The sequence below is a fragment of the Mesorhizobium sp. M0491 genome, assembly GCF_040321265.1.
GTDB lineage: Bacteria > Pseudomonadota > Alphaproteobacteria > Rhizobiales > Rhizobiaceae > Mesorhizobium.
In genome coordinates, this window is the sequence record NZ_JAMYRE010000027.1 from 1 (window position 1) to 57,671 (window position 57,671).

The window sequence follows — 57,671 nt, forward strand, 5'->3', positions numbered from 1 at the left end:
AACTCCCATGCCGCCGCCCCCACCCCCGCTTTTCGTTTAACCCTTTGTTTTTGGTTCCCACCCCCCCCCCCCCCCACCAAACACTCTTTTTCCCCGGCGGGGCCCCCCGGGCCCCCTCGCCGACAGATGTTCCGGATGTGTGGACCAACAGCTGACGTGCGGGTTCCGTCCTGAAGACCGGGCGACGCAGGCCGAGGGCCGGCTTGACGGCCCAGCGCAACCACAAAGATTTTTTGCCATCAGCGAACCGCGGAGCTCAGGCACCGCGCCGCCGCAATTGGACACTCGAAAACCTTGGACAACCAAGGTGATGCAGACCGGCCACCCGTACCGGCTCAGGCAAGCACCGCGCTCATCCCGCAAGACACGAGTCACATGAACGCTCCGGCAATCGCGAGGGAATCTCGCCTCGCTGGTCGCCACCCTTCCAAACATCACTGGTGTCATTCAAACGGACGAGGACAGGCACCTGGTGTCCCCCTAGCGTGCACTCGGGCGGCATGCGCTCAGAGGTGATTAAACCGGGCCATGGCAGCATCGAGAGCCAATCGGCCATGTGCGCTTGGGAGAGGCAGATGAACCCGCACCTGGTCTGCGTGGGAGGCGAGGATCACGCCTTGAGAGTTCCCTTCCTCATCGCGCTGCGAGAGAAAGGCTTTCGCGTTACGGCGGTCTCGAGCGGTTCTCCCGTACCGTTTTTACGGCATGACATTTCGCATCACAGGTTCTCCTTCGACCGCTTTGCAAGCGGAGGCGGGGAATGGCGCACTTTCGGAACGATGCGCCGCTTGATGCAGGAGCTTCAGCCTGACATCATCCAGAGCTTCGACACCAAGCCAAATCTGTTAACGCCCCTTTCGGTACGGGGAACTGTTCCGGTCATTCGCACCATCAACGGACTGGGATGGACGTTCTCATCGCTGGAGCCTCGAGCCCTGGCCTTGCGTCCGGTCTATTGCGCACTGCAATGGCTTGCGTCTTCCTGGACGGCAGCGACCGTATTCCAAAATAGCGACGACCAACTGTTCTTCGAGCGCTTTCGGCTGATCGGTCGCGGAAGTTCGCGACTGATACGCAGTTCCGGAATCGATGTCGGCGCGTTCGCAACGGTGCGCCATCTCGGGTCCTCAGCAACGAAGATGCGAAAGGACCTCGGCCTTCAGTCCGCCGAAGTGGTGATCTTCGTCGGCCGTTTGACGCGCCAGAAAGGCGTGGCGACCCTTCTCAAGGCGGTCCCTCGCATTCTGTCCGCAAGGCCCTCGGCACGGTTTGTGCTCGTCGGCCCACGAGAATCCGAAGGCTCATTCGCAATCGACAAGTCGGAACTCGATCGGCATGCACCTCATGTGCTGGCCTTGGGTCCACGACGCGATGTCGCCGACCTCCTTGGCATGGCCGATGTATTCGCCTTTCCCACTCAGTATCGCGAAGGGGTTCCGCGTGTATTGCTGGAGGCGGGGCTGGCGGGACTGCCCATCGTGGCCTCAAGGATGCCAGGCTGCAGCGACGTCGTCGAAGACGGATGGAACGGCTACCTGGTTGCGCCGCATGATGCCGATGCCCTCGCCTCGCGAACAATAGACTTGCTGTCCGACCGCGCGGCGGCCAAGGCGATGGGCGCCCGTTCTGTTGAACTTGTCCGGAAGCGATTTGCCCTGCCGCTGGTGGTCGACCAGTACTGCGACCTTTACGACAACACACTCCGCGCGGGGCACATGCGACCACTCCCTGCCGTTGGGCTTGGAGGCGGCCTCGCAAATCACCGAGGCGGGGCACATCAATGATCCGGGACGCCTTGCTCGCCCTGGGGGTTGCTATGTCCTATGCGACGCAACTAGGCGTTCCGGGATTGCCGCTCGGCTATGGCGAATTGTTCATCGCGATCTGGATCGTGCTGGCGATTGGACGAATACTCGCTGGCGGTCGTCTCCAGCTCACACCCGCTTTTGTCCAACTGGCGAGCTTCTGGCTGCTCCTGTCGCTCGCTTTGGGGATCGGCACGATCGTCGGTTACCTGACCACCGTTCTTTATCTGACCGGGTTTGTACATGACGTTATGGCCTATGTGTTGCTGGCAAGCTTTACGTGCCTGGCCGCGGCGGAACCGGACGCCGATCGGCATCTGCGCCGCAGCGCATGGTACGTGGTCGCGTTTGCCAATGGGGCCTTTGTGATACAGCTTGGTTTGGCTTATGGTGCGATCCACCAATCCGGCGTCGATCCCTGGTATTGGGACCGGTTCCGTGGCTGGTCAGAGAACCCGAACCAACTCGCGCTCTATTGCGCGCTCTTTGGCCCGCTGGCTTTGCATCTTGCCACGACCACGCGCAACCCATGGGCTCGTTTGCTAGCATTCTCATGCCTGCTCCTGACGTTCTATGTCGGCCGACTGACGAAGAGCGACACCTATCTCTATACCAGCATCCTGAGCTGCCTCATCTTCATCGGATTGCGGCTTCGTGCATGGATAGCAACGAGCGGCCGCGCCAGCATGCCCCGCCTGGCGGCAATTATGCTGTTGGCAGGCTCCTTCCCTCTAGCGCTTGCAATGACGCCGTACGCGCTCACCGAAGAGACCAGCGTCGCCAATTTTGCGAAGAGCCTTACCAAAGACGAAGGCGGGGAAGCGACCGTCGAAACGTTCGAACTCCGGCTTTATCTGTGGCAGGAGGCTGTGGAAAAAGGATTGAAATCCGGGTCCCTGGGACTGGGCCCTGGCCCCCACCTCGAGCGGCCTCCCGTGGCCGACCGTCAATTTCTACAGCGACCTTTCGAGGCGCATAACACCGTTCTCGACCTTTACCTGCAGGGCGGATTGCTTGCCGTGATGGCGTTGGTCTGGATCGTGGGCGCCGCCATGTCCTCCGCCTGGCGAGCGGGATTCGACGCCCTGCTGGTGCTCGGGGGATCGACGATAATCTTCAGCATGCCTCACCTGATCATCCGCCACCCGATCGTGTGGTTTTCGCTGGCTTTCTGCCTCGTTGCCGGAAATCCGACCGCACTTCGGCGGCAGCTTGCTGAACCGAGGGTGGCCTAATGTGTGGGATCGCGGGAATTCTATTGGCTTCGGACGCTCTGGACATAAAGCCGCTTGGAGCGATCGGGCGCATGACTGCATCGCTGCGTCACCGGGGGCCGGATGGCGAGGGGCTCTGGATCGACCGCGAAGCTGGAATCGCACTGGGCCACAGGCGGTTGGCAATTGTCGACCTGTCAGCCGCCGGGCACCAGCCGATGCATTCCGCCAGCGGTCGGTACGTGATCACCTTCAACGGTGAGATATACAATTTTCGCGATTTGCGTAGCGAACTCGAGTGTGCGGGCCAAACCTTTCAAGGTGCTAGCGACACCGAAGTGATGCTCTGCGCAATCGAGCATTGGGGGCTTGAGGCCGCCCTCAATCGCTTTGCCGGTATGTTCGTCTTCGCATTGTGGGATCTCAAGACAAGAACCCTGCATCTGGCCCGCGACAGAATGGGCAAAAAGCCCCTCTATGTCGCATCGACCCGAGATGCGCTGGTTTTCGCGTCTGAGCTGAAGGCGATCAATTGCTTTCCGGGCTTTTCTCCCGACCTTGATCTTGATGCCGCCGCGGCAATGCTTTCGACGGGATGGGTGCCGGACCATCGCTGTATCTGGCGAAGCGTGTTCAAACTGCCGCCTGGTTCTGTCCTTTCCGTCACGGCGGCGAATTTTGCCGAAGACCGCAGCGCGGACCGTCTTTCCCGATGCGTTCACCGCTGGTGGTCGCTGGCTGCCGTCGCTGCCGATGGGCGACGGAATCCCGCCATCGGCACCGACGAAGATCTGGTTGACGAACTGGACAACCGGCTTCGGCTGGCTGTGCGGGAACGTATGATCGCCGACGTGCCTCTGGGCGGCTTCCTGTCGGGCGGGATCGACAGCTCAGCCGTGATCGCCTTGATGCAGGCCCAATCCTGCAAGCCGGTTCGCAGCTTCACGATCTCGTTCGGAGAGGGCGGCTTTGATGAAGCTCCATACGCAGCGGCCGTTGCCCGTCATCTGGGTACCGACCACTCCGAACTTCACCTCTCGCCAAGCGCCGCACGTGACGTCATTCCCGAGTTGCCCCAGGTCTGGGATGAACCCTTCGCCGATGAATCACAAATACCGACCTTGCTCGTTGCCAGGCTCGCTCGTCAGCACGTCACCGTAGCGCTGTCGGGCGACGGTGGTGACGAATGCTTCGCAGGATACGGCCGCCACTTTATGGCGGAGCGGCTGAAACGGCACCTGCGCCTGCCCCGACAACTGCGCCGAACCTTGGCGGCAGGGGCAGGGTTTTTCGCACGCGCCGGACGTGACGATGCCGTTGGCAAACTGCCGCTCTCTGCGAGCGCGAGGCATTTTATCCGGAGCGACCGAATGGAACGCCTCGCCCGGCTGCTCACGGCATCGAACGAAGACGAATTGTTTCAGCGGCTGGCGCGGCCACAAGCTGAAAACCTTGGATATCAGCGGCCGACCGAACCAACCCACGGCTACGGCGGTCCGCCGCTTGACGACCTGCTCTCCCGTCTTCTGTACGATGACATGGCGGGCTACTTGCCTGGCGATATCTTGGTGAAGCTGGACCGTGCCACCATGGCCAACAGCCTTGAGGGTCGGTGTCCTCTGCTTGACCACCGCGTTGTCGAATTCTCCTGGCGGCTGCCATCCAACATGAAAGTTCGTGATGGCGCCGGCAAATGGATCCTTCGCCAATTGCTACGCCGCTATCTCCCGCAGTTCCTGATCGAGCGTCCGAAACAAGGCTTCGATGTCCCTATCGCTGCATGGCTGCGGGGTCCGCTGCGCAACTGGGCCACCGATCTTCTCGCCGACATGCGAACCGAAAGCAGTGACGTATTGGACACCGCGAAGATCGACGCCTGCTGGCGCGATCACATTGATGGCCATAACCGCTCGCGCGAATTGTGGTCCGCGTTGATGTTCCAGGCCTGGCGGAGCAAGGCCAATCGGCAAGCACAGCAAACCGGCCCAACTCATGAACGCGACCTGGCAGGAGTGTAAGATGGTAGGTTCCGCAATCAGCCCGATCCAGCTGCCACGGGTCAATCAACTACCAGCACCGGTTCTCGAAGGCAGAGTGCCCGTGCGGTCATTGCGTGAGTATGTCGAGCCGCCCACCGCGTCGCGCCAACTCTTCGTGATTCTGGCAAGGAGAAAATGGTCTATTGTTGCCTTCGCTGTGTTGGGCGGCTTGTTGGCGGGGTTGCTGGGAAGCCTTCGACCAGTTCTCTACGAGTCAACAACCCAGCTTATCGTCGACGCCCCCTCGCGCGGTTCACTGCCCGTCGGCGCCCCGTCTTCGCAGGACCTCGTTGATTCAAGCATAGATGACCACATCACGATGTTATCGTCGCAAGATCACCTGCGCCGCGTCATGGCGGCACTGCGCAAGACAGGTGCGGCGGAAACCGGACAGGACAATTCCGCGAGCAGGAATTCCCGGCTTGAACCGTCTGCCACCCCTCCCCCAAGGACACGCTCACTTGCCGGCGGTCTACTGGACTGGCTGTGGCCAGGGGCGGACCAGGTAGCCAACGGTCCACAAGCCGAGGATGCCTCCGAGTTGAGAGCTTTGCGGCGAGGCATGCGGGTCGGGCAGGAGCTGCGATCGAGAGTAATCTCCGTCGCTTTTGCCGATGACAGCCCCGCGCGGGCGGCGCTCGTGGCCAACACATTCGCTCAGGTTTATGTCGACTCCCTGGCGAAGAAAAGGCAGGCATCCGACCAGCAAGAGCTCGATGCGATCACCGCCAGTTTGCCCGGGCTGCAAAATGATCTGCAGGCAGCGGCAGACCGCCTTGAGAAATATCGGCTGAGCCACGGAGCCATCGACCAAGGCTCGGCGGACAATGCAGCCAGGGAACGGGCCGACCTCAGCCAGCAATTGTCGATGTCAAAGGCGGACCTCGCCGCTGTGGAATCTCGGCTTCGATACGTCCAGGGGCTTCGAGAGCATGGGGCCTCTCTCACCGCCTTGGCCGAAGCTATTGGCGCGCCTGAACTTGCCGACCTTGCGGCTCGACAGGCTCTCGCGCCGGCAGACCAGGAACTCAGAGCCACGACGCAAAGCAAGATCGAACAAGGCGTCGACAAGATTGCTGCCGATGCAAACATTTTCCGTGCACAGATCGCCGCTCTTGAAAGCCGAAAGAACATCCTGGATGCGGTCATGGCCGACACCGCCAGCCGGCTTTCCGGTTTGCGGGCTCTCGAGCCGCAGGTCAGCCTGCTGACCCAGCGATATAACGAACTCCTTGGTCGACAACAGGATTTGACGCGGCGTATCGGAGTTCCCTCAGCTGGAATTTCCATCCTGTCCGCTGCTTGGCCGCCGACTATCCCGCAGACCTTGCCAGCCATCTTCCTTGTTCCCCCTGGGATGATCCTATTCGCCATTCTGGGGGCGATGTACGTCACGATGCGCAATCATTTCGACCGGACTTTCCGTGGCGAGGCCGAGGCAGAAGCGGTGCTCAAGGTTCCCTGTGTGGGGCAGATTCCCGAAGCAGGCGGAATGCATGCCAAACAACTGCGAAACCTCGTGCTGGGGGAGCGCAGGTCCGCATATAGCCGCGCCGTGACGTCGTTGCTGATTGCGGCGGCACCAAATGCGCTAAGGGCTCGTTCGTCGTACACGGCGCTTGTCACCTCCAGCGTGCCGCAGGATGGCGGGACCGAGCTCGCGTGGAGCCTGGCGCTCGCCGGCACGCGACTGGGCGGTCGAGTTCTGTTGGTCGATCTTGAACGCAAGGGCGTTCAGCTCACGCTCGAGTTCCTGCACCAGTTCAGCGAACGCAAGAACCGCCATTCCTTCGCTGACTATGTTTGCAATCGCTGCGACCTGGAAGGTGCCGTTGCCAGGCTGCATGAAATCGGGATCGACGTAATGACCGCCGCTCCGTCGGACGACCTGCTGGCGCTGCTATCATGCGAGGACGGAGGCAAAGTGATGGCGGATCTGCACGCGACCTATCGCATCGTGATCATAAACCTGCCGTCGGCGCTGGGGCAGCCGGAAGCCAAATTTCTGCCAGGATGGGCGGACGTGGTTCTTTTCGCCATCCGGTGGAGGAAAACGCCACGCACCCTCGCTCGCGGGGTGCTGGAACTCCTTCAGGGCAACGGTTCTCTTGCGATACCTGTTGGCAGTGTCCTCACGCGAGTGAATCTGAAAAAACATGCCGGATATCGGCTCGAGGACAGCGCTGACCTCTTGCGCGAGCAAATAGCATGACGGCCACAGGCTCGTCCTTGGGCTACGGACGATCCTGGGGCGGTTCATCCAGCGAGCGGCCAGGACGATTCACGGTGCAGCCTGTCAGCAGAGCGCGTCATTCAGGTGAATGATGGCAAGGTCCGGTGTGCATCGTAGGCTGCGGCAATCCCCGATATTTGCCTCCCTCGGAAGCGCGAACCGATGGCACCAAGCGACCTTCTGAGACCCAAGACGGTTCCTGCGGCAGGCACAGCCATCATCGTTGTTCGGCCGAGCCCGATCGGCTCGATCATTCGTGCAGCAAGCGGAGTGTCGGCAATGGCGATTGTCGGCCAGCTCACCCTTCTTGCCGCAATCCCGGTTTTGGCGCGGCTCTATTCGCCGGCCGATTTCGGCATCTTTACGATTTATCTGTCGATCGTGAACATACTCGCCGGGGTCGCGGCATTGCGCTTCGAGGCTTCGCTCTATGGGGTCAAGGGGAACGCGCAGGCCTATGTGACGGTCAAGCTTATTCTCTTGGCTGTGTTCGTGACGACCGTCCTGGCCTTTTCGGCCGGACAGATGCTGTCGAACCTTGCTCCCAATCGCCTCGGCTCGCTCGCCTGGCTCATTCCGATTGGAATGGGAGGCGCAGGTCTGGTCGAAGCCATGAACTGCTGGAGTCTGCGTGCCGGGCTTTTGCGCGATTTTGCTCTCGGGCGCCTGATCCTGCCGGCGAGCATGGCTGCACTGCAATTGGCTTTCGGCATCGCCGAACTCGGCGGTGAAGCGATGATCCATGCCCATATTTTAAGCCAGTTCGTCTTCATTGGGGTGATCGGCTATCGGGTGATGAGTTGGGAGGATTTGCGTGGCATCGCCTGGGCACCTTGGCGTGCGGTATTGGAAAAGGCTCGGCGGGAATACAAATTTCCTCTGTTCGATATTCCCGCAACGCTCGCGAGCATAGCAATCAACAATCTTCCAGCAGTCCTTGTCGGCGGGCTGTTCGGCACCGCATTTGCCGGATATTTGGGCGTGGCCGCGCGGCTGGTCACCGGTCCGGTGACGCTGATCGCCACACCGCTCAGCAATGTTTTTGTCGCCGAAGCAAACCGGAACAGCAATCGTGGACACCTGCTTGGTGTGGCGCGCGGGCTTCTCCTGCTGGCCGCCGCCTTTACCGCGGTGCCGATCTTGCTGCTCGGCCTCGCCGCGCCCTATGTGGTCGTTCCGCTTCTGGGCGAGCCTTGGATGCCCACTGCGGAAATCATGACCGCACTGGCGCTGATGGGCGCGGCACAGGCGTTGTCGACTCCGCTCAGCGACGTTCCCGCTCTGTTACGGCGGCAAGGAACAAGACTGGTCATCGACCTCGCACGGGCGGTTCTCGTGTTTGGCCCGCTGCTCGCCGGCGCCCAGGCGGGCTGGCAGCCAGTCACCGTCATCTATTTCATGGCCGCCGGCGGCGCGTCGGGTTTCGCTCTGAAAATGGCAGCATCACTGTATCTGTTGACCCACGACCCTCAACCAGCAGGCGCTGCAACGTGCATCCAACATGAATGTCTCGAGGAAAAAACACCATGAATTCGTCGTCGGTTGACAACCTTCAAGCGGCAGTTGCGGTCACCCAGCATGACCGGGCCGATCTCTCGTGGTCACGCCCTTTTATCTCGGTCGGGATACCAACCTTTCGTCGACCGGATACGATCCGCAGGGCGATCGACAGCGTCTTGGGCCAGGATTACTCCGATTGGGAGTTGGTCGTGAGCGACGACGAGGGGCCGGAGGGCGAGACCTGGGCTATCGTGACCGACTACGCACGGAGCGAACCTCGCATCCGCATCATCGAAAACAGTCGAGGTCGCGGTCAGGTGGAGAACACCAACAACGCTATGCTGGCTTGCTCCGGACGATGGATCAAGTTGCTACATGACGATGACTGGCTTGCGCCAGGTGCACTCAGGACATTCGCCGAAATTGCCAAACAGTACCCCTCAGTCGCCTTCATGACGTCAGCCGCAAACATAATCGAGGACAAGCGAGTGCGATTTCGCCAAGTCCCCAAGCAGCAGGAACCGATCTCGCTTTATTCCAGCCAGCAGTGCCTGATGGACCTCTATCTGGTGCGCGCGACACGCTGCCTGGGGATTATTCCATCCACATTGTTGATCAACAGCGACGTCATTCGTGCCGGCTGCTTGATGCGCACGCACAAAGAGATTCCGGCCGGAGTGGATCAACTGTTCTTCGTGGATCTAGCCAGCCATGGGGACATGGTGGCGATAAGCGATCCGCTTACCTTTTACGATGCAACGAACCATCCAAGCATTACAACGTCAAAGAGTTTCCGCGAGGTCGACGAAGTGACCCTCGCCGTCAAACAGCTTAACTGGAATCTCATCAAGGACCGCAACCATCTCCCGCCTCCCGAGACATTGCTGCGGGCATTGCGGGTTGCTCGTATTCCCATGAGGTTCCACCAGCAGTCCTGGTTGACCACGTTCCTGGACGGGATTCAGATCTTCCGGCCTTCCGTCATGAAGGTGGCGGGCTGGCACGTGCTTAACCACGTGTTTGCAATCCGCCCAAGATTGGGCCGGGTGCGCACACGACGGCGGTAGGGTGAGGCTGGCGGACAAGCACGCCGGCAACAGATTGCGCGCGCACAAGCCTGTTGCGCGCGCGCATGGTACGGCCGTTACCTCACGGCAAGACGCATATGCGCCCAAGAAGAGCTACCAGTTCCGCCTGGCGCCGTGTTTCGGTCTTGGCGAAGAGCGACGCCAGCTGTGACCTTATCGTGGTCCGGCTCAAGCGCCGCTTGCGGGCTATCTCCAAAGGGGCATCGCCCTGCGCCAAGCGCAGCGCGAGTTGCGTTTCGGCACTCGTCAGACCAAACATTCTTTGCAGCGTCTGGGGATTTGGCCCGGACCTGTTTTCACGATCCAGCAGCGCCACGATACTCGTCGCGTCAGGCGTTGCTATGCCCTTCTCGTTCAAAATCAAGGGCCTGTCGCCCATACCGCGGATCACCACCCATGAAAGCGTGCCAGGAAGAAAATTCCCCGGCACGTTTGCGATCAGCCGCCTCAGAGCAACCGACACCTTGCCGGCCGTATCAGCTGCCTCGCCCTCGCGCTCCAAGGTGTTTTGAGCGGCTGAATTCCACTCCATGACCTTCCTGTCGCTGTTCAGGATCAGATAGCCACACCCGATGCGATCAAGCATTCTCACAACAGATGCAAGGCTGCTCTGCTTTGGCTCGACAGCCACGCCGTCGAACCTTTGTGGTGCTTGGTGCCAGGCGGAACTATGGCCACCCTGCGTTCTCAAGGCCGAGACGGGCTTTCCCCCGAAACTTCCATATTGGCGACCAAGAATTCCATCATGCTGCCTACCAACCAGTGCCATTTTCTTACCTCCCGCAAAACGGCAACGCCTCCCTGTCAGGAGGTGCCTTAAACATGTCAGTCAGGTCGCTTGGAGAGTTGCGGTCCGATCCGCCCCCGACAACGGACAAAATGCGCGCTACAATCCCGGGGAACAATCCTGCGGTCGGACTAGTCTGTACGCTTTTCGGTCTAATCTCGACGGACTAGTCAGAAGGTTATAGTCTGGCACATGCGTTTGCATTCGCTCAGTTTGCATCCGAACAGCTCAGGCAAGTTGCTAACCCACCTTGCCTCGATGTCGCTCCTGGTCGCGACACTTGCGGTCGAGACAGCGCTGCCCGCCTCCATGGCATACGACATCGGCTTTTTTGAGTTTGTTCCCACCATTATTGCCATCTCATATCTCGAAGATCGCCTGATTGCCCTTGCGGCAACGTTTGTGATGGTGACTGTCGGCTTGTTGGCGCGGGATGTCCTTCACAATCCAACCGACGTCGACGTTTGGATTAGGGCCATCCTGCTGCTGGTTGCAGGGGGGATGATCGCCCTGACTTTCCACCGGCAGAGGCAGGACTACCGCACCCTTTTGCGGGTTGCAGAGGCTAGACTCGTGGCCTTGGAGGCGACCGAAAACAGTTATCGCTGGGCATTTGAACGTGCCGCTATCGGCTTTGCCAATATGAGCGAGAACGGAGAGTTGCAACGATCCAACAAACGTCTTTGTGAGATGACAGGGTATGCCGAGGAGGAGCTTTCTAGTTTGCCAGTCAGGGCACTCGTCCATCCTGACGACAACCACACTTTGGCGGAAGCATTGACTCGCCTCAAAGACACGACTTCGTTCGGCTCGGAGATCCGTCTCCTGAGAAAGGACGGCACGGTTTTGTGGACAAGATTGGCGCTGTCTTTGGCCGTGCCAGCTGATGCTCTCCCTCAAAGCATCTTTGTAATGGTGGACGACATATCGGGAGAGCGAACCGCCCGCGAGGCACTCCGGGCTCAGAAGGAATGGTTGGACCTGGCGCTGTCGTCCAGCCGGTTGGGAACATGGCGCATAGACTTCGAGAGCGGATCCGTGAACGGCTCGGCCGCGTTCTGGGAAATGATGGGACTGGCACCCGCGCCGAGCCGTCCGCTGCAGGAACTGGCTGCGGTCGTTCATCCAGCCGACTTGCCTAATTTGACGGCCCCGGGAGAGCTTGCATCCGGCGCCAACTATGACGCGGAGATCCGCATCAGGCGAGCTGGCGGACATATCCGCTGGATTGCTCTTCGCGGACGGGACGAATTGCGCGATGGTCGTGCACAGCGAATAGGAGTCGCCGCGGATGTCACCGATCGGCGCATAACCATTCTGCTGCGGGCTGCGGCGAAGAAGCGAGAGCGGGCCATGCTTGAACAGCGCCACAGGCTCAACAATCTGTTTCCGGTGATCACGGCGCTTGTGAATATGGTTAGTGCCCCCGACAACGATATCGCCCGCTATAAGCAGACACTGATCCAAAAAATCGGCGCACTCCAGGCGACGCATCTGCTTCTTTCACGCGATGGCAACCTGTCGGCGTCCTTGCGCGACCTCATCGTTCAGGAATTGCAGCCCTACATGGGGACGCACAACATCTCGATCAGTGGGCCCGAAGTAAAAATCGCAGAGGGTTCGGCTGAGAGCTTCGCAATGATCGTTCACGAGCTTACGACCAATTCCGTGAAGCATGGGGCTCTCGGCACTCCGGCAGGCCGGATCGAGGTCATGTGGCAATTCACAGCCCAGGAGCCCGGCGCCGACATCGTGTTTGAATGGTCGGAATCGGGAGAGCGCCGGGTCTCCACCTCGGCTCGGCGCGGTTTTGGGTCGTTGATCATTGGAGCCGACGGTGAGCCTATCGTGGGTCACTCTTCCAAGCTTGAGATGCTGGCTCACGGACTGAAATATTCGGTCCGGCTGCCGCCAAAAGCAATCGGCGCTAGTTGACGTCTCTGGCGGCCCATGTCTTCAGCAGAACCGCGGCCTCTGTCCGATTTCGTGCCCCAAGTTCGCGCAGGACGGCGGCGGCATGAATCTTCGTCGTCGCTTCTGCAATTTCAAGAGAGCGGGCAATCTCTTTGTTCGAGTAACCTTCGGCCATCAACCTGAGGACTTCCTTCTGTCTGGACGTAAGCCTGCCCAGATTGTTGACGCTGGTGGTCCTGTGGGGCATTCGCGTGGGAGCCTCGGATGGAAGGCGTACCGGCTCCTTGGACCTTTGTGAAAGAAGTGCCGGAACGTAAATACGGCCGGCCAGGATTTCCTTCACCGCCAGGACCACCTCCTCGTCCGTTTGGGACTTTACGATATAGCCATGAAGTCCAATCGAGAGGGCAGTTAGAATCTCGGCGCGTGAATCGGTCCCTGAAACAATTGCAAACCGTGTGTCGGGATGAGCCGGTAAGACGTCGCGAAGATCGTCCTGGCCGGACAGTCCTGGCATGTTCAGGTCGATGACGGCGAGATCAACGGGCGCCTGATCTTCAAGCAGGCTTATGACGGTATCAAAACACGCCGCTTCGAATATTTCCAAGTCTGGAATGCCGGCCATCAATGCCAGTCGCAGCCCACGACGATACAAGCCGTGATCATCGGCGATGATAATACGATACATGAACCACCCACCTTTTGGCAGCCCGCATGTGTCCCTAGCTGCCGAACCCTCCCTTTGGATGGACTGTACGGTGACCCAACACAGATCAGCCGCCCGCTGATCCCCCGTATGTCGACGCTCGTCGCCGCCCATCCGCACATTTCAACCTGCTAATATAGCTTACAATCGCACACATTTCAGGGCCAGATAGCAAAGTGTTTTTTTCGTACGAACGGTAGCGATGCCCTTCCGAGAAGGTCGTTACCGGCGCCGGACATGCGCACAGCAGTTGCCAATCGAGCGGCTACAGCTCCCAGCTCTGATTGACCGCCCTGCCGCGCCCATGCCCTGCCGGCTGGAATATTGAAATCAAAACGCCGGGAAAGTGCCATTCAAATGCACGACGACGCCTTCTCGGGCGCCACTTACCATCGCTGCACCCGGAGAGGCGAAACCAACACTGGCGTACCTTCCGGCCGGTGGGCTGGACCCATCACACCGCGACAGTCGTATCAATAGGAGGACGAGATGAAAGCGGTCATTCAGTGCGGTGGAATGGGAACACGCCTTCGGCCTTTCACATCCATCTTGCCCAAGCCTCTCATGCCGATCGGTGCTCGACCGGTTCTTGAATTGCTTTTGAAGTGGCTGCGACGGAACGGCATTCAGGAAGTCTACGTCACGACCGGCTATCTGGGGCACTTGATCCGCACCGTATGCGGAGACGGATCACAGTGGAATCTAAGGATACGCTATACCCAGGAGCTGGAACCTCTCGGCACTATCGGCCCGCTCTCCCTGATCAGGGAGGAACTGGACGAGCCGTTCATTGTTCTCAATGGGGACGTACTTACCGATCTCAGTCTCAGCCGGTTTGTGGCATCACACCGGACTCACACGGATCCAGTCACCATAGCCACCGCTTCCCGCGTCATCAAGATGGACTTCGGCGTCATCGACGAGATCGACAATACTGTTAAAGTATTTCGTGAAAAACCGACTCTATCTCATCTGGTAAGCATGGGTATATATTGCATGAACCCAGATGTTTTCCGTTTTATACCTGACGGTATCGCCTTCGGATTCGACGACCTCATGCTGCAGATGATGCAAAACGGCACGAATGTGCACGTCTACAAACATGATGGGCTTTGGCTGGATATCGGACGCGTTGAAGATTTTCAAAACGCACAAACCATTGCCTGGGAAGAGCAGTCCGCATCGATCGAGGTCTCGGCAGCGGCCGCTTGAGGGCCGAACGCTCGGCCGCGCCAACATGAGGAGGTCGTAATGCTCTTGGTCAGCGCTCCTATTCTTGGCTTTCCGGAAAAGGCGGCCCTGGCCAAAGTTGTCGACAGTGGGTGGCTGACGATGGGGGACCAGGTACGAGCCTTTGAAGAGGCCTTCGCGGCCGTGCATGATGCGGTCGATTGCGTCGCCGTCAGCTCTTGCACCGCCGCCCTGCATCTCATTCTCCATGCACTTGGGATCGGCCCTGGAGACGAAGTGCTGGTTCCCTCGCTGACCTTCGTGGCGACCGCGAATGCAGTGCTCTACGTAGGAGCAACACCGGTATTCGTCGACATAGAGTCGGCCGAAGTGCCACTGATGTCTCTAAGCGACGCGGAAGCCAAGTGCACCGGACGCACCAAGGCAGTCATTCTCGTCCATTTTGCCGGCTACCTCGCCGACCGGGAAGAATGGCAGAGATTTGCCCGTGTGCGAGGACTGCATATCGTCGAGGATGCCGCGCATGCTCCCGGCCTTAAGGAGGTGGGGACTTACGGTGCGGCCGCGGCCTTTAGCTTCTACGGCAACAAGAACATGACCACCGCGGAAGGCGGGGCCGTTATCGCCCGGGATGCACAGCTCCGTGAAGCGATCCGCCAGGCTCGCGGACATGGGATGACCAGTGGCACACATCAGCGGCTGAACAGCCGCACGCCGCAATACGACGTGACGATGCTCGGTTTCAATTATCGCATGGACGAATTGCGCGCCGCTATCGGCTTGGTCCAACTTCAGAACCTGCAGGAATGGAATGAAATCCGGCGCATATTGGTCGTCCTCTATCGGCGTCTGATCGCAGATTATTGCTCGGCTGTGACAGTCCCGTTCGGCAAACCGCGGACCTCGGCCTACCACATCATGCCTGTCCTCCTGCCGCATGACGTCGACCGGCAAACGGTAATCGACCATCTGCGAACGAAGGGTATACAGACCACAATCCACTATACGCCCGTGCACCAGATGACGCTTTATCGCCAGATGTTCACTGAAATCCATCTGCCGAAGACCGAGGACTTCGCGCAGCGGGAATTGACGATTCCACTACACCCGCAAATTACGGCAAGTGCGATCGAGTCGGTGGTTGTTGCGTTGGCCACGGCGATTGAAGGCAGCGGGCGGGCGGGAGCCGCGGCATGAACGCACTCGACGTGACGATGCATCGGCCCGCCGTAGCTGGCACCAGCCACGGAATTGCCAGACGCGCTATGGACATCATCCTCGCCGCAGTAGCGGGAATGGTACTCGCTCCACTGATGCTCCTGATTGCCGTTGCACTCTTTGTCGAGGGCGGTTGGCCCGTGCTTTTCGCACAGACGCGCCTGGGTGCCGGCGCAAAACCGTTTCGCATGTACAAGTTCCGCAAATTCAAGACGACAGCCGATCCTTTCGGCCTTGCGCTGACCATGAACGATGACAGCCGCATGACGCGGGTAGGCCGTTTTCTCGCGGCAACGAAACTTGATGAGCTGCCCCAACTGTGGAACGTTTTCACGGGGGACATGGCAATTGTCGGGCCGCGGCCGGAAAGCCTTGCCTTCGCCGATTGTTTCCGCGGCGGCAATGAAGCTGTCCTACAGTGGAAGCCTGGCCTGCTCGGCCCAACCCAGGTTCTCTTCCGTCACGAAGCCTGTTTTTACCCGCCCTCCCTTGATCCGCTCCTGTTTTATCGAGAGGTCCTGTTCCCGGCCAAGGCAACGATCGACCTCGCCTACTATCCGCGGCGCACCATTGCATCGGACCTCGTCTGGATAATGCGGGGCTTCAGGGCGGTTTTCGGCGTGTCCCTGCCTCCCGCGGCAAGTGGGTAGAGTTGGCAAGTGAGGAGAGTTTGGCATGAATGGATTGTTGTTCGTTCGCCAGTTTGACGGCTCACATGATCGAAGGAGTGCACGGTCGTGAACTATCACGGCAGGAAGGTCCTGGTCACGGGTGCGGATGGATTTATCGGATCCCACCTCACGGAAGCGCTGGTGCGCGAAGGTGCCGATGTCACGGCACTGGCCCTCTACAACTCGTTCGACAGCCATGGCTGGCTGGATGATTTGCCCGACCACGTTCGAAGCCAGTTGCAGTGCATTCGGGGGGACGTTCGTGACAGCGCCTTCATCAACCGGATCGTGCGCGGCCAGGCGGTGGTGTTTCATCTGGCTGCGCTGATTGCGATTCCCTATTCCTATGCGGCTGCCCAATCCTATGTGGAAACCAATGTGCTGGGTACCGTGAATGTCCTCGAAGCGGCACGCCACTGGGAAACCGAGCGCATTGTGCATACGTCCACAAGCGAGGTTTATGGCACCGCTCTGACCATGCCGATCCACGAATCCCACCCGTTGCAGGGACAATCCCCCTACTCCGCATCCAAGATCGGCGCGGACATGATGGCGGCGTCCTATGCCAGGTCCTTCGATGTGCCGGTGGTGATCCTGCGACCGTTCAATACATACGGGCCGCGCCAGAGCGAGCGGGCCATCGTGCCGACCATCATAAGGCAGGCTCTGGACGAGAACTGTTCGGCGATCATGGTCGGCGACACCAGCCCTATCCGCGACCTTACCTTTGTGGAAGACACTGCGGCGGCATTTGTGGCGGCAGGGGCGGCCAAGCTTGAATTTGGCCATGCCTACAATGCCGGCAGCCAGCGCGCCGCCAGTGTCTCGGACGTTTTGGAGTTGGTGCTCGAGTTGAGTGGCACCAGGAAACCGGTCCGCCGCGATGAAAGCCGGGTGCGGCCGCAGAACTCCGAGGTTCGTGCGTTGCTCGCCGATTCCTCAAACCTTGAAAGTAAAGTCGGATGGCGGGCACATACGAGCCTGCGTGATGGTCTGGAAAGGACCATCGAGTGGTGGCGCTCGCGCCTCAGCGAAGGCCGCGTCCGTCGTGAAATGAGCTATATGACATGACCTTTCCGCGGCTCATACCGGCTGTGCTGCTGATGGCCGCTCTGCTGGCGCTGCACACAGCCGGAAACCGGCCGAGCGGTGCGGCAGGCACGGAGCCGTCAATGGATCTGCCCGCTTACCTGAAACCTGTCACTGATCCGGCGACAGGGATCAGCTTTACTCGGATTACCCAGCCCGGAGCTCTTGGCAGCGGAATTGTCTGCGGCAAGATATATTGCAGTCACCGATACTCGAGCGCGCAAGCGTGGAATGCGGATCAGAGCCTCCTCGTCCTCATGAACGGCTGCAACGGCATGTGTTTCCTCGACGGGAAAACCTACCTCCCTTTGTTTCACCGCAACAAGTCGGGTGAGTGCGAATGGCGCCCTCGAAAGGCGGAGATGATGATCTGTGTCGACGGTCAAAAGATCTCGACTTGGGCTCCCCGCACCAATCGTGAGGACATAGTGTATGCCGCAACGAAATATCGGGATCTCGAATTCGGCCCGTCCAAGGGAAATCCTAGTCGTGACGGCAACCGCATTGCCGTACGCGCGACCCGCGATGATGGAGCTGCCGTCGTCTTCGCATACGACATCGACCGGCGTCTGAAATACCCGGACATCGATCTCGCCCAGGTTGCCGGAACGACCAGTTCCTGCACCATTTCTCCGCTTGGAGAAAACATCCTGTGTTTCCAAAACCTGGTCGACGGCACCGAGCAGCGAGCCATTTTCGCAGTCGACGGCACCCTGCGCCAGAGGTGGAAGGACCATCATCGGCCCGGCCATGGCGATTTGACTCTCGATGCGGATGGTAGCGAGATTTACGTCGGAACCAGCAAATCCGCTCCGGACGAATATCAGGTGATCAAGCGTCGGCTGTCCGATGGAAAGGTCACGTCGCTCACGAAGTACGGTGAGGCCGAGCATACGTCGCTGCGTGCTTTGGACAGGCCCGAATGGGCATTTATAAGTTACGGGGGCAATCCCGATGAGGTTCGGAGCCATCCAAACTGGGCGCCATACACGCGCGAAGTGATCGCGCTGCGTGTTGACGGTCGTCAGGAGGTCCGACGCATCGTGCAGACGCGAAACGCTCCATTTGACTATTGGAGCGAGACACATGCCTCACCGTCCCCTGATGGGTCGCAAGTGATCTGGTCGAGCAATTGGGGGGTGCCTGGTGGGCCGGTCTACGAATTCGTCGCCCGTCTCGATTGGCCGCAGCAGCCGAGCTTGAATTAAAGGGAGATTGCCATCAATGGCCTTCGTTAGCCGAATTTTCTTTGCAGCGCTTGCCGGCTGCCTGGCCCTGGATATCGCAGCCGCGGCTGAAGCGCCGGTGGCCTACAAGCTTTCCCCCGGCGACACGGTAGAGATAGGAATTGCCTCCATAGCGGAACGAACGCAACGCGCGATTGTCCAGATGGATGGCTCGATCGCGCTGCCCGAGTTCGGGATGATCCCAGTTGGCGGGTTGACGCCGGCTGAATTGCAGACGCGCATGGAAGCGGTGCTGCCAACCAAGATCGTCCACCAGCGTCTGCCTGATGGACGGGAGCAAATGATCGTCATCAAGCCGAGCGACGTCACGGCCGTGATCGCGGAGTACCGGCCGATCTACGTGACTGGCGATGTGCTGACGCCAGGGCAGCAGGCTTACCGGCCACTCATGACAGTCCGGCAGGCGATTGCGGTCGCCGGCGGTTTCAGCCTTCTGCGGTCGCGGGCAAGCCAAAGCGGACCTGATCCCGTTGATCTGCGACGCGACTACGAGTCGATCTGGGGGGATTATATCAGGGACTACTTTCATGGCGCCCGTATCCGCGCCGAACTTCAGAACCAGGCAGAATTTGACATGCAGCCGCCGCAAGGTTCGCCCCTGTCGAATGCATTGATATCGGCGGTCGCGCAGGCGGAAGCGGAGGGTCTCAGAATTTCGCTGAACAATTTTCAACAGGAGCAAAGCTATCTCGACAAGACCGCCAAGGATGCCGAGGCTGAGGTCGAGGTTCTGCTCAAGCGCGAGCAGACGGAAGCGGCCGCGGTGAAACAGGATGAGGACGATCTGGCGCGGGTCACCAAATCGTTCGAATCGGGCAACCTGACCAACAGCAGGCTCGCCGACGTCAGACGTGCCGTGCTGATGTCGTCGAGCCGGGCGCTCGAGACGTCGGTCGAACTCATGAGAACGCGACGCCAGCAGGAAGACTTCGTCAGGCAGCAGGAACGCAATGAAAATCAACGAAGGATCGGCCTTCTGAACGAGTTGAGGGACACCGACCTTCGCCTCGCCGAGACCACTGCAAGGCTCCACGCAGCCAGCCAGAAGCTTCAGCCATCAGGGGCGTCCGCTCTTCCACTGCCGGTCGCCGGCGAAACCTTCCAGGCCCGGATCACAATAACCGGCGGGGCCGGCGACGCGTCGAGAAGTCGACCGGTCGACCAGGACACTGAGGTCGCGCCTGGAGACACGATCGAGGTGAGGTTCAGCAGCGACCTGCAGAGTGCGGCGATCCAGTAGCTACGCGGACGTGAACCTAGCCGGGAACGATGAGGCTGATGCCTCGCCTCACAGCATGAAGACATGGGCGACCTGAGAAATCGAGCATGGGAAAATCAAGAAAGCGGGTTTGTCGTGATTGGTGAAATAGATGTCGCCAGCGCCTACAGCACCGGCCGCACCGACTTCATGGGACTGAAGTTGGTTGTCGCGCCCGGCGTGCTCGTCCCTCGCCCGGAGACGGAATTGCTCGGCTGCACCGCCCTCAATGTGCTGCGTGAACTTAATCGGCCGGTCCCGCGTGTCGTCGACATGTGCTGCGGGGCAGGCAATCTCGCCTGCGCCATTGGATACAAGGTCCCCACCGCGCGCGTCTGGGCGAGCGATCTCACTGACAGCTGTGTAGAAACCACGTGCCGGAACGTCGCCCATCTTGGCCTGGCCGGACGCATTTCGGTGCTGCAGGGCGACCTGTTCAATTCCTTCTCGGGTCTGGAGCTCGAAGGCACGATCGATCTGGTCGTTTGCAACCCGCCTTACATCTCCGAGAAGCGGCTCGAAAACGACCGCGCGCATTTGATGGAACTTGAACCACGTGAGGCGTTCGCTGCCGGGCCCTACGGCCTGAGCATTCACATGCGGGTGATCAAGGAGGCGCGGCGCTATCTGCGGCAAGGTGGTATGCTGCTTTTCGAGGTCGGGCTTGGCCAGGACCGGCAGGTCATGAGTTTGGTTGAACGTTCCAAAGGCTACGAGAGCATTCGCACGGTTGCGAACAATGCTGGTGAAGCCAGGGTGGTTTGTGCACGAGCCAGAACGCCAGCGTGAGCCGCGCCATGGGTTTGCGCGCTCGGTTGGGAAGACGCCCTTATTACCATCGCCCGGCGATCAGTTTTCCTTGCTCACCACGTAACGTGCAATTCCCTGGATGGAATCGAAATTCTCAGGCAGAAGTTCACTGTCCTCGACAGTGATGCCGAATGTCTCCTCGACGAAGCCGATAACTTCAAGCACTCCAGTCGAGTCTATGATGCCCTGGTCGAGCAACGACGTTTCAACCTCCAGGGCACGCGGGTCGGCCACGTAGAAATTTGACGCCAGAAAGGCGCGTATCTGATCACTGTAGGTGTCAATTCTGTTGTTCGTGCTCAGCATTGAATTGGCCTCCGATCCAAATGATTTCCAGGTATCGCTTTATGACAGCGCTATTTTCTTGAGCTTGCCCGTGTCCGTCATCGGTAGACTGGACACAATTTGGATGGACTTCGGAATCATGAAGTTTTCCAACCGCTTCTGACATTCCATCCGCAGCTGCTTTTCGCCTATGATCGTTCCTTGCTCCATGACGACAAACGCTTTCACTGCTTGCCCCAGCAGGTCGTCGGGAACTCCGACAACCGCGGCTTCCCGTACTCCCGGGATTTCCATCAGCACGTTTTCGACTTCCCTAGGCGCCACCTTTTCTCCCCGCGATTTTATGATCTCATCGCTGCGGCCGACAAAATAGAGGTACCCTTCCTCGTCCATTCGGCAGTAGTCGCCGGTGTACAGAACCTGCTCGCCGGGCAAAGGGCCAGGCTTGAGCTTCCTCGCGGTAGCCTCCGGCTTACCCCAGTAGCCCTTCATGACCGTTGCTCCGCGGATGACCAACTGGCCGACGACATTGGGACCGACCTTTCGGTCATCCTCATCGACAATCCACATTTCGGTGTTCGGGATGGCGATCCCCACGCTCAACGGTTTTCGCGCAAGATCTTCCGGCGGAAGATAGGTGCAGCGTTTGCATTCGGTCAGGCCGTACATCGAATAGATCCGGGCATCGGCAAACAGTTCCTGGAGCAGGCGAATGTGCTTGAGCGGCAGTGCCGCAGCAGTGTTCGTGACATACCTTATGCTTGCAAAATCATTTGCCTTCAGCGTCTTGAGATCCGACAGCGCGGCAAAGATGGTCGGCACGCCGGGAAAGCCTGTAACTCTCTCCCTTTCGATGATCGCAAGTATCTGTGCGGGGAAGGCAAACGAGCGCTCGAGGACCAACCGCGCCCCGGTACGGAATGCCATTATCATCTGATAGAGGCCGTAATCGAAGGCCAGGGGCAAGACATTGAGGATCACGTCGTCTTCGCCAAGCTCGAGGTACGAGGCGATAGACGCGCAGGCTGCCATCATGTTCCTGTGTGTCAGCATCACGCCTTTGGGTTCGCCGGTCGAGCCCGACGTGTAGATGATGGCTGCGAGATCGATATCGATGCGGCGGCGGGCCGGCGCTTTGCCGTGGCCGGCAGCCGCCTCATCCCAGCGCACGGCATGCGGCAATCCCCGGAGCTCGGCGTCGTCCACCTGACCGGAGACGATGAGCCGCCGCAGCGACGGACAGTTACGCGCCGGCTCAGTAAAGATCGGCTGCAAATGTTTGTCGGTGATCAATGCCGCCGGCAGGCAATCGTTGAGCAAATACCCCAGCTTGTCGCTCTTGGTGAGCGGATTGACGACGCACACAACGGCGCTCGCCTTGAGAACCGCCCAGAAGCTGACCACGGTCTCGACGGTGTTGTCGGCGAAGATCATGACGCGGTCACCGGGGGCGACCCCGGACGTGACGAGATGATGGGCGACCGCGTTGGAACGTGTCTCAAGCTCATCATAGGCGAGCCGGTGCCCGCCGCACACCAGCGCCACCTTGTCGCCGAGCCGGCCGGCCGAATGGCTGAGGTAGTCGTGCAGCAGAGGGACGGCGCCATGCATCATACCAGCACCTCTTGCCTGTGCAGGTGATCGACATCTATCCTGAGGTCGACCGCACACCCGCTCGAAGGGCGGCTTGCGACAAACTGCTGATGGAGGAGCTGCGTCGACAGCACGCCGACCAACGCCATGTTGTCCGAGTTGGACAGATCCCCATCGCCGGTCTTGGCAGCGCATTTGTCCAGCAGGCGCGCGACCGAGTTCGGATCAAAGACATTCGCCGCGCGCAGGGCAGTCTCCGAGAGTGCTTCGCGGACATAGGCGGGTGCGCTATCGCCGATGAAGCAAAGTGCGTTGGGCGCCCGGTAGGGTTGCTTCTTGCGGGCCACGACTTCCGCGGGCACGATCGATTTCGCCACACGCTTCAGCACGTGTTTCTCATCCAGAATGCGCAGCTTGTAGTCGGCCGGTAGCGAATTCGCCAAGGCCACCAGCCTGTCGTCCAGGAACGGGAACCGCCCTTCGACGGAATGGGCCATCAGCATCCTGTCTCCCTGCGAGGAGAGCAGGTAGCCCGACATCAGCGTCCTGATCTCAAGATACTGGTCCTGCGCGAGAGGACCCCATCGTTGAAACTCTTCGGGCAGGCGGCAGAGCAGGTCCGCCACCACGTCGTGACGCGCCGTTTCGGCGTGCATGTCGGCCGAGAACAGCCGTTTGATGGCGCTGGTGGTGCGCCAGCGGGTATCATGCGCGAAGCCGGGCGCGCCAAATGCATGGATACCATGTCCAAAGAACTGGCGCGCCATCGCCTGCTGCTTGACCGGCGAGCGGCTCAGATAAGGGTAGAGGCGTTCCAGCAGTCGCGCGCGTCGGGCAGAGGCGGGCTGCCGCCCCCAGAAGCGGCGGACCTTGCCTTCCCGGAACAGGTCGTAGCCGGCGAACATCTCGTCGGCCCCTTCGCCGGTCAGCACGACCTTGATGCCATGTTCGCGCACCAGCCTCGAGAGAAGGAACAACGGCGCCGGCGCCGTCCTGAGAATCGGACGCTCGGCGTGACGGATCACATCTGGGAAGATGTCGGCGATGTCACTGCGCGAAACCATCACCTCGTGGTGCTCGCCGCCGCTCGCACTTGCAACCAGCCGCTGGTAACGGGTTTCATCATATTCGGCGTCAGCAAAACGCAACGAGAAAGTCTGGAACGGCGCGCCGGCGAAGCGCCTCCCGAGCATGGCGACAAGTGAGCTGTCGAGCCCGCCGGAAAGGTAGCAGCCGACCGGCACATCCGCCTTCACCATCCTAAGCGCCGTCGCGGCCTGCAAGGCGCCGCGCACTTCGTCCACCGCATCCTCCAGCGAGCCCCTGAAGGTGCCATGGGACAGGTCCTCGCTCTCGGGATAGCAAGGTTTCCAGAAAGCCTGCTCACGAACGCTGCCATTGTCGTAGATGCGGACATGGCCGGGGGTAAGTTCCTGTACTCCCTGAAATACGCCTTGCGGCGGTACGACGGTCCACAGCGTGAAAGTCTGGTCGACCCCCGCCGGATCGAAGGCCCGCGGTATCGCCGGGTCGGCTGCGAAGATGGCCTTAACTTCGCTGGCGAAATGCAGGCGGCCAGCGTGTTCGCACAAATGCAGCGGGCAGATGCCGAACCGGTCGCGCGACAGGACGAGGCGGCCTGTCAGCGAGTCCCAGATGGCGAGTGCCCACTGCCCGTTCAGCCGCTCGAACGCGCCCACGCCCCACGCGCGGTAGGCATGCACGACGACCTCCGTATCGCTGCGGGTGCGGAAACGATGTCCCAGGGCTATGAGTTGGTCACGCAACTCGACGTAGTTGAAGATCTCGCCGTTGAACACGATCCAGGTGGTATTGCCTGTGTCGGCGAGAGGCTGCTGTCCGGTCGAGAGATCGATGACCGACAGGCGGGTATGCGCCAGCCCCGCTCGCTTGTCGCGGTAAAGGCCGCTTTCGTCCGGACCTCGATGGGAGAGCGCGGCTGCCATTCTCAGAAGCGCGGCTCGTGACGGAGGCTCCGCAGCCGCTTTCAGCGCCACAATTCCGGCGATGCCGCACATGGGTCAATCCCTGTCCATCGCAGCGGACAGCTGCGGCCGTGCGTGAAGGTAGCGTGCGGCGCGGCGTTTGCTGACGATATCCTTATAGACCTTCTCGACCTGCTCGGCCGTGAGGCCGGCGGCGGCGGCGACCGCGCCGGCCGAAATTCCGTGATTCATGCCGTAGAGGCACAAATCCATTAACTGATAGGGCAAGGCGAAGTAGAACTCCTCCTGGGTTTGCGCCATGGAAAACGTGTCCGTGGTCGGCGGCCTTGTTCGGACCTCCGTGTCAATCCCGAGATATTCCGCCAGCTGGTAAACCTGGGTCTTGTAGAGATGGACGATAGGCATCACATCGGCGACGCCGTCGCCCTGCTTGACGAAGAAGCCCTGGTCGTATTCGAGCCGGTTTGGCGTGCCTGCCACTGCATAGTTGAGGCGGTCCGCATGATAATATTCGGTCATCTTGCGAACCCGCTGCTTGTAGTTGGTAGCAGCGACGATCTGCAGGTAAGCCGCCGGCGACAGACGCACGGTGTCGATCTTTCCGTCCGGATCCTCGACCGTAAGGCGCGTGATATTGAGGCCGCTGCTCTCCAGCACCGATGCCATGACCAGCTTGCATTTCCAGCCTTCGCCATATCCAGGGACGGCAGTTCGGATGGCCTCGATCTGTCGGGCGTAGGCGCCAATGCCTTCGAGCGCCGGCTCGATATCTTCAAGGATGGTGTCGATGCCAAGCTGCCCAGCGACGCTGCGGCCAAGCCTCAACGAGTCGCCTGACGAATCGCGCTCCGGCATGAACAGGCCCAGTACCTTGTACTTTCCGAACGCCCGTGCGCACACCGTTGCGACGACCGAACTGTCGATGCCTCCGGAGAGCCCGACGACCACTCCGCGACGCCGTTGTGTGCCGAGAACCTGTTCGCGCAAAGTCTCGACGATGCGATCGATCTCCAGCCGGGCATCGAGCGCCAGCACATCGCTGCTGAATTCGCCGATCAGGTCGATGACACTGCCTCCTGTTTGCGTGACTCGATTGAAGAGTAGGTCTCGGTCACAGCGTTTTCGATGAGTGGGCGATTGACGGTCAGATGAGGCTCCACGACCATGTCGATGTGGGTGCCGGCGATCGGAATGACGTCCAGATGGACGAATGCCCGATCCCACCCGAGTGCAAGGGGCATTCCGGGCCGCGCGCAACGGAACAAGGTGCCGGTGATCGGCAGTATCGGCCTAGGTTCTGTCAGCCATTGGAAGAAGGCCCGCGCCCGCAGAACCTCCTGCAGTTCCAGTTTGGTTCTGAAGCTCGTCGGATTGAACTGACCCTCGGCATAGCGGTCGAGGAAGCCGGCAAGCCGGGATTCGCAGTGCATTTTGACCGCGACCTTGGCAAGCGCGCGACACGCCACCCGACTAGCCGATATACGATTGGTTCGGATCCGGTGAAATGTCCGGGTAATGGTCTCCCAACGCTTGCTGCGCTCGCCAACCAGGCTGGTATCCAGAATGCCCGTGAACGCTACCGCTCGCCCTTGATCAAGCAGACGCGCGGCAACCTCAAAAGCGACCGCTCCTCCGAGCGAGTGGCCAAGCAGGCGAACACAGCCGGTCGGCTGCACGCGGTTGATATGATCAATTGCAGCTTCGACCATTGCGGCGACAGTGTTCTGACCTTGCAGGATCATGCCCAGGGCCGGATATCTGATGGGAGACACCCTGGCGACCTTGCTTATTGCTGATGCGAACGAAGCAAGGCTCGGACCATAGCCGACCGACCCGGGGAAAAGGAAAAGCAGCGGAGGCTCGTGTTTCCAGGCGGGCGCGTGCTCTCCGCCTCCTTGAGCGGAAATGACCGCTGCAACCATCTCATCGAAGCTCATTCCAACCGTGAAGGCTTCCAATCCGAGCTCTTGCCCGATCGCGCTTTCGATTTCCATCACGCAATGCAGCAGCTTCAGCGAATCTCCCCCCGCTTCATCCCAGCACCCCAGTGCGACCCGCGTTTTAAGGACCTTGGTCCAGGCACGCCGTACGATCTGATGAGCAGGAACTTCATTTCCCGCATGGGCGATTTGCGGTGGGGGCGTTGTTTCCCGCACCGAAAGGTCGATTGCAGCCAGCATTGCCATATCGATCTTTCCGCTGGCCAGCCGCGGTATCTCGGCGCTTGCATGGAGCCGCAGCGGGCAAAGCGCCGGCGGCAATTTTGTCCTGGCAAATTGGCGCAGCTCGTCGCAAAAACTGACTCCCGCCCTGCCGTGCGGTACGGCGAACGCAACCAGTTCATTCGCCGGGGTGACGATAACCACGGCATCCTTCACCGACGGCGCGCCACGCAGAACCCGTTCGAGTTCGGCCGGCTCAACGCGCCGCCCATTGACCTTTATCTGGCGCCCTTTGCGACCGATGATCCGCAACAGGCCATCACTCCCAATTTGCACAAGATCGCCCGTTGCAAAGATACGAAGCGTCTGGTCGGCGGGATCTATTTCAAACGGAACAACTGCCCCGTTTTCCCAATATCCGAGTGCGACATACGGGCTTCTGATCAACAGTTCTCCGATCTTGCCGGGCTGAACCGGGTAACCCTCTTCATCGACAATTGCGAAGCTGATTCCCGGAAGCAGCCAACCGACGGGAGCTGAGGAATCGAATTCCGGCCAATCGTGCGGCAAGAACCACTGCGATCCAGTCGTTTCCGTCGATGAATAGCCGATCTGCACCAGGCAAGTTGGCGGGACAGCCTTGCGCACCAGGCGGATGTCGGCCGAGGACACCTTCTCGCCTCCAATTCGGGCAACCCTGAGTGAACCAAAGGCGTCCGCGGGCTCATCCGCCAGGAGAGCGCGAAGCAATGCCGGCACCAGATACGTGATCGTCACGCCTTCCGATTGCATGCGGCCGCGAACCGAGCGCAGGCCGACGGCTTCGACCTCCACAAGCTGCAACGTAGCACCCGTAAGAAGAGCAGCAAGGATTTCCCGGCAACCGGCGATGGTTGCCGGGCCGGTCAGGGGCAGGAAAACATCCTGCGCATTGATGTGGCAGGCGTCGACATATTGCTGCACTCGGCACAGCAAGCTCCGCTGGCTGTTGACAATCCCCTTGGGGCGGCCCGTGCTGCCGGAGGTATAAAGCACCATTGCCGGTGCATCGACAGAAACGGTACGGTGTTCAGCTGGACGAAGCGTTGCCTGCAACGATTGCGCTATCTCGATCCGGGCAACGTGCTGGGGCAGATCAAGGCCATGGATGCCTTTGTCGCCAATTATGGCGGAGAGCCTCGCGTCGGCGACGATTTCGTTGATGCGCGAGTCCGGATCTCGCACGTTAAGCGGTACTGACGGTCGACCGGATGCCATGCTGGCCAGCATCGCAACTGTGTACCAGACCGAGTTGGCCTGAAGTATTCCAACCGCATTTCCGTCGGGAACGACGGCTTCAATCCGGCTGGCCAAGGCCTCGACCGCCCGAAAAAGCTCGGAATAGGTCAGTCGGTTGGTGCCGTCGCTGGCGGCTAATTTTTCGGAATAATGCCCGGCGATTTCCCTCAGGTGATCAAAGACCGGAATGTCGACGAAGCCAGTTCCCATCCGTTGATGCAGACGTAGAACGGGCCCGCCCTCGTCAAGAGCATGATCGGGAACTTTTGACCATCGACAAGAGACCACCGGTTGGTAGTCAGTCTGCACCGTTCGAATCGCCCTCGAAGATTCTAAATGCGCCAGAGACATAAGGGCCCCACGCTAGGATTGTTGCCGCTTATCGCCCCGCGGCATGATCTTTTCATCAATCATTCGGATGATGCGCCAGGCGGTCTTGATCGCTTGAATCGTTCGAAGTTGAGCATGCAAGCCTGCGCCCGCCCGGGCTGTGGGACTACCTTACCGAGGTGTCGGGCTGTGCGCTGCTGTCCGCTTCGCCGGCGCCTGAAACGAAGCAATATGCGAATACTTCTCCTCCAAGCTCATCCGTGACACGAACCCAGTTGTTTTCCCATGTCCGCAGGGTAACCTGGCGTCCTGTTGATATAGTCGCCGCCGTGAACGGGCTGGACGCATTGACATTACTCGCCGCAACTACGTCGTCCCCTTCCATTTGCTCTACCAGGTATGTTTGCATCACTGCTCCTGACTGCAGGGCATGGCCGGCTCAATTGCGTGTAGCTGGAGGCATGAACTCCCAACCGCAAGGAACGGATTTCGTTCCATGCAACAGGCAGCACTACCGCCGGCAGTCAGCGTTCAGACTGCCCTGGCAGGACCATGGCCTAGCCGCTGAATGACTTGGCCAGGACTGAGCTATGCTTTGGCGGAGATGGACCCTCGCGTTGCGAAGCCGCATACTTCTGGAATAGTGCAATCTTGTCGGGATAAGTGATCCGGATTTCGCTGTGACACCCCTCGCAGCGATATTTGGATGCAACCTGAAACCAGCGCCCGGGTTTCAGCAAAGCCAATCCGCAACGCGGGCATTTGAATGTCATTTCAAGAGGGCATAGATTCTGACACAGCGGCATTTCGCAGATTCCATAAGAGATAGCTAATGTTAGGCAACGGCAGCCGGCCGGAATCGTTCCTAGACGCCGTTCTTTTCGTTAGGCCGATGACCAACCCGGACGCCAGAGACTATTGGTTATCCGCGATGCCATATTCACTGACGCAGGCCTGAACTCAGGCGCATCCCGCTTTCATAGTGACGTCGAGCCTGAGCGCCGATCGAACGGTTGTCAGAAGGTTTTATGAGAACTTGTTCACCGGGCCTCGGCACCGAGCGTGATGGCCTCGGGGCGACGACGGGCCGCACGGTCGACGACACGACCTCTAATCCGGACGCTGAAACAACGCCGCGCGCCAGCATGTCGAACAGCACTACCGCGATCAGTGAAACAAGAAGGACGAAAGCAGCGCAACCAGGCGGCGACCCTTGAGCATCTCGCCTATATTGTTGTGCTCGGGAGCCGCGATCCCGATCGAACTTATGGATATGGATGCGCTGTTGAAAGCAACCGACGCATCCCTTGGCGAAATGCGTCGGTTCCAGAAGCTTATGCGTGGCGGATTTCCGTTCCCAGCACCTTCAGACATTCGCGGATGAACGCAGCAAGCGCCGTCCAGCCTTTGGCAGAAACCATTGTCCCGTCCACATAGGCCTCGGTCGGCGACAGGTCGATATAGGTGCCACCCGCCAGTGTCACCTCAGGCTCGCAGGCGCCGAGTGCTGCGACCTTCTTGCCACGCACCACGCCGTCAACAGCGATCAGGATCTGCACACCGTGGCAGATGGTGAAGATCGGCTTCTTGGCCTCGTGGAAATGGCGCACGATGGCCTGCACGCGCTTGTCGGTGCGGATGTATTCCGGGCCGCGGCCGCCCGCGCAGTAGACGGCATGATATTGATCGAGCTGCCTCTCGGCTTCCGAGAAAGTCTTGTTGATCAGCGCATAGTGGCCGAGCTTTTCGGTGTAGGTCTGGTCGCCCTCGAAGTCGTGCAGCGAGGTCTTGATCAGATCTCCGGCGTTCTTGTCTGGGCACACCACGTGGATGGTGTGACCGACGGCTTCCATGGCTTGCTGATAGACAAAGATTTCGTATTCTTCGGTGAACTCACCGGTCAGCATCAGTATCTTCTTGCCTGGCATGGCTCTTCCTCTCAGTGTTTGAGCTAGGCAGTGCGCGGACCGCGCCCTGCCTTTCGGTGAAATCGGATAGGGTTAGAATGGCGAGTCGGGGAAATAGTATTCCTTGGCGTTGGCTTGGGTGATCAACGGCGCGTCGAGCTTGACGGTGCCACGGACGGGTGCCTGGCCGATCAGGTTGGCGACGGTCATGTAGATCGCGGTCTTGATCATCGACGGCGGATATGGCGTCTCGACCGGCGTCATGGCGTCGCCGTCGATCACCTTCTTGACGATGTCCTTCATGCCGTTGCCACCGAGCGCCAGCTTGATATCGGTCCGGCCCGATTGCTTGACCGCTTCGAGCACGCCAAGCAGCATGTCGTCGTCATTGGCCCAGACCGCATCGATATGCGGGTACTTGGCCAGATAGTCCTGCATCAGCTTGAAGGCCTCGTCGCTGTTCCAATGCGCGTACTGGATGTCGAGGACTTTCAGGTTCGTACCCTTGATCGTGTCCTGGAAGCCCTTGATGCGCTCGTCGTCGATGACGGTCGGAATGCCGCGCAGCACAACGACGTCGCCCTTGCCGCCGAGCTTGTCGATCATGAACTTGGCTGTGTTGGTGCCAACCGCGATATTGTCGCCCGCGAGGTAAAGATCCTGGACGGAGGCGTCAGTCAGACCGCGATCGACGACGGTAATGAACGTGCCCATGTCCTTGATAGCCTTGACCGGCTGAGTCAGCTCTTCCGAGCTGTAAGGCAGGATCACCAAAGCATCCAGCTTGCGGCTGGCCGACAGGTCCTCAAGCGCGCTGACCTGCTCCGCCGCGGACGGCGACGTCTTCACGACCACTTCGACGTTCGGGAACGCGGCGTTGATTTCCTTGGCCGCCGCCTGTGCGTGATAGACGATGCCCGCCGTCCAACCGTGGTCGGCTGCCGGTATCGACACCGCGATGACCTTCTTGTCTTGCGCCATGGCCTGACCGGCCAGCAGCAGCGCGCCAAGTGTCGCCGCCGCAATCCATTTTCTACTGAACATTGTCTTCTCCCTTGGACCTATAAGAACGTTGATCCGCGTGGTCCGGACGCGGCGCTATTTCGAATTCGAAAACCGCTGGATGAGCATGGCGATGATGATGATGACGCCCTGAACAGCGGCAACGAGGTATTCCGAGACGAAGTCCGACAGCACCATGAGGTTGGCGATGAGCTCCAGGATGACGGCGCCGGCGACTGTTCCCCACACATGGCCCTTGCCGCCGCGCAGCGCGGTGCCGCCGATCACCACGGCTGTGATGACCTGCAGTTCCCAAAGCTGTCCGGTCGTCGGCGTTGCAGCGCCCAGGCGCGGCACGTAGCAGATCGCGGCAATGGCCACGCAGGCACCCTGGACGATATAGGCCACGGTCCGTGTCCTGATCACCGAGATGCCGGAATAACGGGCGACATCCTCATTGGCGCCGACCGCCGCGCATTTGCGGCCGTATTTCATCTTGTACAGGATGAAGGATGCGGCCGCGGCGACGGCGACGGATATGAGGATAGGAACCGGGATGCCGGCAACCGTGCCGAAATAGACAGGCCGGTAGGCCTCGCGCAGCGATCGGTCGATCGGTATCGTGCCGCCGTCGGTCAGATAGGTTATCAGCGCCCGGAAAATCCCCATCGTGCCCAGCGTGGCGATAAACGGTTCGATCCTGCCGACCGTGACGATGAGGCCGTTGGCAAGCCCGCACAGCAGGCCGACCAGGATCGCCACCGCCATGCCGGCGGGAATAGCCCAGATACCGGCATGCGGGGCCACCGTGTTCATGAACATGATGGTGATGCCGGTGATGAAGGCGGCCATCGAGCCGACGGAAAGATCGAGCCCGCCGGACGAGATCACAAATGTCGCGCCGACCGCGATAATGGCGATGAAGGCGCTGCGGGTGATGACGTTGGCGAGATTGGTGGCGGACAGGAAATCGGGGTTGATGAGGTAACCCACGACCAGGAGGGCCGCCAGCGCAAGGAAGGGCCCGATGTCGGTCCAACTGACATTGAGATCCAGGGGGCGACGCCTGGGTGCGGATTCGGTCATGACAGCCATTCTGTGCCTCCCTTGGCTTTTAGCCCTGGCTTGGGGCCACTGGTCGCCAGTACCGCCACGTTGCTTTCGGTCATTTCGGCGCCGCTGACCTCGCCGGTGATGCGGCCTTCGCGCATCACCAGGATGCGGTCGCAGATGCCGATCAGTTCCTGCATCTCCGAAGAGATGACGATGCAGGCCTTGCCCTTGGCCACAAGCTCCTGGATGAAGGCATAGATCTGCGCCTTGTTGGCGATGTCGATGCCACGCGTGGGCTCGTCGATAATGACCACCGAAGGATCGGTCAGCAGCACCTTCGCCAGCAGCAGCTTCTGCTGATTGCCCCCGGAAAGCTGGCCCGCCTTGGCGCCGAGGCTCTTCAGCCTGATGTCATATGTCTCCACGGCCTGTTCCAAGGCCTCCGCTTCGCGGCGCCGACCCATCGAGAGGCCGGGATGGAACAAACCGAGCGCCGACAGCGTCAGGTTAGGCGCCAGGCGCTCCTGCAGCAGCAGTCCCTTGCCCTTGCGATCCTCGGTCAGGTAACCGACGCCGGCGTCGATCGCCGCGCGCGGCGATTGGAAATGGATCGACTTGCCCTCAAGTTCGACCTTGGCGGCCGCCGGGCGCAGGCCGATAATGCCCTCGAAGAGTTCAGTTCGACCTGCGCCGACCATGCCGGCGAACCCGAGGATCTCGCCTTTGTGGACCGTGAACGACACGTCCTCCGCATAGCCGGGAACTGAGGCGTTCCTCACGCTCAGCATCGGTACATCCGAAGGCGCTGCGGTCCTTTCAGGATAGAGTGCGGCCAGTTCGCGACCGACCATCAACCGCGCCATATCCATCTGGCTCAGCGTCTTGCCGGGATAGGTGCCGACCATCTTGCCGTCGCGCAGAACGGTCACTTTGTCGGCGACCCGTTGCACCTCGTCCAACCGGTGGCTGATATACAGCACGGCGGTGCCGTGAGCCTTCAGTCGCAGGACGATCTCCAGAAGGCGCTCGACCTCGCCACCGGTCAGAACGGCGGTCGGCTCGTCGAAGATAACCAATTTATAGTCGTCAAGCAGAGCACGAGCGATCTGCACCATCTGCCGGTCTGCCAGCGAGACGTCTCGCACCAGTGCCCTTGGCGAGACCGCGCAGCCGATCTGCGCCAGTTTGTCGGCCGCCAGCCGGCGCATGGTGCGGTCATCCACGACAAGGCCACGCGAAAGCTCTCGCCCGAGAAACAGATTGTCGGTGACCGTGAGCCCCTCTGCGAGCAGGATCTCCTGATGGACCAAGGCGATACCGGCATCCTGTGCCTGGCTGGGCTTGGCAAATTTCACCGCGTGTCCGTTCATCGACAATGTGCCATGGCTTGGCTCGACATAGCCGGACAGCAGCCGCATCAACGTCGACTTGCCGGCACCGTTCTCGCCAATGATGGCGTGGACCTCACCGGGCAGGATGTCCAAAGTGACGTCCGACAACACCGTCACCGGGCCGTATTGCTTGGACAATTGCTGGGCGCGCAGCACCGGTTCGAGCGAACCATGCGCATTGCTGGACAACGTGCTCCCGCCCTCCCCGGCGATATTAGCGGCAATGGACATCCGTTCCGACCTCAATCGAATGCCGGGAGCAGGCGATCGCGCGAGTGCTCTATATGGATGCGCATCGCCTTTGCGGCGGCATCGGGATCGGCAGAGCCGAACGCGGCAAGAATCGCCTCATGTTCGTCAAGTGCCTCCTCGGTCACACGTGCATGAAACATCAGGCGGAAGATGTGGAAGTGCGTGTGCTGGTGGCCCAACGTCTCTCGGATGAGTTCGTTTTGAGAAAACTCCAAGATCTTGTCGTGGAAGATCGCATCCTGCCTGGCGAAGTTCGAATAGCGTACGCGATCATCCTTGCCGTCGCGGCGTGACATCACGCCGGCGGCTTCGAGCAACACATTGAACTTGGCCTCGTCCATCATTACGGCGGCCTTTGCGGCGCCATGCGGTTCGAGCAGCAGACGCATTTCGTACAATTCGTCGAAACGGCGCCGGGTGATCTGGGGTGCAGCACGATAACCGATCAAATGCGTCTTGAGGACGAGGCCTTCGCCTTCGAGCCGGCCAAGGGCTTCGCGGATCGGCGTGTGCGAGACGTTGAATTCCTTGACCAGGCTATCGACTGTAATACGTGAGCCTGGCGGGATTTTCAGCGCCATCAACTGCGCGAAGATGGCTTCATAGACATCTTCGACGAGACTGTTGGCGCGCTGGATGCGACCAACTCCAATGGTGGCGTCGCTTGGGTCGGGTAAGTTTGCGGTGTGCATATTTTGCCTCTTGACAGTCAGGACTGCTAACACGATGGTTCCGTCGATGCAATCCTATATCCTATACGATTTTAAAGCGGATATGTTTTAGGGGCGAGAGACACGCGCTTAGACCGTCCGATCCCAAGCCCAGTTCAATGCCTCCGTTTCCAGTCAGCCGCCGTCAAAGGACCGATCATGACCCTCTTCGCCGCCCTGCGGTTGCCGCGTGAAATCCTGTTCGGGAAAGGGCAGCGCCATGTGCTGCCGACGGTCGCCGCCCGGTTCGGCCAACGTGCGCTGGTCTGCACCGATGAGCGTTTCGCGGGCACAACGGTATTCGTCGACATCATCAAGTCCCTTCAATCAGCCTCGATCGAAGTCCTTGTGCATGACCGCGTTCTGCCCGACGTGCCACGCGACACGGTCGGCATCTGTGTCGAGGAAGCGAAGGGGTTCAGACCGGACATGGTGATCGGCATCGGCGGCGGCAGCTGTCTCGATTTCGCCAAATGCACCACGCTGCTTCTCAGCCATGGCGGCAAGCTCCAGGACTATTACGGGGAGTTCAAGGTGCCGGGTCCGACGCTGCCGCTGATCGCCGTACCCACCACGGCCGGCACCGGCTCCGAGGTGACGCCGGTCGCGGTGATTTCCGACCCGGACCGGACGCTCAAGGTCGGCATATCGAGCCCTCACCTTATCGCCGCAGTCGCCCTGTGCGACCCCGAACTGACAATGACCTGCCCCCCTGGCCTGACCGCGATCGCCGGCGCTGACGCTTTGACCCATGCGATCGAGGCCTTCACCGCCATGCGGCGCGGTGAAGACCCCAATCTGCCGCAACAGCATGTCTTCATCGGCAAGACTGACCTGACCGACCATTTCGCGTTGCTCGCGATAAAACTGCTTGGCCGGAGTCTGGAGAAAGCCTGCAGCGACGGCGCCGATGCCGACGCGCGTGCCGATGTCATGATGGGCGCTCTGGCAGCGGGCTGCGCATTCGGCACTGCCGGCACGGCGGCGGCGCATGCCGTGCAATATCCGGCAGGCGCCCTCACCCACACCGCCCATGGTTTGGGCGTGGCGACAATGATGCCTTACGTAATGACCTATAACAGCCGCGTCGCCGCTGACGAGATGGCAGAGATCGGCGCGGCACTTGGCTTGGAGACGAAGGCGAGAACCACCGCCCAGATGGCAGCCGCCACAATCGAGGAGATCAGGCGATTGTTCGCGGCGATCGGCATTACGCCAACACTGGCGGATCTAGGCCTCCCTGCCGATAAGCTTGACTGGACCGCCGAGCAAGCGCTCGGCATCGACCGCCTGATCAAGAACAATCCGCGTGCCTTCGATCTCGGCACGATGCGACGCCTCGTTCAGGCTGCCCATGACGGCGACCTCGCCGCCTGCGTTATGTGAAAACGGAACAAAGCGATGAATTTGAACGCTCAGCAGCTCGACCAGGATGGCTATGACGTGCGCGGTTTTTCACACGGACTCTACATCGACGGTACTTGGCGACCGTCCTCCGACGGTCGGCTCATCGATGTTGTCGATCCCTCCTCCGGGGCGGTGATCGCGGCGGTTCCCGATGCGACAGTCGAGGACGCCACCGCCGCCGTCGAGGCCGCGGCCAAAGCAGCTAAGGGATGGCGGGAGACGGCGCCGCGCAAACGCTCGGAAATCCTTCGGCGCTGTTTTGAGCTCATGGTCGAACGCTCCGAAACGCTTGCCATGCTGATTTCCCTGGAGAATGGCAAGGCGCTGCGCGACGCGCGCGGCGAGGTAGCCTATGCAGCCGAGTTCTTCCGTTGGAATGCTGAGGAAGCGGTCCGCATCACCGGCGAGTTCGGCACCGCGCCCTCCGGCAGCAATCGCATCGTGGTCGATTATGAGCCGATCGGAATTTGCGTGCTGATCACCCCGTGGAATTTTCCGGCCGCTATGGCGACCCGCAAGATCGCGCCGGCGCTGGCGGCAGGCTGCACTGTCGTCCTGAAGCCGGCAAGTGAAACACCGCTGACGGCCTATGCGCTGGCGGCACTCTACAGCGAAGCCGGCGTGCCTGCCGGTGTCGTCAACGTGCTGACCACGACCAGTCCCGGGCCGCTGACTTCGGCCATGCTCGCCGATCCGCGCGTCAGGAAGCTGTCCTTCACGGGGTCGACGGGCGTGGGCCGAACCTTGCTCGGCGAGGCTTCAAAGCATGTCATTTCCTGTTCGATGGAACTCGGCGGCAATGCCCCGTTTGTCGTCTTCGACGATGCCGATCTCGACGCCGCCCTCGACGGCGCGATGATCGCCAAGATGCGCAACGCCGGCGAAGCCTGCACCGCCGCCAATCGCCTCTACGTGCAATCAGGAATCCATGATGCTTTTGCCGACGGGCTCCGCAAGCGCATGGCGGCACTTAAGGTGGGGGCGGGTCCGAATGCCGACACCGAATGCGGGCCGATGATCACCAGAAAGGCTGTCGACAAGATCGACCGCCTGGTCAAGGACGCCGTGGGCCGGGGAGCCAAGGTGCTTTGCGGCGGGGCGATTTCGGAGGAAGAAGGATTCTTCTATCCGCCCACAGTGCTGTCCGATGTGCCGCCCGATGCGGAGATGGCGCACGAGGAGATTTTCGGCCCGGTGGCACCCATCACACGCTTCGACACCGAGGCCGAGGCGATCGCACATGCTAACAACACGGAATATGGTCTGGCCGCTTATATATACACACGCGATATTGGACGCGGCATGCGGGTGGCGTCGGGGATCGAGGCCGGCATGATCGGTCTCAACCGGGGACTGATGTCGGATCCGGCCGCACCATTCGGAGGCGTCAAGCAGAGTGGCCTTGGCCGCGAAGGCGGCCAGCACCACGGCATCGCCGAGTTCATGGAGGCTAAATATATTGCCGTCACCTTCTGAACCGGCAGTCATGTCAAAAGACCCTTTCCGCACCCGCGACCATGTGGCCGATTTTGACTATATCGTGGCCGACATAGTGACTCGCAGCGCGGAAACCCGGGCGAACCTGCCGATGTCGGCTGATATCGCCTATGGCGAGGGCGAGGCCGAAAGGTTGGACCTGTTCTTTCCGCCCGGCGAGCGCAGGGATCTTCCCGTGCACATCTTCATCCATGGTGGCTACTGGCGCATGTTCTCCAGAAGCGACTATTCTTATGTAGCGAACACAGTCACCAAAGCTGGGGCGATCGCGGTCATCGTCGACTATGCGCTGATGCCTGAAGTCAGGATGGCGGCAATCGTCGACCAGATCCGGCGTGCCAAACAATGGGTGCTGGACAATATAGCCGCCCATGGCGGTGACCCTGCCCGGCTAAGCGTAAGTGGTCATTCGGCGGGCGCGCACCTGGCCACATTCCTGTTCGAAAAGACGCCAATGCCATCGCGCATACGTGCGGCGCTGCTGCTAGGCGGCCTTTACGACCTCAAGCCCCTTCAGACGTCCTTCCTCCAGCCGCTAATCGGAATCACCGATGAGGAGGCAACTGCCTTCACCCCGATGACGCGGTGGCATGACCCGGAGACGGCAGCGACCATTCTCGTCGGAGATCAGGAAACGTCACCTTTTCACCAGCAGGCCGCCGACTTCGGAAAGCGCTTACGCGCGCAGGGGCACCTTGTCTGCGACCTCCGCCTGAATGACCGAAACCACATGAACAGCGTGCGTGATCTGGGCATCAGCGGCACACAATCTGGCGATTGCCTGATGGCGATGATCGAGGGAAACGGCCTATAGGACGGAAGCTGGGGAAAGTAGAGCCGCTTGACTGCCGGGCCAGACACTCCCGTCACTCAAGAAAGTACCGTCACGGGATCGCGGCAGCTACCGGCATCGGGCTGAGCTTTGCGGCAGGTGAAATCCGGCAGAGGACACAACCGACGATTCCTCATCGTCTTTCTCCACACTGCATGCGAGTGGTGCCGATCGACCATCGCGACGCCCACCGCTCCGTCGGCATCATCACCGCGGGGCTATGTGCACCAGTCCTTCTCCGAACAGCTGATGAACCTCATCCGCACCAATTTGCGAACTGGCAAACTGAGCATCGCGCCTTCGGACAGGCACCTTGCACGAGCGCCGAGAATGGTGCGGGACGCCGTCATTCGCAGGCCGGCCTCACCTGAATATCAGCGCACGCTCAGTCGGTCTGGATCCAGATCGACTTGGTCTCCAGATATTCATGCAGATGTTCGATGCCGCCCTCGCGGCCGTAGCCGGACATCTTCATGCCGCCGAACGGCACCGCCGGGTCGATGGCGTGGTACATGTTGACCCACACCGAGCCGGCCTTGATGCGGCGGGCGAGCTTGTGGGCGGTGCCCAGATGGGGTGAAAATGCCGGCGGCCAGGCCGTAGGGCGTCGCATTGGCCCGCGCAACGGCTTCGTCGAGCGTGTCGAACGGCATCGCCGAAATCACCGGACCGAAGATTTCTTCACGCGCGATGGTCATCTTGTCCGACACCGCGCCGAAGACAGTCGGCGCGATGAAATTGCCGCCGTCGTAGATCTCGCCGGTCAGTCGCGAGCCGCCCGCTATCAGTTCCGCGCCTTCGTCGCGGCCGGCCTTGATATAGCCCACCACCTTGCCGGCCTGCCTGGCATTGATGAGCGGGCCGATTTCGGTTTCCGCCTCGATGCCATGGCCGATGCGAAGCCTGCCGGCAAACTCGGCTACCCGGCGCACGAATTCGTCATGGATCTCGCGCGCCACGAACAGCCGCGATCCGGCGATGCAGATCTGGCCCGAATGCACGAACACCGCCATCGCGGCGACAGGAACCGCCTTGTCGATGTCGGCATCACGGCAGACGATGATCGGCGATTTGCCGCCGAGTTCCAGGGAAACGCGCTTGAGGTTGATCACGCCCGCCCGCGCGATGGCCTGGCCGGTCAGCGTCGAGCCGGTGAAGACGATCTTGTTGACGTCGGGATGTTTAGCGAGCCACGCACCGGCCTCCGCCCCGGTGCCGGTGACGACGTTGACGACGCCGTCGGGAACGCCGGCTTCCTGCATCAGCCTGGCGATCAGCAACGGCGTCAACGAGGCATCCTCCGAGGGCTTCAGCACGATGGTGCAGCCGGTGGCGAGCGCCGGCGCGATCTTCCAGATCGAAGCGGCGGTCGGAGCGTTCCAGGGGATGATCGCGCCGACAACGCCCACCGGCTCGCGCCTTGTGAAGCTGACGATCTCGCCAGGGATCGAATTGTCTATGGATTCGCCATGCAGCGCGGTCGCCATGCCCGCATAGAAGCGCAGCATGCCGATGACGCGCCGCCGGTTGGCGAGCGTGCGCGTGATCGGCAGTCCCATGTCGAGAGTGTCCGAAACGCTGAGCTCTTCCCAATGGGTCTCGAAGAGATCGGCGATGCGCAGAAGCACGCACTGCCGCTCATAGGGCGAAAATTTTGACCATGGCCCTTCGAAAGCCGTGCGCGCAGCGGCCACCGCCGCATCGACGTCGGCCGCCGAGCCACGCGGCACGGTGGCCAGCACTTCGCCAGTCGCCGGGTTGAGCGCCTGCATCTCCTGGCCGGACCGTGCCGGAACCCACTTGCCGCCGACGAACATCGGCCGGAATTCGCCGTGGTAGAGCGCCGTGGCCTTCGCCCGCGGGTCGAAATTCAGCGTCATCCCTTCCTCCTCACAATTCCGTGGCGACTATGCCTCCCACGCCGGTCGACCTCAAACAAAGAAAGCTAAAAGGGCGTTCAGATAATCGGACTGTGCAATGTACGCGACTTCCCCGATGGTGCCGGCAATGGAGGAGCAGATATGAGACTTGCTGGCAAGGTCGCCATCGGCGGCAGACCTGGCCCGCTCGGCCTTTGGCGGTCTCGACATACTGGTCAACAATGCCGGCGTGGCCCAGCCGCCCTGGCGCTCGAGACGATGGACGAAGAGATGTCCGACCGGATCGCCAACGGCGGCGTCTCGCCTCGCCCGAATTTGACTTGGTGCAATGCTTCAAGGGCTGGGCGATTGCCGCCACCCGGGCCATGGCCGTGGAACTCGCACCGTTCGGCATCCGCGTCGTCGCCACCATTCCAAGCCTGTGCCATAGCGCCTGCCTGACGGCAGGCGGTTAGCCGCCGCCGCCCATGGTCACGGACATGAAGGCCCGGAAGGCCGCCGCTGCCGGTTCGATTGATCTGTCACGCGACCAGGCCAGGCCGACATCCATAGTGGGGATGGGCTCGACAAGCCCGCGCACTTCGATGCGCTGCCCCTCCAAGGACCAGGGGCGGTAAACCATGTCGGACAGGACAGTGACCCCCATGCCGGCAGCCACGAGCGACCGCACGGCCTCGACCGAACTGGTGGTAAGGACGGCGCGGAGCGAAAGCCCCGCGGCATCCCAGTAACGGGCGGCCGTCGTACGTGCCTCGTCAACCGTCAGCATGACATAATCTTCCGCCGCCACATCGGTGAGGCTGATTTCCTGTCGCGCGAGCAGGTGATGATCAGCCGAAAGCCAGAGCCGGCGGTTGGACCGCATCAAGACCTCCTGCGCCAACTCCTTGGTGTGCTCCAGGTTCGACACCAGCATCACGGCCATGTCGATGTCCCCGCACATCAACCCGCTTTCGAGAGCGTCTCGGGGCAGTTCCAGCACCTCGACCTCGATCTCGGGATAGGTCTTTCGAAACCGGGCGTAGTGGCGCGACATGTAGTAGCCGACGACCGTGTAGGTCATGCCCAGCCGCAGCTTGCCCGCCAGGCCTTTCCTATCGCGCAACGGGCTTCGGACGGCGGCAGCGACGGCCCCGGTGATAACCCGCGCATGTTCAAGAAACCGCGCGCCCTCCATCGTCAATCTTACGCCAGCGTGGTTACGCTCCAAAAGCCGTACGCCCAGGTCAGCCTCAAGCGTCTTTATCGCCGCAGTGACCGCCGATTGCGAGATGTTGAGTTCCACCGCAGCATGACTGACCTGTCCGCTCTCGGCGGTCGCGATAAAATAATCAAGCTGTTTCAAGGTGATGGTCATGGTGCGCTCCGGCCCAGAACCATTATCTGTTTTTTTGATATGACAATCAATAAACTACTATTTCACAAACGCCTTCGCATGCGCAAAAAATGCTGCAACGCCGCAAAGACGGCAGCTTCGAGGGGTAACAATGCGATGGCGGTGACGCTAAACTGCGACATGGGCGAAAGCTTTGGCCTCTACAAGGTTGGCGATGATATGGGCATGATGCCCATCATCGACGTTGCCAATGTCGCCTGTGGTTTCCACGCTTCTGATCCGGATCACATGCACGCCGCCGTCCGCAGCGCCAAGGCGAGTGGCGTCAAGATCGGCGCCCATCCAGGCTTGCCCGACATTCAGGGTTTCGGCCGGCGCGAGATGCGGATGACCCGCGAAGAAGTCAGGAACACCATCATTTACCAGGTGGGAGCGCTTGCCGGCTTCCTCAAGGCCGAAGGTGTGGAACTCCACCACATCAAGCCGCATGGCAGCCTTTACTTCATGGCCATGCAGCAGGAGGCAATCGCCCATGGCGTGTGTGACGCCGCAGAGGTTTTCGGCGTACCCCTCTTCGGCATGACGGGCACCCTGCATGAGAAGATTTATCAAGAGCGCGGTATCCCATTCGTCGCCGAGTTCTATGCCGATCTCGACTACGATGCCTCCGGCAAGCTGATCTTGACACGCGTTCATGACGCCAAGGACCCCGCAGAGATGGCCGAGCGGTGCGTACGCGCCATCAGGGAGGGCGAGGGCACGGCAGAGGACGGCAGTTTCTTCCCCGTACGCTGCGAAACCATCTGCGTGCATTCCGATACGCCGAACGCCATCGAAATAGCCAGAGCCGTGCGCACCGCAATCGCCCCCTGGCACTGAACTCGACCGAACCCGCCCGCGCGGGCGGTTCCAAATTAGTCTGTCCGCAGTTTTCCGGAGCTTTTTATGGCCCAGATTCTTTCGCCTCTTCCCGGCACCTTCTATCGGAGCGCTTCGCCAGACCAGCCGCCCTACAAGGCGGATGGGGACGCGGTTTCCGCCGGAGACGTAATCGGTCTCATCGAAGTGATGAAGTCGTTCCACGAAGTGAGGGCCGAGACGGCCGGTACGAACATCCGCTTCATTGCCGACAATGAAGACCCCATCATGGCCGGCGCACCTATTGCGGATCTCGACTGATGCTGAAAAAGCTTCTGGTTGCCAACCGGGGCGAGATAGCGGTCAGGATCATCCGGGCCGCGCAAGATTTGGGGATCACCACCGTGGCGGTGTATTCGGCCGCAGACGCCGAGTCGCTCCACGTCCAGCTTGCGGACGAAGCGGTCAACATCGGCCCACCAGCAGCAAAGAAGTCCTATCTCAATGTCGAAGCAATTCTGAAGGCTGCCCGCGACACCGGTTGCGACAGCGTTCATCCAGGCTATGGGTTCCTTGCCGAGAATGCCGCGTTTTCCGACGCGGTCACAGGCGCTGGATTGGTCTTCGTCGGCCCGTCAGGAGATGCGATCCGGATGATGGGAGACAAGGTCTCGGCGCGATCCGCCGCCGCCGCTGCAGGTGTCCCTGTGGTGCCTGGCTCGGCTGGCCGGGTCGAGGGCCTCAAGGCTGGCCACGAGGTGCTGACCGCAACCGGTTTTCCGGTGATGATCAAGGCGGCGGCAGGCGGCGGTGGGCGGGGCATCCGCATCGCCAACTCGCTCGCCGAGTTCGAACAAGCCTTTCCTCAAGCCAAAGCAGAAGCCCTCGCCGCCTTTGGCGACGGTGGCCTCTACATGGAAAAGGTGATCGGCAAGGCCCGCCATATCGAGGTGCAGGTGCTGGCAGACGGAAGCGATGCCATCCACTGCTACGAGCGGGAGTGCTCACTGCAGCGGCGACGCCAGAAGGTTTGGGAGGAGGCGCCGTCGCGCGCACTTTCAGACAGGCTGCGCGAGGAGCTCTGCGCTTCGGCGGTCGCTTTGGCCAAGGCGGTCAAATACTCTGGTGCCGGCACGGTAGAGTATCTTTATGACGATGAAGCAGATCGCTTTTACTTCATCGAGATGAACACCCGTATCCAGGTCGAGCACCCGGTCACCGAAGCGATCACCGGCATCGACCTCGTTGCGGAGATGCTTCGCATCGCCGGCGGCGAGAAGCTGCGGATCCGGCAAGGCGATGTCTCCGTCAAGGGGCATGCGATCGAAGTCCGGCTCAATGCCGAAGACCCGGCGAAGGAGTTCGCTCCATTCCCGGGGCAAGTGGCCGAGCTTCGCATTCCCGGCGGTCCGGGCGTACGCTTCGATTCGATGCTCTACCAAGGCTATCAGGTGCCGCCCTTTTATGACTCGCTGCTTGCCAAGCTGATCGTGCATGCAGAGACGCGCGAGGCGGCGATAGTGCGCCTGATCCGCGCGCTCAACGAGTTGAAGATCGGCGGGCTCAAGACCACCAAGCCGCTGTTTCTTGCGCTGGCCGCCGATCCGGCGGTGCGGGCGGGAGACGTGCATACCCGCTGGCTGGAAGGCTGGCTCATCGAAAACGCCGCAGCTTTGGCGGGTTAAGGAGGACCGATGTCGATACGATTCAACTTCGGCGGTGACGAACATATCTTCGGCGAGGTGTCCGAGGAAATGTCGCTCACCTCCTTCTTTACCGGCCTTTCGATGACGAACGCGGTGCGTACGGCAGGCATCCGAGGTGTCACCGAGATCTGCCCTGCCAACGCCAGCTTCCAGATTCGCTTCAACCCCGACATCGTCAAGCCGCAGGATTTGCTCAGCGAACTGAAGTCGATGGAAGAGGCGGCCTCGAAGGCGGACCCGGTGCTGAAGACCCGGATCATCGAACTGCCGGTTTATTTCCAGGATCCATGGACGCGTGAAACCTGCTTGCGCTTCCGCGAGCGCCATCAGGACCCCTCCTCCACCGATCTTGAATATTCGGCCCGCATCAACGGCTACGCCACGGTGGAAGAATTTATCGAGGCCTATTCCGGCCAGCCCTGGTTCGTATCGATGGTCGGCTTCGTCGCCGGACTGCCCTTCCTGTACCAGATGGTTGAGCGCAAGAAACAGATTCAGGCGCCGAAATACTTGCGTCCACGCACCGACACTCCCAAGCTCACCATTGGCCATGGCGGCTGCTTCGCAGCGATCTATTCAGTACGCGGCGCTGGCGGCTACCAGATGTATGGCATAACCCCGGCCCCGATCTACGACCCGACCAGGAAGGTGCGCTACCTCTCCGATGACATGTGCCTGTTCAAGCCAGGCGACATCGTCAAGTTCAAGGCCATTGGCCGCGATGACTACGACGCCACGCTGGAGGAAATTGAAGCCAATCGGTGGCAGCCGACGGTTCGCGAGTGCACCTTCAGCCTGAAGGACTTCAACAGCGATATTTACGGCACCAATGCAAAGCTGATGGAGCTTATCAATGGCCGTTAAGGTAATCTCTCCCGGCCTCTCCACTTCCGTGCAGGACCTTGGTCGACCAGGCCACTATCATGTCGGCATTCCCGAAGGCGGCGGCATGGACCGCTTTGCCACACGCATCGCAAACCTGCTTGTCGGCAACAATCCGGGTGCCGCGGTGCTCGAAGCCACCTTCATGGGCCCCGAACTCGAATTCACCCAATCCGCGGTCGTCGCCGTCACGGGTGGAGAGCTCCCACCCAAACTCAATGGCGAGGAACGGCCTACTTGGGAAAGTTTTCCGGTGAAGGCCGGTGACCGGCTTTCCTTCGGCTTCCTCAAGGGCGGCGCGCGCGCTTATCTGGCCGTCTCCGGCGGCATCGACGTACCCGTGGTTCTCGGTTCGCGCTCGACTTACATTCTGGGCGCACTCGGCGGCCATCAGGGCCGCACGCTGAAGGCGGGTGATGAGCTTCCCCTCGGCGAAGGTTCCGGCAAAGCCGGTCTTTCACTGCCTGCAAATCTGCGCCGCGCGGGCAATAGTCCGGCGGAACTCAGAATGCTTCCCGGCATGTACTGGCATCGGATCACCGAGGCTGCCGGCAATCGGTTCTTTGAGGAAACCTGGAAGGTCGCGCCCGAAGCCGACCGCATCGGCTATCGCTTCCGGGGCGGGACGCCACTGGAGTTCGTCGAGCGCGAGCAGCCTTTCGGTGCGGGCTCCGACCCCTCGAACATCGTCGATGCCTGCTATCCCTACGGATCCGTCCAGGTGCCGAGTGGCACGGAGCCGATCGTTCTTCACCGGGACGCGGTTTCGGGTGGCGGGTACATGATGCTGGGCGTGGTGATATCGGCCGACATGGACCTTATCGCCCAACTCCAGCCGCACACCCCGGCGCGCTTCGTTCCGGTGACGCTGGAAGACGCGCTTGCTGCGCGAACCGAACAGCGCGCCGCGCTGGCGCGTGCTGAAGGACATCTGGCCGGCTGACGTCAGCCGGAAAAATGCCGGCGGAGGAGCCGGTGGCGAGGAGATCGGCCGGCCAAAACCGACCGTGCGTGGCGGAAGACAAAATCCGGTGCGCGAAACGACAAGACGACGCCGGGCAACGGCGTGAATTTGGCATCCGAGCAGTCCGCTAGAGACCGCCGGAACCGACAGGGGAAGACATTTGCAACGTGACTGGCCGCAAGGCCGGATGCTTCGCGCCTTTCCGTCGGTAGAAAGAAGGAAAGGGTCATGAGTCATCTGAGCGCGGAGAACGTCTCGGTATCGTTTGCGGGGCTGAAGGCCCTGTCATCGGTAGACCTCCAAATTACGCCCGGCCGCATTAGTGGCCTCATCGGCCCGAATGGCGCTGGCAAGACCACGCTCGTCAACGTGCTGACCGGCTTCCAGGCACCGACGGAAGGCACCATCAAGCTCGACGGCGCAGCACTCACGGGTCTCAAGCCGCATCAGGTCCGGCGGCGCGGCATCGCCCGCACCTTCCAGGGTGGGCGGCTCTTCCGCGACTTGCCTGTGCTGGACAATTTGGAGGTAACCGGCGTTGGCCTGGGAATGAGCCGGCGCGCTGCCATCGCCGAAGCGGAAGCGATGCTCGACTGGATAGGCATCGGTGCGCTGAGCACCCGCATCGCCGGAACGTTGCCATATACGGACGAGCGCCGCGTCGCCATTGGCCGCGCCCTGATGGGACGGCCCGCATACATCCTGCTCGACGAGCCCGCGGCTGGCATGAGCGCACTGGAGGCGCGGGAGCTTTCGGCCCTGATAAGACACATCGCCGCCGATCTCGGCTGTGGTGTCCTGCTCATCGAGCACAATGTCGGGCTGGTGCTCGGCCTCTGCCAGCATATCGTCGTGCTCGATTCCGGAGCGATCATCGAGGAAGGCCCGCCTGCCGCGATCCGCGACAGCGAGAAGGTGCGCCACGCCTATATGGGCACTGCCGCGAACACCGACCTGCCTGTGCTGGAGGCGATGGAATGAGCCTGCTCGCCCTTTCCGATATCACTATTCGCTATAGCCGTCTCACGGCGGTCCGAAATGTCTCCTTCTCCATGGCCGAGGGAGAAATCCTGTTCATCACCGGCCCGAACGGAGCCGGGAAGTCTTCGCTGCTGCGCGCGATCGCCGGTGTTACGCCGGTGGCGGGCGGCCGGATCGACCTTGCAGGTCATGAGATCACCGGCCAGGCGCCGGAAAACATCGCCCGGCTCGGATTCTCCATGGTGCCGGAGGGGCGCGATGTCTTCGGCTCGCTGACGACCGAAGAGAACCTCCTGGTCGGAACCGGCATGCACGCCCGCGAACGCGGCTGGCGCAGCCGAGCGGCCGACGAACTCGAAGCCGTCTACGCAACCTTCCCGATGCTGAAAGAGAGGCGGCACGGGCAGGCGGGATTGCTGTCCGGCGGGCAGCAGCAAATGCTGGTCATCGGACGCGCGCTGATGACCAATCCGCGGCTTGTAGCCATTGACGAGCCTTCGCTGGGCCTCGCCCCCAACATCAACGACCAGGTCTACGAGCGGCTGATCGCGCTGCGTGCGCAGCGCCAGCTCACGCTCCTGATCGTTGAGCAGAGCTCGGCCCGAGCGATGATGGTGGGCGGGAGGATGATCCTGATGCGTGGCGGACAGATCGTGCTCGATGGCGACGCGCGGACGCTCGGCAACGGCGAGGCGATCCAGGCTGCCTATTTCGGCTACGAGGACAATTGAGATGCTTCAGATCCTGTTCGACGCACTCTCGCTTGGCTCGCTGTACGCGCTCGGAGCGCTCGGCATCGCCCTCATCTTCGGCGTCATGCGGCTGGTGAACTTCGCGCATGGCGACGTCATCGCCTTCTGCGTCTTCGCGCTGCTCTGGCCGTCTACGGACGCAATGGCCATCGTCTTCGCCGGCCAATTGCCGTGGTACCTTCTGGTTCCCTTCGTCCTCCTCTGCGGGGCCGGGCTGTCGGTGCTGTGCGAAATCGTCGTCTTCAGGCGGTTCCGCCAGGCAAATCCGGCAACCATGATGATCGCCTCCTTCGCGCTCGGTTTCGTAATTCGCTACTTCCTGCTCATGCTGTTCTCCAGTCGGCCGAAATCGATTTCGCTGCTGCCCGAACTGTCCCAGCCGGTGGAGATCCTCGGTGCCCGGCTTCCCCTCCTCCAACTCATAACGATCGTGACTACGATGGTCATCCTGATCGGCCTGACATTGTTCCTGCGTCAAACTCGCTTCGGCCTGGAGATGCGGGCGGCGGCCGAGAACTTCTCGATGGCCCGCATGCTGGGTGTGCGTGCGAACCGGGTCATCATGGGTGCGTTCGCCCTCTCCGGCGCGTTGGCCGCCGCCATTGCGCTGATCTTTGGCGCCCAGACAGGCACGCTGGACATCCAGATGGGCGCCTCGATCATGTTGATGGCCTTCATCGCCACCGTCATTGGCGGCCTCGGCAGCCTCGGGGGAGCCGTGCTCGCCGGCTTCCTGCTGGGTGCCGCCTCGGTGATCATGCAGGTCATGCTGCCCATCGACGCCCGGCCATTCCGCGATGCCTTTGTCTATGGAGCGGTCATCCTCGTCCTCCTCTTCCGCCCGCAAGGGCTTATTGCCGCGCGCGGCACCAAGGAAAGGGTCTGATTTCATGGCTGTCGCCGCCTCCCTAGCCAACTCTACCGCTCCCGGTGCCGCGGCTGCCAAGCAAAAGCCCGCCCGCTTCGCACTTGCCCGCCGCACAATCCTGACGCCGGTCCTGCTTTCTCTGCTGCTGCTGGCCATCGCGCTGATCACGGTGATGACCGGATCGCGACCCTTCAACCAGACGGTGATCGACGTGTTCGTCCGTGTCATCCTCGTCGTGGGCCTATACATCTTTATCGGAAATTCAGGCGTTCTCAGCTTCGGGCATATCGGCTTCACCTGCCTTGGCGCCTATGCGGCCGCATGGCTCACCATCAATCCGATGATGAAACGCGGTTCGCTGCCGGGACTGCCCGAATGGCTGCTGGCGACCCGATTGCCTTACTGGCAATCGGCCGTGCTGGCGGCATTGTTCGCCGCCCTCGCCGCTCTCATCTTCGGGCGGGTGCTGATGCGATTATCGGGCATCGCAGCATCGATCGCGACCTTCGCGATGCTCGCCATGATCAACACAATTTATTCCAACTGGGAGAGCGTGACCGGAGCGACCTCGTCGGTCGTCGGCATTCCGATCGTGCGCGTGATCTGGCCGTATCTCATCGGCGCCGTGGTCGCAATCTTCATCGCCTGGGCGCACGCGATCTCCCGGTCTGGCCTAGCCCTTCGTGCTGCCCGCGACGAGCCCACCGCCGCCGCGGCTTCCGGTATCGACATTCCCAGGGAAAGACTGGTGGCGTTCGTCGTATCAGGCGCGGTGATGGGGCTGGGCGGTGCGCTGATGGCTCATTCCATCGGCGTGGTCACACCCGATACATTCTATCTCGGTCTCACCTTCATCACCCTTTCCATGCTCGTCGTCGGCGGCATGGGCAGCCTGTCGGGTGGTGTGGTGGGTGTCGTCCTGCTGTCCGCCCTCATCCAGGCGCTGCGTTGGCTGGAGGCAGGCGTATCGCTCGGCGAGTCCACGTTCGCCCTCCCGAAAGGGGTTCAGGAAATAGCCCTCGGCGTCATCATGATCGTGATCCTCGCGCTTCGCCCATCCGGACTCATGGGCAACCGCGAACTCACCTTACCTCGCAGCAGTCGCAACAAGTGACCGGCGGCACAAGCCCGACCGGAAAACAAAAAAGGAGACGTGCATGGCATACAAAATGAGAATTGTCGCAACCGCTCTGGCCTCGATGTCCATCGCATACCCGGCCCTGGCCGATGACAAGACTATCGTCATCGGCTTCGCCACTGCGGAGTCGGGCTTCATGGAAGCCTATGACAAGCCTGCCCAGGAGGCGGCTTTGATCCGCATCGACGAGATCAATGCGGCTGGCGGTCTGCTTGGAAAGCAGATCAAGGTCGTCAAGGCCGACACCAAGTCCGACCGGGCCGAAGGCGCCAAGGCTGGCCTCTCCGTGCTCGACCAGGGTGCGGATCTCGTGGTCGTGTCCTGCGACTACGACTTCGGATCGCCGGCTGCGCTCGCGGCCGAGGACGCAGGCCGTATCTCCTTCTTCCTGTGCGCGGAATCGGTCAAGGCCGGCATCCAGGGTGTCGGCCCGCACAGCTTCTCCGCGTCGGTGCTGGCGGCCGTGCAGGGAGCGACCATGGCCGAGTGGGCATTCAAGGAAAAGGGCGCAAAGGACTTCTACCGTCTGCTCGATACCTGGACGGCCTACAACAAGGGCATCTGCGACGGCTTCGACTGGATGATGCCGAAGCTCGAAGCCCAGGGCGCGAAGCTTGTCGGTGAAGACACCTTCAAGAACGAGGATGCCTCCATCGCCGCGCAGATCACCCGCATCAAGTCTCTGCCGAAGGAGCCGGATGCGATCATGCTTTGCACGATGATGCCGGGCGCCGTCTCGGCCATCAAGCAGCTTCGCGCCGCGGGTATCAATTCCATGATCCTGAATGGATCGGGCGTCGACGGTAGCTATTGGCTCTCGGCTGTGCCCGATCTGACGAACTTCTACGTCCCCGTTCAGGGATCGATCTATGGCGACGATCCCAATCCGGCCGTGCTGAAGTTCAATGCCACCTACAAGCAGAAGACAGGCGCCGATCCCTCGAGCCAGTATGTCTTTCCGGGTTACGTCATGGTCGACGTCTGGGCCAAGGCGGTGGAGCGTGCAGGCACGGCCGATGCCGACGCGGTCGTCGCGGAACTGGAAAAGATGAAGAATGAGCCGACACTGTTCGGGCCTCGTACCTTCACGCCGGAACTGCATCACCAGAACCAGACGCGGTACCTGATCGTCGAGACCAAGGCCGGCAAGCCGGGTGTTGTAGGCAACTGGACGATTTCCGAGCCGGTACCGATGGAAGCCTTGCTCAAGTAGGAGAAGATGGGCCGGGTAAGCCCGGCCCTTCATATGCGGAAGGCCCTGTTCCTTTGGGATGACCGGGCCTTTCGTCTTTTGAGGATATTGCCTTTGAGCAAAAACCGAGGGCGGCCCGTTTGGACCGCCCTTGTCGCCCGATGAATCCAGATTTTCGCTACCCTCGCGCTTTGCGGTAGGAATCCTTGAGCGCTATGAGCTCCCCCGAGAAAGCGAAGATATCGCAGCCGTCGACTTCGATTTGCTGCCCCGCTGCCGTGGTGCCGACGAAGCGCCATGATGAAAGCCCGGTGTCGCCCGTCACGATGTGCCGTCCCCTGATCCACGCGGCTTTCGGGAAGGCATCGAACAGCGCTGCATAGGCGACGCGCACTGCGTCACGCCCCACATGCTTGCGCCCTTCGGCATCGGGGCCGGCCGAGCCGTGGAAAGCGCAATTCTCAACCATGCAGTCCATCAGCGCGCCCACGTCGCGAGCGTTCCAGGCCGCGAGGAACCGGTCGAGCACGGCGAGCCGCCTGGCTGCGAGATCGCCAGCCTCAACGACCTCGACCTCGAGAAAGGCGAGCGGCGCATCGCCGGCATTGATGACATTGTGGGCCACACCCGTCCGCCGCGAGTAGGGCACCCCTTGAGTGAGAGCGGCTTGCGACTGCGCGCCGTCGGGGCCTTCGAGACCGAGCTTGCCGTCCGTAAGCGGCACGATGACGTAGTCATGGCCATGGATGTGCCAGCCGGTCTCGGCCCCGGTGGCAAAGCGCCATTCGGTGACCCGAAAGCGTTCGTCGTCGATATGGACGACCGGTTCGGCTTTCATGCGGGTCATTCAAGCCCCTCCTTGGCAACCGCACCGGTCAGGCGCTCAAGCGTCCGGCCCATGCGCGCCATGATTTCCTTCACATCGTCTTCTGTCGAGATCATCGGCGGACAGAGCGCGAGCTGGTCGCCGATGGCGCGGAAGATGAGGCCTTCCTCGTGGCCGATTCCCGCTGCGATACTCCCTGCGCGCCCAACCTTGCCGAAGGGGCGTTTCGTCGCCTTGTCTGCCACCAGCTCCACGGCGCCGATAAGACCGGTGCCCCGCGCTTCGCCGACAAGCGGGTGATCGGCGAACGAGCGGATGCCGGCCTGGAACGACGTCTCAAGGCGGGCCGCGTTTCCGATCAAGTCCCGCTCCTCGAAGATGGCGAGGTTTTCGAGACCCACCGCCGTCGCGACCGGATGACCCGACGCCGTGAAGCCGTGGCCGAAATTGCCGATCGTTGCGGTGTTGTCGGCGATCGCCTGATAGATCGCATCGGAGAAAATGACGGCGGCAAGCGGCATATAAGACGACGTGATTTGCTTGGAGACCGTCATGATATCAGGCGTGAAGCCGTATTTCTGAGCGCCGAAAGGCGTACCAAGCCGCCCGAAACCACAGATCACCTCGTCTGCTATCAGGATGATATCATTTGCCCGGCAGATTTTCTCCACGCCTTCCCAGTACCCGACCGGCGGCGGCAGAACGCCGCCGGCTGCCATGAGCGGCTCTCCTATAAAGGCTGCAATGGTGTCAGCCCCTTCTTCCGCGATCGCCGCTTCCAGCTCGGCGAGCAGACGCGCCGTGAAGGCGGCTTCGTCTTCGCCTTCCATGCCGAAGCGATAGAAGTGCGGGCAGGTCAAATGGCGAACGGGAATCGCCGGCAGATCGAAGTCGCGATGGTTGACCGGCAGGCCCGTCAGGCTGCCGGAGGCGACGGTGATGCCGTGATAGCCCTTGGTCCGTGCCAGGAATTTCTTCTTTTTTGGCCGGCCCAGCGCGTTGTTCATGAACCACATCATCTTGACGATGGTGTCGTTGGCTTCCGAGCCCGACGACGTGAAGAAGACACGCGTCAGGTTTTCCGGCGTCATCTCCACGAGTTTCTCAGCGAGCCGGATGGATGGCTCATGCGCCTTGGAGGAGAAGGTGTGGTAGTAGGGCAGCTTCAGCATTTGCTGGTAGGCAGCGTCGGCCAACCGCTTTTCCGAAAAGCCGACGCCCACCGACCACAGCCCGGCGAGCCCTTCGATGTATTCCTTGCCGCGTTCGTCATACACACGGATGCCGTCACCGCGGCTGATGATCAGCGGCCCGGTTTCCTCGTGCTGACGCAGGTTTGTGTAGGGGTGCATGGAGGTGGCGATGTCGGCGGCGGCGAGAGAGTTGGAAAGCGCATCCATGGAAGTCCTCAGCGGCTTGGGGAAATGGTTCGGGCGGTGAGTGCAAGATAGTCCTCGATCCCATGCGTGTAGCTTTCACGATTCGGGAAATGAATCATGGCAGGCTGTTGGAATGGGTGTCGATGATCCGCCGCATCAGCGCGGCGACGTCGCGCGCATTCGGAGGATCGGAGTGGATGCAGACGGTGTCGAAGTCGACCGGGCGGATCGTACCGTCTGTCGTGACGAGTTCGCGTCGGGTAAGCGCCCCCACCATGCGGTGCTCGGCAAGCGTCAGGTCGATGGCCGACTGGACGCGCGGAATGATCAGGCTGCCGCCGGGAGCGTAGGCAAGATCGGGAAAGAACTCGCCCACGAAGGCGACGCCGAGTTCGGCTGCCGCCGTCTCGTGACAGGTTCCCGCCAGGCCGAAGAGAGGGACGCCGAACGGCTTGACCGCCGCGGCAATCGCCCGGGCAGTGTCCACGTCGTGCGCGGCCATGCCGTAGATGATGCCATGCGGCTTGACATGGCTGAGCTGCCCGCCCTCGGCGGCCAGCATTCCTGTCAGCGCACCGATTTGGTAGAGGAAGGCGGCTGTCAGTTCCTCGGGCTGAAGTTTCATCTCGCGCCGGCCGAACCCCTCGCGATCGGGAAGGGACGGATGCGCGCCAACCTGCTTTCCGTGCGAAAGCGCGAGCCGCACGGTCTTCAGCATCGTCCATGGATCGGAGGCGTGGAAGCCGCATGCGATGTTGGCGCAATCGATGTGGGGCATGATGCCGGCATCGTCGCCGAAACGCCAGTTGCCGTAACTTTCCCCCATGTCGCAGTTCAGGGTGACCATGGTTTGCTTGCCTCAGCCCAGAGTGTTCGACGCCCAGCCGTGGGCGATGTGGGGGAATTCCGGCGGCGGTTCGCGCTCGTGCAGCAGTCGAAGCACGCGCGGCGGCGTCAGTGGCAGCTGCCGCACCGGCTTGCCGATAGCGCGTGCCACAGCGCAGCCGATCGCCGCGCCCACGGCCAGGATCGGGACCTCGCCCGCGCCCTTGGTGCCTAGAGGCCCCATCGACGGAGCGCCCTCGTAGAGGTCGGCGGCGACCGGAACCACGTCCTGCGCCAGCGGCAGGCGATAGGTCTCGAAATCGTCCTGCGCGATACGTCCGTCAGCGGTGATCGTCACCTCCTCATGCAGGGCGTAGCCGAGACCCTGCACGACACCACCCTGTATCTGGCCCATGACCGCGCGCGGGTTGAGTGCGCGGCCGACATCCTGCACCACGCGATAGGCCAGCACCTCGACATGACCGGTGTCCGGATCAACCGCCACCTCGGCCTCGTGGACAACGAAGACGGGGATGTCGAGCGCATCGATGAAGTGCCCCATCGCGCAGCCGGACATTGCCGGAGTGTTCCTGGCGGTAAAGGCTCCGCTTCCGGTGACCGGGCCGGTGGTTGCCTGCGCATGGGCGACGACAGCGGGGATCGATATGCCGGAGCCGGGACGTCCCGCGATCTCGACACGACCATCCCGCAGCACCAAGTCTTCCGGTCGGGTCTGGAGCATCTCGCCGGCGGTCCGCAGCAGCTTTTCCCGCACTTCCGCGCAGGCAGCCACACTTGCCGCGCCGATGGACACGGTGGTTCGTCCGCCGCCAACGCCGACATCGAGACCGGCGGCATCGGTGTCGGCTTCGCGCACGATCACCTGGTCGGGAGCGAGGCCGAGTTGCCCGGCCACGATTTGCGGCAGGGATTGCACCATCGTGCCAGATCCGATCTCCACACCCGACGTGACCAGTGTTGCACTGCCGTCGGCGTTCAAATTCACCGTCGCCGCCGAAGGCCCGACGAAAACGAACCATGTGCCGACCGTGGTTGCAATACCATAGAGCCTGCCGTCGGCCTCGGCCTCTGATGTACCGGTACTGGCGCGCAGTGTCTCCATGCGATCGAGCATCGGACCCAGCACGTCGGCCTCGAAAACCTGGCCCGTGGCACCGAGATCACCATCTCCCAGGACATTTTTCTTCCGGAACTCCATCGGGTCGAAGCCTAGCGCATCACAGATTTCGTCGGTGTGTCGCTCCAAAGCGAATGTGTTGTAGACGCCGTTGCAAGCCCGGAAAGCACCGTTGGGTGGTGTGTTGGTGTATACGGCGCGGCTGACGAGCCGCGTTGCGCCAACCCTGTAATTGCCGCCCAGCGTGTGCGCCGTCATCGTCGTCAGAAAAACCTGTTCGCCTCCATACGCACCGCAGTCCATCAGCACGACCGCCTCGCGCCCGGCGATGTATCCTTCGGCAGTGACAGCGGACCGGATGCGGATTTCCGCATTCTCGCGGCAGAGGCAGGTTGCCATCTCTTCCTGCCGGGTATTTTCCAGGACCACCGTGCGCCCGGTCATCCGCGCCAGAACTGCAGTGATAGGCTCGATGGATGCATCGAATTTCAGGCCGAACCCGCCGCCGACAGGGGGTACAGTGACCCGCACACGCCCGGGCGGAAGCTGCATGACCCTTCCGGTGACGTTGCGCACGGTCCAAGGCACCTGCGTCGAGGTCTGTATGTGAGCACGGCCGTCCTCCCAGGAGCCGATGGCAACGCGCGGTTCGAAGGGCACATGGCTCTGCCGGCCGACGGTAAAGCTGCTCTCGACAATGCGTATGTCGGGACGGGCGAAGGCCGCATCGACGTCACCGCGGCTGGATTTTGCCTCCCATGCGATGTTGCCGGCACGTGCACCGCCCTCGGTGATCACCTCGTAGCCGCGCCAGCCCTCATGGACGAGACGGGCGCCGGGCTGGAGCGCGTCGGCCATGGTGAGCACCGGTGCCAGCGGCTCGACCTCGAGCATGATGGCGGCAAGTGCCGCCCGCGCCTGCTTCTCCGTCTCGGCGGCGACGACGGCGATTGGTTCACCGTGATAGCGGATCGTGTCGATGGCCAGGAGCGGATGGTCGGCAATGCCGATGCCGTAGAGCCCTGGCGCGTCGGCGCCGGTCGCCACCGCGCGCACACCAGGACAGCGAAGTGCCGCCGAAACGTCGAGCTTGCGGATACGCCCCGCGGGAACGGTCGACCGCAGCAGCACGGCATGCAGCATGTCGGGGCGAATCCGGTCGTTGGTGTATTTTGTCCGCCCGCGCAGCTTGTCCTGCGCATCGCGGCGGGGAAGATTCATCACCGTGGCGGACAGCTCAGACATGTATGCCTCCCACCAACTGGCCAGCCTTCCGCGCTTGGTCAAGGCAGTCGGCCACGGCGTCGACGATCCGCTCATATCCCGTGCAGCGGCAGATGTTGCCGGCCATCGCGGCCTTGATTTCGGGACGGCTCGCATGCGGATTGTCACGCACGAACGCCGAAAGGCTCATGACCATTCCTGGAAAACACATGCCGCATTGCACGGCATCGACCGCCTCGAAATTGGCCTGGAGCGGGTGCAGCGCCTGGCTTCCGAAACTCAATCCCTCGATGGTCGTCACCGCGCATCCCTGGACCAGTCCAACCGGCTTCAGGCAGGACGGCACCGCTTCGTCATCGACATGCACCGTGCACGCGCCGCAAAAGCCTTCGCGGCACACGGCTTTGGTCCCCGTCAGGAATCGTTCCTGCCGCAAGATGTCGACGAGCGGCGTCATCGGATCGCCATCAAAGCGGCAGTCCTCGCCATTCAGCTGGAATGTCACGGTCATGCCAGGCCCCCAGTCTTGAGAAGTGCGGCAACACCGCGTTTGACCAGCGGCGGAAGAACCTGGCGCCGGTACCAACCCTCCGCCTCCTTACCGCCGCGGCCCTGAAAATCATTGTGCTCCAGTGCAAGCTCGGCGGTGCGTTCCGGATCGAGCGCATAGGCCGGGCCTGCCCTCATGGCCTGTTCGAGCGCCGTCCAGCGCCGCGCTACCGGCTCCACCGAGCCGACGGCGATGCGACATCGTTTGTCTTTGTCTACCGCAAGCGAGACGATGGCGACCGGATAGTCGCCGGCTTTCCGAAGCGGCAGGCGGATATGAGCACTTGCGACAAGGTCGCGGCGCAGATGAATTCTCGTCACAATCGCTTCGGCCAGCAGCGCATGCCTGTCTTTGAGGAAATCTGAAATACCGAGAAGTTTTGGGCCTTCGAACGTCTCCAGTTCCACCGCCGCCTCACAGACGAGAAGCGCAGGGGCGAGATCGGCGGCGGCAAAGTCGAGGGCACAAAGGTTGCCGCCCACGGTGGCGACCTTTCGGATGCCGGGATTGGCCGCATTCTCCGCCGCGGCAACCAGACCTTCGAAGCCCACTGCCCCGTGCAACGCGCGGCCAAGGACTGCATGGGTAACGGCTGCGCCGATCACGACATGGTCCGGTTCGATTTCGACCTTGGACAAGGCGGGTATTCGGTGGAGTGCGACCACCGCCTCGGGAAGGTCGACCCCGCGCCGTGGATCACGCATCATCCAGGTGCCGCCGGCAAGCACCGCCGCGC

General features: G+C 61.2%; 47 protein-coding genes and 1 pseudogene (1 of these 48 running past the window's edge). 28 read left to right on the forward strand and 20 right to left on the reverse strand.

Going from position 1 to position 57,671, the window contains the following annotated elements; all coding sequences use genetic code 11:
- Positions 1-575: 575 nt before the first annotated feature.
- The 6 genes from NKI69_RS28265 to NKI69_RS28290 all read left to right on the forward strand — a co-directional run bounded on the left by NKI69_RS28265 (position 576) and on the right by NKI69_RS28290 (position 9,858).
- Positions 576-1,784: a glycosyltransferase family 4 protein gene (locus tag NKI69_RS28265; RefSeq protein ID WP_352722986.1), complete on the forward strand. Its 1,209-nt coding sequence runs from the start codon at positions 576-578 to the stop codon at positions 1,782-1,784.
- On the forward strand, positions 1,781-3,040 hold the full coding sequence (locus NKI69_RS28270) for an O-antigen ligase family protein (RefSeq protein ID WP_023808942.1): 1,260 nt from the start codon (positions 1,781-1,783) through the stop codon (positions 3,038-3,040). Before NKI69_RS28265 ends, NKI69_RS28270 begins: the two co-directional genes overlap by 4 nt.
- Positions 3,040-5,037 (forward strand): asparagine synthase (glutamine-hydrolyzing), encoded by a 1,998-nt coding sequence (gene asnB / locus NKI69_RS28275; protein ID WP_352722987.1) that lies wholly within the window; start codon positions 3,040-3,042, stop codon positions 5,035-5,037. Before NKI69_RS28270 ends, asnB (NKI69_RS28275) begins: the two co-directional genes overlap by 1 nt.
- A 1-nt stretch (position 5,038) precedes the next feature.
- Positions 5,039-7,270, forward strand: coding sequence for a GumC family protein (locus tag NKI69_RS28280; RefSeq protein ID WP_023808944.1), 2,232 nt, complete (start codon positions 5,039-5,041; stop codon positions 7,268-7,270).
- A gap of 300 nt (positions 7,271-7,570) precedes the next feature.
- A complete protein-coding gene (locus NKI69_RS28285) occupies positions 7,571-8,821 on the forward strand; it encodes an oligosaccharide flippase family protein (RefSeq protein ID WP_245486033.1) in 1,251 nt (416 codons plus the stop codon).
- A complete protein-coding gene (locus tag NKI69_RS28290) occupies positions 8,818-9,858 on the forward strand; it encodes a glycosyltransferase family 2 protein (RefSeq protein ID WP_023808946.1) in 1,041 nt (346 codons plus the stop codon). The genes NKI69_RS28285 and NKI69_RS28290 overlap by 4 nt, the downstream gene beginning before the upstream one ends.
- Before the next feature lie 82 nt (positions 9,859-9,940).
- On the opposite strand, the gene NKI69_RS28295 is transcribed toward NKI69_RS28290, so the two are convergent.
- The gene (locus tag NKI69_RS28295; RefSeq protein WP_031212340.1) at positions 9,941-10,648 is read right to left on the reverse strand and encodes a helix-turn-helix transcriptional regulator; all 708 of its coding nucleotides are present in this window, start codon (positions 10,646-10,648) and stop codon (positions 9,941-9,943) included.
- Positions 10,649-10,858: 210 nt separating this feature from the next.
- Here NKI69_RS28295 and NKI69_RS28300 point away from each other — a divergent pair, with 210 nt between their 5' ends.
- Positions 10,859-12,601, forward strand: coding sequence for a PAS domain-containing protein (locus NKI69_RS28300; RefSeq protein ID WP_023808948.1), 1,743 nt, complete (start codon positions 10,859-10,861; stop codon positions 12,599-12,601).
- Here NKI69_RS28300 and NKI69_RS28305 read toward each other — a convergent pair.
- Positions 12,594-13,268, reverse strand: a complete 675-nt coding sequence (locus NKI69_RS28305; protein WP_023808949.1) for a LuxR C-terminal-related transcriptional regulator — start codon at positions 13,266-13,268, stop codon at positions 12,594-12,596. The two genes, NKI69_RS28300 and NKI69_RS28305, sit on opposite strands and share 8 nt — an antisense overlap.
- A gap of 507 nt (positions 13,269-13,775) precedes the next feature.
- On the opposite strand from NKI69_RS28305, the gene NKI69_RS28310 reads away from it, so the two are divergent.
- The 7 genes from NKI69_RS28310 (at position 13,776) to NKI69_RS28340 (ending at position 20,749) form a co-directional block, all read left to right on the forward strand.
- Positions 13,776-14,498 (forward strand): nucleotidyltransferase family protein, encoded by a 723-nt coding sequence (locus tag NKI69_RS28310; RefSeq protein ID WP_023808950.1) that lies wholly within the window; start codon positions 13,776-13,778, stop codon positions 14,496-14,498.
- Positions 14,499-14,537: 39 nt separating this feature from the next.
- Positions 14,538-15,674 carry a DegT/DnrJ/EryC1/StrS family aminotransferase gene (locus tag NKI69_RS28315; RefSeq protein ID WP_023808951.1) on the forward strand — a complete coding sequence of 379 codons (1,137 nt, stop codon included), beginning with the start codon at positions 14,538-14,540 and terminating at the stop codon, positions 15,672-15,674.
- Entirely contained in the window at positions 15,671-16,345 is a 675-nt protein-coding gene (locus NKI69_RS28320) for a sugar transferase (RefSeq protein WP_023808952.1), read from the forward strand. Before NKI69_RS28315 ends, NKI69_RS28320 begins: the two co-directional genes overlap by 4 nt.
- An 87-nt stretch (positions 16,346-16,432) precedes the next feature.
- Positions 16,433-17,437 carry an SDR family NAD(P)-dependent oxidoreductase gene (locus NKI69_RS28325; RefSeq protein WP_023808953.1) on the forward strand — a complete coding sequence of 335 codons (1,005 nt, stop codon included), beginning with the start codon at positions 16,433-16,435 and terminating at the stop codon, positions 17,435-17,437.
- The gene (locus NKI69_RS28330; protein ID WP_031212341.1) at positions 17,434-18,663 is read left to right on the forward strand and encodes a hypothetical protein; all 1,230 of its coding nucleotides are present in this window, start codon (positions 17,434-17,436) and stop codon (positions 18,661-18,663) included. The genes NKI69_RS28325 and NKI69_RS28330 overlap by 4 nt, the downstream gene beginning before the upstream one ends.
- Before the next feature lie 16 nt (positions 18,664-18,679).
- Entirely contained in the window at positions 18,680-19,942 is a 1,263-nt protein-coding gene (locus tag NKI69_RS28335) for a polysaccharide biosynthesis/export family protein (protein ID WP_023808954.1), read from the forward strand.
- A 63-nt stretch (positions 19,943-20,005) separates the two neighbouring features.
- A complete protein-coding gene (locus tag NKI69_RS28340; RefSeq protein WP_050592622.1) occupies positions 20,006-20,749 on the forward strand; it encodes a N5-glutamine methyltransferase family protein in 744 nt (247 codons plus the stop codon).
- Between the two features lie 60 nt (positions 20,750-20,809).
- Here NKI69_RS28340 and NKI69_RS28345 read toward each other — a convergent pair whose 3' ends face one another.
- From NKI69_RS28345 to NKI69_RS28390, 10 genes are all read right to left on the reverse strand, one after another.
- Positions 20,810-21,076, reverse strand: a complete 267-nt coding sequence (locus NKI69_RS28345) for an acyl carrier protein (protein ID WP_013533122.1) — start codon at positions 21,074-21,076, stop codon at positions 20,810-20,812.
- A gap of 39 nt (positions 21,077-21,115) precedes the next feature.
- Positions 21,116-22,669: a class I adenylate-forming enzyme family protein gene (locus tag NKI69_RS28350; protein ID WP_031212342.1), complete on the reverse strand. Its 1,554-nt coding sequence runs from the start codon at positions 22,667-22,669 to the stop codon at positions 21,116-21,118.
- Complete coding sequence (gene asnB / locus NKI69_RS28355; protein WP_023808957.1) at positions 22,666-24,687, reverse strand: asparagine synthase (glutamine-hydrolyzing); 2,022 nt, start codon at positions 24,685-24,687, stop codon at positions 22,666-22,668. The genes NKI69_RS28350 and asnB (NKI69_RS28355) overlap by 4 nt, the downstream gene beginning before the upstream one ends.
- Before the next feature lie 3 nt (positions 24,688-24,690).
- A complete protein-coding gene (gene nadE / locus NKI69_RS28360) occupies positions 24,691-25,674 on the reverse strand; it encodes an NAD(+) synthase (protein WP_032908690.1) in 984 nt (327 codons plus the stop codon).
- Entirely contained in the window at positions 25,671-28,406 is a 2,736-nt protein-coding gene (locus tag NKI69_RS28365) for a non-ribosomal peptide synthetase (RefSeq protein WP_023808959.1), read from the reverse strand. Before NKI69_RS28365 ends, nadE begins: the two co-directional genes overlap by 4 nt.
- 1,313 nt (positions 28,407-29,719) lie before the next feature.
- A complete protein-coding gene (locus NKI69_RS28370; protein ID WP_013533129.1) occupies positions 29,720-30,313 on the reverse strand; it encodes a DJ-1/PfpI family protein in 594 nt (197 codons plus the stop codon).
- Between the two features lie 72 nt (positions 30,314-30,385).
- A complete protein-coding gene (locus NKI69_RS28375) occupies positions 30,386-31,336 on the reverse strand; it encodes a substrate-binding domain-containing protein (RefSeq protein ID WP_023808960.1) in 951 nt (316 codons plus the stop codon).
- 54 nt (positions 31,337-31,390) lie between these two features.
- Complete coding sequence (locus NKI69_RS28380) at positions 31,391-32,380, reverse strand: ABC transporter permease (RefSeq protein WP_352440793.1); 990 nt, start codon at positions 32,378-32,380, stop codon at positions 31,391-31,393.
- Entirely contained in the window at positions 32,377-33,969 is a 1,593-nt protein-coding gene (locus NKI69_RS28385) for a sugar ABC transporter ATP-binding protein (protein ID WP_352440669.1), read from the reverse strand. The genes NKI69_RS28380 and NKI69_RS28385 overlap by 4 nt, the downstream gene beginning before the upstream one ends.
- A gap of 11 nt (positions 33,970-33,980) precedes the next feature.
- The gene (locus NKI69_RS28390) at positions 33,981-34,682 is read right to left on the reverse strand and encodes a GntR family transcriptional regulator (protein ID WP_352440670.1); all 702 of its coding nucleotides are present in this window, start codon (positions 34,680-34,682) and stop codon (positions 33,981-33,983) included.
- A gap of 177 nt (positions 34,683-34,859) precedes the next feature.
- On the opposite strand from NKI69_RS28390, the gene NKI69_RS28395 reads away from it, so the two are divergent.
- The 3 genes from NKI69_RS28395 to NKI69_RS28405 are packed head-to-tail and all read left to right on the forward strand — an operon-like array spanning position 34,860 to position 38,418.
- Positions 34,860-36,086, forward strand: a complete 1,227-nt coding sequence (locus NKI69_RS28395; RefSeq protein ID WP_352440671.1) for an iron-containing alcohol dehydrogenase — start codon at positions 34,860-34,862, stop codon at positions 36,084-36,086.
- 15 nt (positions 36,087-36,101) lie between these two features.
- Positions 36,102-37,583: an NAD-dependent succinate-semialdehyde dehydrogenase gene (locus NKI69_RS28400; RefSeq protein ID WP_352722988.1), complete on the forward strand. Its 1,482-nt coding sequence runs from the start codon at positions 36,102-36,104 to the stop codon at positions 37,581-37,583.
- Between the two features lie 10 nt (positions 37,584-37,593).
- Entirely contained in the window at positions 37,594-38,418 is an 825-nt protein-coding gene (locus NKI69_RS28405) for an alpha/beta hydrolase (RefSeq protein WP_352440672.1), read from the forward strand.
- A gap of 403 nt (positions 38,419-38,821) precedes the next feature.
- Here NKI69_RS28405 and NKI69_RS28410 read toward each other — a convergent pair.
- Positions 38,822-40,316: pseudogene (locus NKI69_RS28410) on the reverse strand (aldehyde dehydrogenase family protein).
- 320 nt (positions 40,317-40,636) lie between these two features.
- On the opposite strand from NKI69_RS28410, the gene NKI69_RS28415 reads away from it, so the two are divergent.
- A complete protein-coding gene (locus tag NKI69_RS28415) occupies positions 40,637-40,771 on the forward strand; it encodes a hypothetical protein (RefSeq protein WP_281040467.1) in 135 nt (44 codons plus the stop codon).
- Here the strand turns inward: NKI69_RS28415 and NKI69_RS28420 are convergent.
- Positions 40,768-41,673: a LysR family transcriptional regulator gene (locus NKI69_RS28420; protein ID WP_127294331.1), complete on the reverse strand. Its 906-nt coding sequence runs from the start codon at positions 41,671-41,673 to the stop codon at positions 40,768-40,770. The genes NKI69_RS28415 and NKI69_RS28420 overlap by 4 nt on opposite strands.
- A 135-nt stretch (positions 41,674-41,808) precedes the next feature.
- Between NKI69_RS28420 and NKI69_RS28425 the strand changes: the two genes are divergently transcribed.
- From NKI69_RS28425 to NKI69_RS28470, 10 genes are all read left to right on the forward strand, one after another.
- Positions 41,809-42,531: a LamB/YcsF family protein gene (locus tag NKI69_RS28425; RefSeq protein ID WP_127255327.1), complete on the forward strand. Its 723-nt coding sequence runs from the start codon at positions 41,809-41,811 to the stop codon at positions 42,529-42,531.
- A gap of 66 nt (positions 42,532-42,597) precedes the next feature.
- Positions 42,598-42,831: an acetyl-CoA carboxylase gene (locus tag NKI69_RS28430; RefSeq protein ID WP_013533152.1), complete on the forward strand. Its 234-nt coding sequence runs from the start codon at positions 42,598-42,600 to the stop codon at positions 42,829-42,831.
- On the forward strand, positions 42,831-44,195 hold the full coding sequence (locus NKI69_RS28435; RefSeq protein WP_128302547.1) for an acetyl-CoA carboxylase biotin carboxylase subunit: 1,365 nt from the start codon (positions 42,831-42,833) through the stop codon (positions 44,193-44,195). Before NKI69_RS28430 ends, NKI69_RS28435 begins: the two co-directional genes overlap by 1 nt.
- 9 nt (positions 44,196-44,204) lie before the next feature.
- A complete protein-coding gene (locus NKI69_RS28440) occupies positions 44,205-45,080 on the forward strand; it encodes a 5-oxoprolinase subunit B family protein (protein WP_128302548.1) in 876 nt (291 codons plus the stop codon).
- Positions 45,070-46,041 carry a 5-oxoprolinase subunit C family protein gene (locus NKI69_RS28445; RefSeq protein WP_023808979.1) on the forward strand — a complete coding sequence of 324 codons (972 nt, stop codon included), beginning with the start codon at positions 45,070-45,072 and terminating at the stop codon, positions 46,039-46,041. The genes NKI69_RS28440 and NKI69_RS28445 overlap by 11 nt, the downstream gene beginning before the upstream one ends.
- 249 nt (positions 46,042-46,290) lie before the next feature.
- Complete coding sequence (locus NKI69_RS28450) at positions 46,291-47,043, forward strand: ABC transporter ATP-binding protein (protein WP_023808980.1); 753 nt, start codon at positions 46,291-46,293, stop codon at positions 47,041-47,043.
- Positions 47,040-47,774: an ABC transporter ATP-binding protein gene (locus NKI69_RS28455; protein ID WP_023808981.1), complete on the forward strand. Its 735-nt coding sequence runs from the start codon at positions 47,040-47,042 to the stop codon at positions 47,772-47,774. Before NKI69_RS28450 ends, NKI69_RS28455 begins: the two co-directional genes overlap by 4 nt.
- Position 47,775: 1 nt before the next feature.
- Entirely contained in the window at positions 47,776-48,681 is a 906-nt protein-coding gene (locus tag NKI69_RS28460) for a branched-chain amino acid ABC transporter permease (RefSeq protein ID WP_095483664.1), read from the forward strand.
- A gap of 4 nt (positions 48,682-48,685) precedes the next feature.
- The gene (locus NKI69_RS28465) at positions 48,686-49,777 is read left to right on the forward strand and encodes a branched-chain amino acid ABC transporter permease (protein WP_352628436.1); all 1,092 of its coding nucleotides are present in this window, start codon (positions 48,686-48,688) and stop codon (positions 49,775-49,777) included.
- Positions 49,778-49,820: 43 nt separating this feature from the next.
- A complete protein-coding gene (locus NKI69_RS28470; protein ID WP_023808984.1) occupies positions 49,821-51,014 on the forward strand; it encodes an ABC transporter substrate-binding protein in 1,194 nt (397 codons plus the stop codon).
- Between the two features lie 157 nt (positions 51,015-51,171).
- On the opposite strand, the gene NKI69_RS28475 is transcribed toward NKI69_RS28470, so the two are convergent.
- The 6 genes from NKI69_RS28475 to NKI69_RS28500 form a co-directional block, all read right to left on the reverse strand.
- Positions 51,172-51,840, reverse strand: a complete 669-nt coding sequence (locus NKI69_RS28475) for a nuclear transport factor 2 family protein (RefSeq protein WP_023808985.1) — start codon at positions 51,838-51,840, stop codon at positions 51,172-51,174.
- Positions 51,837-53,219 carry an aspartate aminotransferase family protein gene (locus NKI69_RS28480; protein WP_023808986.1) on the reverse strand — a complete coding sequence of 461 codons (1,383 nt, stop codon included), beginning with the start codon at positions 53,217-53,219 and terminating at the stop codon, positions 51,837-51,839. Before NKI69_RS28480 ends, NKI69_RS28475 begins: the two co-directional genes overlap by 4 nt.
- Positions 53,220-53,313: 94 nt before the next feature.
- On the reverse strand, positions 53,314-54,045 hold the full coding sequence (locus NKI69_RS28485) for a LamB/YcsF family protein (protein WP_023808987.1): 732 nt from the start codon (positions 54,043-54,045) through the stop codon (positions 53,314-53,316).
- 12 nt (positions 54,046-54,057) lie between these two features.
- Complete coding sequence (locus NKI69_RS28490) at positions 54,058-56,406, reverse strand: xanthine dehydrogenase family protein molybdopterin-binding subunit (RefSeq protein ID WP_128302551.1); 2,349 nt, start codon at positions 56,404-56,406, stop codon at positions 54,058-54,060.
- Positions 56,399-56,896, reverse strand: a complete 498-nt coding sequence (locus tag NKI69_RS28495; protein WP_023808989.1) for a (2Fe-2S)-binding protein — start codon at positions 56,894-56,896, stop codon at positions 56,399-56,401. Before NKI69_RS28495 ends, NKI69_RS28490 begins: the two co-directional genes overlap by 8 nt.
- On the reverse strand, positions 56,893-57,671 hold the 3' portion of the coding sequence (locus NKI69_RS28500) for an FAD binding domain-containing protein (RefSeq protein WP_023808990.1). Its footprint extends 73 nt past the window's final position; the window shows 779 of its 852 coding nt (coding positions 74-852); its start codon lies beyond the right edge, outside the window; its stop codon occupies positions 56,893-56,895. The genes NKI69_RS28495 and NKI69_RS28500 overlap by 4 nt, the downstream gene beginning before the upstream one ends.

Coding starts and splice junctions, on each gene's coding strand:
- NKI69_RS28425 (WP_127255327.1), top strand. CDS start 41,809: ATGGCGGTGACGCTAAACTGCGACATGGGCGAAAGCTTTGGCCTCTAC.
- NKI69_RS28335 (WP_023808954.1), top strand. CDS start 18,680: ATGGCCTTCGTTAGCCGAATTTTCTTTGCAGCGCTTGCCGGCTGCCTG.
- NKI69_RS28390 (WP_352440670.1), bottom strand. CDS start 34,682: ATGCACACCGCAAACTTACCCGACCCAAGCGACGCCACCATTGGAGTT.
- NKI69_RS28305 (WP_023808949.1), bottom strand. CDS start 13,268: ATGTATCGTATTATCATCGCCGATGATCACGGCTTGTATCGTCGTGGG.
- NKI69_RS28315 (WP_023808951.1), top strand. CDS start 14,538: ATGCTCTTGGTCAGCGCTCCTATTCTTGGCTTTCCGGAAAAGGCGGCC.
- NKI69_RS28320 (WP_023808952.1), top strand. CDS start 15,671: ATGAACGCACTCGACGTGACGATGCATCGGCCCGCCGTAGCTGGCACC.
- NKI69_RS28270 (WP_023808942.1), top strand. CDS start 1,781: ATGATCCGGGACGCCTTGCTCGCCCTGGGGGTTGCTATGTCCTATGCG.
- NKI69_RS28400 (WP_352722988.1), top strand. CDS start 36,102: ATGAATTTGAACGCTCAGCAGCTCGACCAGGATGGCTATGACGTGCGC.
- NKI69_RS28380 (WP_352440793.1), bottom strand. CDS start 32,380: ATGACCGAATCCGCACCCAGGCGTCGCCCCCTGGATCTCAATGTCAGT.
- NKI69_RS28430 (WP_013533152.1), top strand. CDS start 42,598: ATGGCCCAGATTCTTTCGCCTCTTCCCGGCACCTTCTATCGGAGCGCT.
- NKI69_RS28445 (WP_023808979.1), top strand. CDS start 45,070: ATGGCCGTTAAGGTAATCTCTCCCGGCCTCTCCACTTCCGTGCAGGAC.
- NKI69_RS28405 (WP_352440672.1), top strand. CDS start 37,594: ATGTCAAAAGACCCTTTCCGCACCCGCGACCATGTGGCCGATTTTGAC.
- NKI69_RS28450 (WP_023808980.1), top strand. CDS start 46,291: ATGAGTCATCTGAGCGCGGAGAACGTCTCGGTATCGTTTGCGGGGCTG.
- NKI69_RS28265 (WP_352722986.1), top strand. CDS start 576: ATGAACCCGCACCTGGTCTGCGTGGGAGGCGAGGATCACGCCTTGAGA.
- NKI69_RS28490 (WP_128302551.1), bottom strand. CDS start 56,406: ATGTCTGAGCTGTCCGCCACGGTGATGAATCTTCCCCGCCGCGATGCG.
- NKI69_RS28330 (WP_031212341.1), top strand. CDS start 17,434: ATGACCTTTCCGCGGCTCATACCGGCTGTGCTGCTGATGGCCGCTCTG.
- NKI69_RS28475 (WP_023808985.1), bottom strand. CDS start 51,840: ATGACCCGCATGAAAGCCGAACCGGTCGTCCATATCGACGACGAACGC.
- NKI69_RS28455 (WP_023808981.1), top strand. CDS start 47,040: ATGAGCCTGCTCGCCCTTTCCGATATCACTATTCGCTATAGCCGTCTC.
- NKI69_RS28420 (WP_127294331.1), bottom strand. CDS start 41,673: ATGACCATCACCTTGAAACAGCTTGATTATTTTATCGCGACCGCCGAG.
- NKI69_RS28350 (WP_031212342.1), bottom strand. CDS start 22,669: ATGATGCATGGCGCCGTCCCTCTGCTGCACGACTACCTCAGCCATTCG.
- NKI69_RS28395 (WP_352440671.1), top strand. CDS start 34,860: ATGACCCTCTTCGCCGCCCTGCGGTTGCCGCGTGAAATCCTGTTCGGG.
- NKI69_RS28365 (WP_023808959.1), bottom strand. CDS start 28,406: ATGTCTCTGGCGCATTTAGAATCTTCGAGGGCGATTCGAACGGTGCAG.
- NKI69_RS28345 (WP_013533122.1), bottom strand. CDS start 21,076: ATGCTGAGCACGAACAACAGAATTGACACCTACAGTGATCAGATACGC.
- NKI69_RS28370 (WP_013533129.1), bottom strand. CDS start 30,313: ATGCCAGGCAAGAAGATACTGATGCTGACCGGTGAGTTCACCGAAGAA.
- NKI69_RS28435 (WP_128302547.1), top strand. CDS start 42,831: ATGCTGAAAAAGCTTCTGGTTGCCAACCGGGGCGAGATAGCGGTCAGG.
- NKI69_RS28470 (WP_023808984.1), top strand. CDS start 49,821: ATGGCATACAAAATGAGAATTGTCGCAACCGCTCTGGCCTCGATGTCC.
- NKI69_RS28480 (WP_023808986.1), bottom strand. CDS start 53,219: ATGGATGCGCTTTCCAACTCTCTCGCCGCCGCCGACATCGCCACCTCC.
- NKI69_RS28465 (WP_352628436.1), top strand. CDS start 48,686: ATGGCTGTCGCCGCCTCCCTAGCCAACTCTACCGCTCCCGGTGCCGCG.
- NKI69_RS28280 (WP_023808944.1), top strand. CDS start 5,039: ATGGTAGGTTCCGCAATCAGCCCGATCCAGCTGCCACGGGTCAATCAA.
- NKI69_RS28295 (WP_031212340.1), bottom strand. CDS start 10,648: ATGGCACTGGTTGGTAGGCAGCATGATGGAATTCTTGGTCGCCAATAT.
- asnB (WP_023808957.1), bottom strand. CDS start 24,687: ATGTGCGGCATCGCCGGAATTGTGGCGCTGAAAGCGGCTGCGGAGCCT.
- NKI69_RS28300 (WP_023808948.1), top strand. CDS start 10,859: ATGCGTTTGCATTCGCTCAGTTTGCATCCGAACAGCTCAGGCAAGTTG.
- NKI69_RS28460 (WP_095483664.1), top strand. CDS start 47,776: ATGCTTCAGATCCTGTTCGACGCACTCTCGCTTGGCTCGCTGTACGCG.
- NKI69_RS28340 (WP_050592622.1), top strand. CDS start 20,006: ATGGGCGACCTGAGAAATCGAGCATGGGAAAATCAAGAAAGCGGGTTT.
- NKI69_RS28485 (WP_023808987.1), bottom strand. CDS start 54,045: ATGGTCACCCTGAACTGCGACATGGGGGAAAGTTACGGCAACTGGCGT.
- NKI69_RS28375 (WP_023808960.1), bottom strand. CDS start 31,336: ATGTTCAGTAGAAAATGGATTGCGGCGGCGACACTTGGCGCGCTGCTG.
- NKI69_RS28310 (WP_023808950.1), top strand. CDS start 13,776: ATGAAAGCGGTCATTCAGTGCGGTGGAATGGGAACACGCCTTCGGCCT.
- asnB (WP_352722987.1), top strand. CDS start 3,040: ATGTGTGGGATCGCGGGAATTCTATTGGCTTCGGACGCTCTGGACATA.
- NKI69_RS28440 (WP_128302548.1), top strand. CDS start 44,205: ATGTCGATACGATTCAACTTCGGCGGTGACGAACATATCTTCGGCGAG.
- NKI69_RS28495 (WP_023808989.1), bottom strand. CDS start 56,896: ATGACCGTGACATTCCAGCTGAATGGCGAGGACTGCCGCTTTGATGGC.
- NKI69_RS28285 (WP_245486033.1), top strand. CDS start 7,571: ATGGCGATTGTCGGCCAGCTCACCCTTCTTGCCGCAATCCCGGTTTTG.
- NKI69_RS28385 (WP_352440669.1), bottom strand. CDS start 33,969: ATGTCCATTGCCGCTAATATCGCCGGGGAGGGCGGGAGCACGTTGTCC.
- NKI69_RS28290 (WP_023808946.1), top strand. CDS start 8,818: ATGAATTCGTCGTCGGTTGACAACCTTCAAGCGGCAGTTGCGGTCACC.